Raw genomic sequence first — 47,863 nt, forward strand, 5'->3', positions numbered from 1 at the left:
GATGGGGAGCAGGGTTATGGCAGAAAAATCAGCGGTAGACCGGAGCACGTTCGACAAAGTCATTTTGCCGATTTATTCACCAGCAAAGTTTATTCCGGTGAAGGGCAAGGGCAGCCGCGTGTGGGATCAGCAGGGTAAAGAGTACGTTGATTTTGCCGGTGGTATCGCGGTGACCGCTCTGGGGCATTGTCATCCTGCACTGGTAAAGGCTTTGCACGAACAGGGCGAAACCCTGTGGCATGTAAGCAATGTGTTCACCAACGAACCCGCTCTGCGACTGGCACAGAAGCTGATCGACGCCACTTTTGCTGACCGCGTATTTTTCGCAAACTCCGGCGCTGAAGCCAATGAAGCCGCATTTAAGCTGGCGCGTTATTACGCGTCGCATCGTCACAGCCCGTATAAAAGCAAAATCATCGCCTTCCACAATGCTTTCCACGGCCGCACGCTGTTCACCGTGTCGGTCGGCGGTCAGCCGAAATACTCCGACGGCTTCGGCCCGAAACCGGCCGATATCGTCCACGTTCCGTTTAACGATCTGGATGCGGTTAAAGCGGTTATCGACGATCATACTTGTGCGATTGTGGTCGAGCCGGTGCAGGGCGAGGGCGGCGTGACGCCTGCCACTCAGGAGTTTCTGCAAGGCCTGCGCGAACTGTGTGACAAACATCAGGCGCTGCTGGTGCTGGACGAAGTTCAGAGCGGCATGGGCCGCAGCGGCAAACTGTTCAGCTACATGCATTACGGCGTGACGCCGGACATCCTGACCACCGCGAAAGCGCTGGGCGGCGGCTTCCCGGTGAGCGCCATGTTGGCAACCGAAGAAGTGGCATCCGTTATGGAACCCGGCAAGCACGGCACCACCTATGGCGGTAACCCGCTGGCCTGCGCCGTCGCCGAAGCGGCACTGGACATTATCAACACGCCGGAAGTGCTGGCGGGCATCGACGAGCGCCGCGAGAAATTCATCAGCGCGCTGGACGCCATCAACCAGAAATATCACATCTTCAAAGAATTCCGTGGTCAGGGGTTATTGATTGGTGCCGAGTTGTCGGATGCCTTCAAAAACCGCGCCGGGGAGTTTCATGCAGCGGCAGCCGAATTCGGATTGATGATGCTGGTCGCGGGGCCAAATGTGATGCGGTTTGCGCCTTCGCTGGTGATCGACTTCGCGGATATTGAAGAGGGGATGGGGCGGTTTGAGAAAGCGGTGGGGAAAGTTGTCGGGGGATAATTCCTACAATCCCTGCCGGGTTAATACTGTGAATGTTTCGATTTCTCAATAGCAGTGATCACCTGATTTTCGGCGCCGAAACCGAGCAGAGGGGAAAAGCTTCTCCCCTCTGCACTCCCCTCGCTTTTTCAAACCAGTGCCATGCATCCCGGCGATGTTTCAGCGGCCCCCGCTATTGCCGCAAAATCCCGCCGCTGTGCGGTGCCCTCCGGTCGGGTTACAACCCGCGCAAAAAGATGCGCGGTTTTCCACCTCTTCCTACGGCGTGATTTTTGAACGCGGCCAAAGCTTTTTAGGTCACAACTTCACTTGCTCAGATCATTTCAAAACCCCAAATACTTTGCTCAGCCTATATTTGTTTTGTCTTTAAAAGATGGTGAGATGGCGCGATCAAAAATCCAGCTGAACGGAGCGGCTTCGAGACCAATGGCTCGAAGACCGAGTGAAGGCAGCACGAAGTGCCTGGATTTGCGCCACCCACGGAAGTACCAGAACATGTCCATCGGTCTGGCGATAAGCGCGTGTTTTGAAAAGACGTGGAGATTCCAAAGAGGGCCCGTCCTGGCCCTCTTTGGGCGGTTTCGGCGCAAGGAGTTAAGCGATCACTGCTGGTGAGAAACCGAAATATTCTCGGTCTGCTTTAAAGGAACTTGAAAGGGGACTCCCCCTTCACGCCTTCCGCGTCAACCAGATCCCATGATGCGGTCTCTGTTTCCACGCCAGTGAAGAAATCGTATGCATGACGCTCAGATGTGAAATCACACGCCGCAGGTGGCGCTCCATCTCGGTCAGCGGCATATCAGGGTGCAATTCCGGCGCGTTGATTAGCTGAGCCTCGCTGCTCGGACCGTCGTAGATCAGTCGCTGCTGGCAGCTTTGCAGCGCGATTTCACTAGTCTGCAAATACTCCGTCGCCAGAGCCTCCGGCAGCATGTAATGCTCGCGCGCCAAAATGGTCATCGCGTTGATGTGCTCTACCACGAACTGACTGTGCGTCACCCACAAACGCATATCTGCCAGATAATGCGAGTTAAACCCCGGTTCCTGCATCGCCTGATTCAGCGAGGTGAACAGCTTGTTGTGCGCCTGATTGACCTGCATACGGGCGTAGGCCAGTTTTACGGCGTCTGGATTATCTTGCAGGAGTAACCGGATCGCTTCCTGATCGGTTTCCAGCGCCTGATGGGCATTTTGCCGCAACAATCCGCTTTGCCACTGCGGCCACAGCCAGATGGTGCCGCCGAAAGCCAGTGCACAGCCGATGAGCGTATCGATCAGCCGTGGCACCAGGAAATGTACGCCATTCATCGCCAGCAGTTGCAGGGTGTAGACCGCCGTGACCGTCATCCCGACCATCGCCAGCCCGTAGTTTTTACGCAGCACCGTGTATGACATCAGGGTGATCACCAGCATGCAGAACAGCGTGATGCCCTCCGGCAGCTCCAGTTTCAGCAATCCGGCGGCGATCAGCAATCCGGCGAGTGTGCCGAGCGCACGGTGCTGGATCCTCACGCGGGTGGCGTTATAGCCGTTCTGGCTGACCAGCATGATGGTCAGTAAAATCCAGTAAGGTTTTGGCAGATTGAAGAACAGACCGAGGCTGCTGCCGATGGCCAGAATGATGCCTAGTCGCGTGGCATTACGCAGGGCGATGGACTTGAAAGACAGATAGCTTTTCAGTGCTGGCCAGAAAGGCAGACGTGGCTGAGAGTTCATCAGATCACGGCGGTACAGCGGGCGCTGAGTACGCAACAGGCGCGCAATGCGGCTGAAGTGGTAATAGCAAAACTGGCCGACCGGATTATCCGGGTTGCGCGCGGCGATTTTTTCCAGCGCCGCCAGCTCGTTCGCCATCGTGAAACGTTCGGAAAGCCGGTGATAAAGAATATCGTCGGCAATCACGCGTAGCCTGGCGGAAATCACCTGCGCATTGCGGCGGATCACCGCCTCGGCATGGCTTTCTTCCACCAGCTTTTGCACTTCTTCCGGCTGATGCAGGCTGACCGTGATGTGCTCTTGTAAATCGAGCGCCACCTGAAAACGCTGGAACAGCCGTTTGTGGTGATGATGTCCGTGCTGCGGCAGCATGTGCAACTGCTGATAGAGCAGGGCGATAAGATCGATGACCTGCTGCTGACGCTCAAGCAGCGGCGGTAAAGCGGTTTCGGGATCAGTATGCTGCGTCAGCAAGCTGTATTTGGCTTCGAAATAATCAGCCAGTTGCAGATACAGCTGGCTGAGGGTTTCACGCATCGGCTGTTCTTTAGAGATACGAAACCACGCCCAGTTGAACAGCCCGTACCAGGCCGTGCCTGCGGCGAACAGCGCGGGTGCCTGCCACATCGGCCTGATGCCGACCATGCTCAGGGTAAAGATGGTCGCCACCAGCGCGCCGGGCAACAGACGCGCGTGCAGCGGGCTGATTTCACCGGTGACGCCGAGCAGTAAGGCGAGAGAGAGCATGATGAGCGGTAGCGGGATGTGCCAGTTTTCCAGCATCAGTTGCAGCAAAATACTGCTCACCGCAAACAGCGAGCCACCGATGATCAGACGTTTGAAGAAGCGTTTGTGCGGCGTATCGAGACCGGCGACGTTACAACAGGCGGGGCAGAGGGAGAACAGCAACCCCATTTGCAGATTACCGAACAGCCAGCACAGGCCGACCGGCAAACATAACACCAGCGTCTGGCGCAGTGCGTAATTCACTTCGGGGTGATAAAACAGCCTTCGCCATAGCGTCATAACTGAAGCTTAGCCCATAAAAAAGGCGCGACAGTAAGCTGCCGCGCCTATTTTTGAGGGATTAACGTGTGCCGTAGACGACAATCGTTTTACCGTGTGCGGAGATCAGGCTCTGATCTTCCAGCATTTTAAGAATGCGGCCGACGGTTTCACGGGAGCAACCGACGATCTGACCGATTTCCTGGCGGGTGATTTTAATCTGCATCCCGTCCGGGTGGGTCATTGCATCTGGCTGTTTGGCCAGATTCAGCAAGGTTTGAGCGATACGGCCCGTTACGTCGAGGAAAGCGAGGTTACCGACTTTCTCAGACGTCATTTGCAGACGGTTTGCCATCTGCGCGGAGAGGCGCATCAGAATGTCCGGGTTAACCTGAATCAGCTGGCGGAATTTTTTATAAGAAATTTCAGCCACTTCACAGGCAGTTTTAGCACGTACCCAGGCACTGCGTTCCTGACCTTCTTCGAAGAGTCCCAGCTCGCCGATGAAGTCACCTTGGTTAAGGTAGGAAAGTATCATCTCTTTGCCTTCTTCATCTTTAATCAGGACGGCAACCGACCCTTTCACGATGTAGTAAAGCGTTTCGGCTTTTTCACCTTGGTGAATCAGCGTACTTTTAGAAGGATACTTATGTATATGACAGTGAGACAGGAACCATTCAAGAGTCGGGTCTGTTTGTGGCTTGCCGAGAACCATTTGCTATTATCCTCTGTTATTATCGCTGCCCAAAATCACAGGGCTCAGAGTTCCCTGTACGGCGTCTGAATATTAATGCGCCCTTTCAGCATATAGCTCCCCAGAAATGCTGCAAGCGGATGTCGGAGTGAAACCGGCTATATATTGCCGTTATCACCTTGGGTTCTGTTCTTAAACCACGAAAACCGTCACCGCAATTTGCTGGAAAGTATGTTTCGGCTTTGTTTGTAACACAGGTTTGCAATGCTGTCTTGTGTTGTCTCGCTTCAGCATGATGGCGATCGGGTTACGTTGCCAGTTTTTAGGTGAAAGGGTAGTCTGGGGGGAAAATTTGATTCTTAAGAGCGCCGGGAGATAAGCAAATGCACGCACGCGTAAAATGGGTGGAAGGTCTGACGTTTTTAGGTGAATCCGCGTCAGGTCATCAGGTTTTAATGGATGGCAATGCGGGCGATAAAGCCCCCAGCCCGATGGAAATGTTACTGATGTCTGCGGGCGGTTGCAGCGCGATCGACGTGGTGTCGATTTTGCAAAAAGGCCGCAATGACGTCCGGGATTGTGAAGTAAAATTGACTTCAGAGCGTCGCGAAGAAGCGCCGCGTCTGTTCACGCACATCAATCTGCACTTTATCGTCACCGGCAAAGATCTGACCGATAAGATCGTCGAACGCGCCGTCAGCCTTTCTGCCGAGAAATATTGTTCTGTTTCTCTGATGCTGGGCAAAGCCGCGACGATCACCCACAGTTTTGAAGTGATTGAAGCCGAATAGGTCACGACCAGTCATACGACTGGCACTGATGGCGCAGTAAATCCAAAAACCGCCGCGCGGCAAACGTCAGCGGCGATTTTTGCGAATAGAGCACACAGTATTCCGCCTGCGGCAGAGTGTCGATTTTCAGCAGGCACAACGGGTCCTGCAAACCGAACGGCGCCCGCATCGCCCGCGCCACGACGGTCAGATAATCCGACTGCAATACCATATTCAGCCCGCACACTACCGAATCGGTGCGCACCGGCGTTTCACTTCCTGCCAGATAAAAACCGTCCGCCAGCTGTAGCTGCTGGTAGTAACCCATATCCGTTTCCGGCAATACCCAGCGCGCATCCTGCAATTCTTCCAGCCGTGTGGCATTGGCCAGCGGATGACCGCGACGGGCGATAATCCCGAACGGCGCGGTGAACAGCGGTTCGCGCACCAGATCTTCCAGCGGAAATCCCGGCCCGGCGGTACCGACGGCGAAGTCCAGCTTCCCTTCGCGCAGCGCCGGAAGCAGCACCGACAGCTGCCCTTCTTTGATCAGCAATTTTGACTGCGGAAACTGCGTTTTGAATTCCTCATTCAGCGCCGGGAACACCGTCAGTGCCAGCAGCGATGAAAACCCGATCGCCACCGAGCCTTGTGAATACTGATTAATCTGCTGGATTTCTTCGGCGGCGCGCTCCAGCTCTTCAAGGATGAACTGCATCCGCTGGGCGAACGCGCGGCCGGTTTCGGTCAGCGCCATGCCCTGATGACCGCGTACGATAAGCTTTGTATCGAGCGTTTGCTCCAGTTCGCGCAGCGTTCTGCTCACCGCCGGTTGCGACTGATTCATCGCCCGCGCCGCGCCGCGAATACTGCCGCTGCGGATAACCTGATGGAAAACCTTCAGTTGCTGGAGTTTCGGCAAATAGCGCATGACGCCCTCTCATTAATCATTCAAATGACCTATCAGCAAAAAGCATCACCTGCCTAAAAATTGCATCTTATGGCATGGATGTAAAGCTGATAGCGTCAGTAGTGTTAAGGATAATATGTTGTTATTCAGTTGATTACGTGACACATGTCGCATTTTATCTTTCGCCCGACAGTGAGAACCTCTGACGTGGTGATAACAAAAAGGGATATCCGCTATGAAAAGTCGTTCCCTGATGATTTTCCTGCTGTTTGTCGGCTATGTGGTGGTGTATATCGACAAAACGGTGATGGGCTTTGCGCTGCTGCCAATCGAGCGAGAATTTAATCTTCAACCGGAGCAACTGGGTTATATCACCGGGATTTTCTTCCTGGCGTATTCGCTGTTTCAAATTCCCGCAGGCTGGCTGAACGACCGCTTCGGCTATAAAAAAGTGCTGGCACTGTCGCTGTGCCTGCTCGGCGGATTTGCGTTATGTTTCGGTGTGTTAGGCTTCAGTCTCGGCCTGCTGGTGACGTTCCGCTTTCTGTCGGGTATTGGCCATTCAGGTTATCCCTCGTCGTGTGCCAAAGCGGTGGTGTCGAATTTTGCCGTGGAAAAACGAACATTTGCGCAATCTATCCTGCTCTCTTCCGCCGGGCTGGCGATGACCGCCGGACCGCTGATTGCGGTCTATGCGCTGGACAGCGTCGGCTGGCGCGGCTCGTTTTCGATCCTCGGTCTGCTGGCGTTCGCCATTGCCGCAGCGATCATTGTTTTTGTGCCGAATCCGCCGGCGGCGCAACCCCGCACCGGCGCGGTGACGGGCTATCGCGAGCTGCTGAAAAACCCGATTGTCCTGCTGCTGTTCGTCTCCATTTTTTGCATCAACATTCCTTCCTACGGGCTGATGGCCTGGCTGCCAAAATATCTGGTGCAGCAACGCGGCATGTCACTCGACGTTTCCGGCATGGTGGTCGCGACCGGCGGCCTCGGCATTTGGATTTCGTCGCTGGCGACCGGCTGGCTGGTAGGGCGATACATGCAGGGTAAAGAGCCGAAGGTGATTTTCTGCTGCGCCATGCTCAGTGCGGTGTGCATCTGGCTGGTGTATACCTCAACGTCAGCGGTGACCGCCGGTCTGTTCCTGTTCCTCGGTTACATTTTCCTGATGGCGGCGTTCGTCACTGTCTTCACCTTGCCGATGAAACGGCTGCCTTCAGAAGTCATGGGCGCGGCGATGGGGATAATTAACACCGGCGGTACGCTCGGTGGATTTGTGGCTCCGATTGCGATGGGATATCTGATCACCGTTAGTCACGGATATCTCTCAACATTTGTTTTTCTGGCGCTGGCGATGGTAGTGGCCGGTCTGGCGATCCTGCCGCTGGCGATGAAACCGGGCGCAACGCTGCATGATGCGGCTTAACTGAGGAGAAGTGTGATGACTATTCATTTCGATGCGATGCTGGCTGAGGTCAAAACGGACGTACTGCGCTGGCGCAGACATATTCATGCTCATCCTGAGCTGTCATTTCAGGAGCATAAAACGGCCGATTACATCGCTGAACAGCTGGAAAGCTTCGGTGGTCTGACCCTGACCCGCCTGACGCCCAACAGCGTGGTGGCGGATTTACAGGGCGCACATCCGGGGCCGAAATATGCCCTGCGCGCGGATATCGACGCCTTACCGATTCAGGAAGAAAATGACGAGCCGTTCTGTTCGACAGTGCCGGGCGTCATGCACGCCTGCGGCCACGATGCGCACACTGCCATGCTGCTGGGCGCGGCGAAAGTGCTGACCCAGTGTCAGCCCGCGCTGCACGGTTCGGTGCGATTTATTTTCCAGCATGCTGAAGAGCTGCCACCGGGAGGCGCGCAGGAGCTGGTGGAGTTAGGTGTGCTCGACGGCGTGGAGAAAATCTTCGGCCTGCACGTGATGCCGAATTCTCCGACCGGCGAAGTCGGCCTTAAAGAGGGCGTATTCTGCGCCTCCACCGATAATTTCGACATCACCATTACCGGCAAAGGTGGCCACGGTTCAATGCCGCATCTGTGCATCGATCCGGTGGTGATCGGGGCGGAAGTGGTGACGGCGCTGCAAAACGTGGTGGCGCGCCGCATCGATCCGCTTCAGGTGCCGGTGCTGACTATCGCAACGTTCCAGACCGGCGAAAGCTATAACGTCATTCCTGAGCGCGTGAAGCTGGCCGGAACGCTGCGCACCCATCACAGCGGCGTGCGCGAACGGGTGCCGCAGCTGATGGAGCAGATTATTGCGGGAATTACGGCGGCACAGGGTGCGCAGTATGAAATCCGCTGGACGCGCGGCTACGTCAATGGCGATAACCATCCCGACGCCTGTGCGATTGCGAGGCAGGTGATTGCCAACACGCTCGGCGCACAGGCGCTGCATGAAGTGACCGAACCGCTGTTTGGAGGGGAGGATTTCTCGTCTTATCAGCAAAAAGTGCCGGGATGCTTCCTGTTTATTGGCAGCGGTAACGAGAAAATCGGCGCGACTTATGGTGTGCATAACCCGCGCTTCCGCCTCGACGAAGAGGCGTTACAGATTGGCGTGAAACTGCACGTCGGTTTCATCCAGCAGTTGCTGATGAACGACGCCTGATCCCGCTTACTCGATTTTTTTTCCCTCCATCAGGCGCTGCACCAGCGGCGCCATAATCAGCTCCATTGCCAGCCCCATTTTGCCGCCCGGTACTACCAGCGTTTTGATGTGCGAAATAAAGGAGCCCTGCAACATCGCCAGCAGATATGGGAAATCAATGTCCTCGAGACCCTGAAAGTGGATCACCACGAAGCTTTCATCCAGTGACGGAATAGCTTTAGCCGCAAACGGGTTGGAGGTATCGATGGTCGGCACGCGCTGGAAGTTGATGTGCGTGCGGGAAAACTGCGGCGTGATGTAGCTGATATAATCGTCCATCGAGCGCACGACCGAATCCATCACCGCCTCACGGGAATGACCGCGCTCGCCGGTATCACGCACCAGTTTCTGGATCCATTCGAGGTTGACGATAGGCACCACGCCCACCAGCAAATCAACCTGCGCGGCGACGTCAATTTTGTCCGCGACCACACCGCCGTGCAGCCCTTCGTAGAATAAAATGTCGGTCGGTTCAGGCAGCGCCTGCCAGGGGGTAAAGGTGCCCGGCACCTGATTATAGGGAACAGCTTCGTCATAAGTATGCAGATACTTGCGTGAGCGCCCGGTGCCGGTCTGGCCGTATTCGATGAAGCTTTTTTCCAGCAGGCCGAAGTCATTGGCTTCCGGCCCGAAATAGCTGATATGACGCCCGAGATCGCGCGCCTTGCGGATCGCCGCATCCATTTCCGGGCGGGTGAAATGATGGAAACTGTCGCCTTCCAGCTCGGCCGCGCGCAGTCCAAGTTGTTGGAATATCTTACGAAAAGCCAGGCTGGTGGTGGTGGTGCCTGCACCGCTCGAACCGGTGACTGCAATAACAGGATGTTTGGCTGACATAATGCGCTGTTCTCCATAAAGGTGATGCTGGCAGGCGTGCCGCGGTCTTTTCTGTGGTCGAAGACCTGGCGTCCACGCTGCGCATAATTAAGCCTATTGTTACCATATTTATTCGAGAAGTGACAGGCGACGACCGGTTATTTCAACTGCCCGTAATAGGCATTTTTGCCGTGTTTTCGCAGGTAATGTTTGTCCATCAGCACGGACTGCATCGGGCTGAGAGCGGGTGTCAGCTGGCGCGAGAAAATTCCCATATAGGCACATTCCTCCAGCACCACGGCGTTGTGTACGGCGTCGGCAGCGCTTTTCCCCCACGCGAAAGGCCCGTGTGAATGCACCAGCACCGCCGGGATCTGCATGGCATCCAATTCCCGACGCGCAAAGGTTTCGATGATGACGTTGCCGGTTTCCAGTTCGTACGCGCCGTTGATTTCCGCCTCGGTCATCGGGCGGGTGCAGGGAATGTCGCCGTAGAAATAATCCGCGTGCGTGGTGCCCCATGCCGGTAAATCTAAACCCGCCTGTGACCAGATGGTCGCGTGGCGGGAATGCGTATGCACAATGCCGCCGATGCCGGGGAATTGCCGGTACAGTGCCAGATGTGTGGCGGTATCCGACGAGGGATTTTTGCTGCCTTCAACGCGCTTGCCGGTGTGCAGATCCACCACCACCATATCGTCAGCGGTCATTGCGGTGTAATCGACGCCCGAGGGTTTGATCACCACCAGATCTTTTTCACGGTCGATGGCGCTGACGTTGCCCCAGGTAAACGTCACCAGATGATGGGCGGGCAGCGCAAGATTGGCGGCCAGCACCTGTTGTTTCAGCTCTTCTAACATGTAAATGCTCCTTCCTGCATTTTGGCTTCGATCCACTGACGCGCTTTGATGATTTCCAGCACCGGCTCGGCGGCGTTTTCCGTCCACATTTCGATCAGGAAGGCGCCGCGATAATTCAGCGTCGCCAGCGTGCGGAAGAATCCGGTGAAATCAACGCAGCCTTCGCCGAACGGCACATCGCGGAACTGCCCTTGCGAAGTGGCGGTGACCGGATAGGTATCTTTGAGATGAATAGCCGCGATGCGATCAATGCCGAGCGCCAGCTCCGTCGCCACATCGTTGCCCCACGCGCTGAGGTTGCCGATATCCGGATAAACGCTGAACCACGGTGAATTCAGGCGGGTGTCCCACGCTTTCCACTTGGTTATCGAGTTCATAAATTCGGTATCCATGATCTCCACCGCCAGCGTCACCTGTGCGGCGGCGGCCTGTTCCACCGCCCACGCCAGCCCTTCGGCGAACCGTTCACGGGTGCCCGGATCGGACGCTTCGTAATAAACGTCGTAACCGGCTAACTGCACGGTGCGAATGCCTAAATCCCGCGCCAGTTTGATCGCCTTAAGCATGATTTCCCGCGCGCGTAGGCGAACGCTTTCCTCGTGGCTGCCGAACGGAAAACGCCGGTGGGCGGAGAGACACATCGAGGGGATCGCTACGCCAATTTCCATCATCGCTTCGACCAGCGCCACGCGCTGCGTGATGCTCCAGTCGAGGCGTGACAGGCGTTTGTCGGTTTCATCAACCGACATTTCGACAAAATCAAAACCGCAGCTTTTCGCCAGCGCCAGCCTTTCCGGCCAGCTCAGGTGTTTTGGCAGCGCTTTTTCGTAGATGCCCAGCGGATGCTTTCTCATGCGGTCGCCCCCCAGATGGCGTTGATTTGCTGATGAAATGCTTGCGCGACCTGCGCGGGCTGTGCCGCATCGGACAGCGCACGTCCGGCGATAAACGCCTGCACGTCGATGTCGCGAAACAGTGGCAGATCGGCGGGGGTGATGCCGCCGGTCACCGACAGCCGCAGACCGATATCGGACAGCTGTTTCATACGATCCAGATCTGCTTGCCCCCAGGTTTGTCCGCTGGCCTGTGCATCGCGGCCACGGTGATAAATCGCCTGACGGATCCCGGCGGCGTACCAGTCGCGGGCATCCCGCATCGTCCAGTTGCCAAACAGCTCGATCTGGATTTCGCCCTGATACGTGGTGGCGATGTCGTGGGCTTTGATGACGGTGGCCAGCGGCGCAGCGCAGATGACCGTCATCCAGTTGGCACCCGCTTTGAATGCCTCCTGTGCCAGCGTTTCCCCGGCATCGGCGACTTTCAGATCCGCCACCAGAATTTTCGCCGGGCAAAGTGCCCGCAGCGTTTGCACCGCCTGTAATCCTTCGCACAGGCACAAAATGGTGCCTGCTTCGATGATATCCACATGATTTTTCAACGCTTTAGCTGTGTGCAGCGCCGCCGTCAGATCAGTGTGATCCAGCGCCAGCTGGAGAAGAGGTTTAGTCATGAGCAGGGCTTCCTTGTGGTTCCGCCGTCGCGCAGCGGGCGTGGTAAGCCCCCAGTGCGTCAATCAGGAACTGGTAACGTTGTAATTTTTTCTGATAAACCGCGTGCGCGGTGGCGTCTGGCTCCAGCCGTTTCACCTCATAACGCAGATGTTGCTGAGCCTGTGAAAACGTCGGGTAAATCCCCGCGCCGACCATCGCCGCCAGCGCAGCGCCCAGACAGCCGGTTTCTTCGATCTGCGGCAGTTCCACCGGCATGCCGCTGACGTCGGCGAGCATTTGCATCCACACGGCTGAACGCGTCGGGCCGCCGGTGACGCGCAGGGTATGTGCCCGCGGAAAGCGCTGGCGCATGCGATTGAGATGGGTCATGTGGCTGAACACCACGCCTTCGTACACCGCCTGCCACAGATGCTCACGCTGGTGCAGCGATTGCAGGCCATAGAATCCGGCGGTCATTTCCGCGCCCTGATTGCTGCCGTAAAGGAAGGGCAGGAATAAGATATCGGTGCCCGCTTTCGGCAGGGCGCCCGCGGCGCGGTTGATCTCTTCAAACGGTACGTCGCCCGCTTGCCGGTTCAGCCATTCGAGATTGGCGGAAGAGGTCGGGCTGGCTTCGTGGATCAGATAACCTTCGCCGCCTGCGTAACGGCCATACACGTAAGGATGATTCTCGTGCGTGGCGATTTGCGGCGAAATCCCGCTGGTCACCGCCCAGGTACCCATCACCGCGTTGAGGGTGAATTCATCCTGAAGACCGGCACACAGCGCGGTAGAGACCACGTCGAACAGGCCGCCAACCACCGGCGTTCCGGCGGCGAGCCCGGTCAACGCCGCGACGCTTTGCGTCACTGTGCCGCAGATTTGTGCAGAGCCGACCACCGGTGGCAGCGCCGCGCTGATTTCGCCGATGCCCAGCATTTCCGCCAGCTCCGGCACATAGCCACCGCGCGCCATGTGATACAGATTGGATTCGGAAATGTTGGTTTCTTCGCAGCCGCGCTCGCCGGTCAGGCAATAACGCAGATAGTCGTGCGCCATCATCACCGTGCCGATTTGCTGATAGCGCTCAGGCTGATGGAGCTTTATCCAGCGCAGTAACGTCACCGGGTGCCCTGCCCACAGCGCCTGTCGGGTCAGCGGGTAAATGTGCTCGTGCAACCCGTCGCGCTGCCAGGCGTCGATCACATCCCCGGCGCGGCGGTCGGAAGACAACATGCCGCGCCCGAGCGGGTGGCCGGATTTGTCGAGTAAAAACAATCCCTTGCCTTGTGCTGATATGCCAATACCTTTCACCTGCTGGCCGCTGACGTTTTGCTGGTACAGCAGCGTCGCGATGCAGCTGCTGCACGATTTCCACAGCGCAGGCATATCACGCTCCGCCCAACCGGGATGATCACTCAGCACCGGCAGAGGCTGGCGGCTGACGCCTGCCTCCTGACCCGTCCGGTCGTATAATCCCGCTTTGAGATAGGTGCCGCCGCAGTCGATGCCTAACCAGTATTCCTCTGAGGACGTTTTCATGGTGATCCCTCAGGCTGCCGACGTGCGGCCGCCGGGCAGTTTGGTAGTAGATTGCGCCGGGACGTCGCAGCGTGCAGGCAGCAGCAGTGCCATCAGCGCGGCCAGCGTCAGGGAGATCGCCAGACAGTAAACGCCCGCGTCCTTGCTGTAGAAGGTGATCAACAGGCCGACGGCGTAGGGGCCGCAAAAGCCGCCGAGATTACCGAGGGCGTTGATCACACCGCGCGCACCACCGGCCATTTCCGCGCTGAACAGCTTGGCGGGAATCGTCCAGAACACACCGGCGGCGGATTGCAGGAAGAACCCGCAGCCGACCAGCGCCGCGTAGGACACCCAGATGTAATTTTTCAGCATCACCGAGAGGAACATGCAGGCGGCGAAACCGAGCAGCGGCAGAAAGACGAACAGTTTGCGTTTGCCGGTGCGATCCGACAGGGTTGAGAACAGCAACATTCCGGCGACCGCGCCGATGTAGGGCAGAATGGCGAGCACGCCGACCTGTCCCATCGTTGAGTGCGTCAGCTCTTTCAGGATGGTTGGCAGCCACAGGGTGTAGCCGTAAATACCGGTCTGATAGAAGAAGTTGAGGGCGATCAGTTGCCACATGGTTTTGTTGGCCAGTACCGCGCTAAGTGAGGCATTTCTGACTTCTTTCCCGGCGATGGCTTTCTGTTCGGCGGCCAGCGTAGATATCAGCCAGTTTTTCTCTTCCGGCGAGATCCATCGCGCTTCCTGTGGGCGGTCGCAGACGGTTAGCATCCACATCACCAGCACCACGGCGGAGAGCAGCCCTTCAATAATGAACAGCCAGCGCCAGTCCAGCGCACTGATGATCAGGCCGGACAGCGGGGCGGTGATGATCCCGGCGATCGGCACGAACATGATCACAATGGCGTTGGCTCTGCCGCGTTCAGCGTCCGGGAACCAGTTGCTGATCATGGTCAGCACCACCGGCAACATGCCGCCTTCCGCCACGCCCAGCGCGAAGCGCAGGAACAGCAGCTGGTACTGATTTACCACCAGACCGGTGAGAATCGAGATAATCACCCACGCCACCAGCGACCAGCCGATAAATTTCTTACCGCTGCCGTGCACCGCGATTTTCCCACCGGGCACTTGCAGGAATAAATAACCGATGAAAAATATCCCGCCTGCCAGACCGGCCATCGACGCAGTAATACCTAAATCCGCATCCATACCGCCCGGCATGGCAAAGGCGATATTTACCCTGTCCATATAAGAAATAATACAGGCGATAAGAATGGGCGGAATTATTCTCAGCCAGCGTTGTTTGGGTATTTCTTTTACTGAGGCATTGTTTTGTAGTGTGTCAGAGTATTTGTTCATCACTGATTACCTTAATCATGAGTTGCGCAGTCGTCTTACAGACGAGCGGGTTTCCCCTCAGATAAAAAGGGTGGTGTAGAAAAATAAAAGAATGACTGTTTTATGATTGTTATTTTTTATTGATCGCCATATTCATGGCCTGGATCCCATCCTGTAAAATAGCAATGCGATGATCGACGCTGGCGTCCTTATTCATTTCCAGTAATTTAATGCCGGCAAAGCTTAACGTTTCCAACGGAGCGTGGCGGAACATCTCAGCGGCAAGATCTACGGTCATCAGGCTTTCCGGGCACGCCACTTCACTACCGGTGAAAGGTGCGAAAGGCGCGTGCACATCCTGCCATTCGCCGTAAGCACCGCCGGTCGCGGTGCCGGAGAACATCAGCGCGCTGAGTGCCCCGGCCTGCTGGCAGGCTTGCAGATGTTCAAGCGGTAACGCGGTATTGCGGCCTTCAATCGCAGACCGCGCCCAGTTGATGCACATCCCGACGCTTTTACCGCTCTGCGCTTTTGCCTCGCTGATGGCGGCCAGTTCGCTCTCCAGCGGCAGAAAACCTTTGCGCACGTCGGGCTTATCCAGCGCATCGCAATGCTCGAGGATCAGCTCGCACGGCCAGTCCCAGCTGAGAATGTCCTGAAGCGACTCGGTGAAACAGTGCGTGGCGAGCTCAATATTTTGCGTCCCTGCCAGCGGCGCAGACTGCAATTCCACGGCCAGAATTCTCTTTCTGCCAGCGGCATCATTGGCGCTGCTGACTTTCTCAAAAATGTGGCGATAGAAGCTGATGCAGGCGCGACGCAGCTGCGGATCCTCCGAGGCCAGCCCGAAGCCCGGCTGTGAACCGCGACGGCGCATGGTTTCCATCACGCCGGTGATCACGATGTCCCAGGCCTGCGGCAAATGTTTAAATAAATACGCGTCACCTGACGGATGTAAATCCTCCAGGCAAGGTTGTTCTATTCCGCGAATATCAGGAAGATCGGTGAGTTTCCTCCAGAATTCCGTTTCTTTATTTTCAGGGTGCTGATGAAATGAGGGCGCGCAAGGATAAGCGCCGACAATAAAGCCCGCGTGCTTTGTCATAATTAATTTCCCTAATGAAGAGTAATTCTCTTACGTGTGTTAATTAACCGAGCGATTCCATCTTAACTTTCACCACCACTTTTCGGATTTGGCTGACGTCATTATAAATACAGGCAGGGCGATGAACATCCTGCGGGAAAAATATGGCGTAAGAACCGGGCTTCATAATGATTTCGGATTCATTTTCCATCTGGTGATAAAAAATAATGTCACGCTCTTCCAGTAATGACTGTGATATTTCATTGGATCCGCAATCGGCTGCCACGCCAATAATTTCTTCACCCGACGCTAAAAATTGAATATCAATATAACGGCGGTGAACTTCCGGTGGGTTTTCCGCTTTCGGTTTAGTGGTTAAATCCAAAATCTGCGCGTAAATATCTCTGCCTTCAATCTCCACAACGCCGGTTTCAAGCTGCTGAAAATTGGTCGTGCGCAAAAAATTAAGCGCCTTCTCAATAGCCGCCGGAAATGTGCAGGGATTCGGATTGCTGATATGTCCAAATATCATGTGCTATCTCCTTATAATTCCTGGATTTTCGCCCAGATGCTGTCGTCTATGGTGATGCCGTTGCGACGGTTTTCGTCCAGCAGGCGTGTAAATTCATGGCCGGGCAGGCGAACCGCGACGTCCGGATTGTTGCGCTCAGCGCTGGTGACGTAATCCATGATGCGTTGTAGTTTTGCATCGCGGGTTGCGCCGTCAATCAGGCGGTCGACTTCGATCGCGATGAAAATCTGCGAGATGCCGTATTCGTCCGAGTTGTCCTCGGTGACTTCTGCAACAGACGCGCCGTCGGAGAGCAGGGTGGCGATCATGTCCAGTACGATGGATAAGCCTGATCCTTTCCAGTAGCCCATTGGCAGAATGCGACGATTTTTTTCGATCACGCCGGGTTCGCGGGTCAGTTCGCCATTATCGTCAAAGCCGCCGTCCACCGGCAGTTCGCGCCCAGCCAGACGGTTAACCTCCAGCATGCCGTAGGAGAACATCGACATCGACATATCAACCATGGTGATCGGCGAACCAGGGATGGCGACGATCAGCGGGTTGGTGCCTATACGACACTCTTTTGCACCCCACGGCGGCATGACTGCGATGGAGTTGGTCCAGCAAATCCCGATATAGCCTTTCTCCGCCGCCTGCCAGCCGTAGCTGCCGCCGCGCATCCAGTGGTTGGCATTGCGCACCGCAATCAGCCCGATGCCGTGATCGGACGCCAGCGAAATGGCGCGATCCATCATTTTTTTGGCGGTCAGATTGCCTATCGACCTTTGGGCATCCCACTGTTCGATAGCCCCCAGTGACAGGATCTTTTTCGCGATCGCATCCGGGTGAATATCGCCTTGATCCAGCTGCTGAATAAAACGCGGGAAGCGGTTTACGCCGTGGGAATAAACGCCGGATTCGGTAGTTTGCGCGAACATTGTGGCGCATTCAGCGGCCATTTCGGGTTTCACGTGTCGGGCTAACAGCACCCGTTCGAACTCCGTTTTCAGCTCATCAAAACTCAGTTTCATGCCTTTCTCCGCAACAGTTGTTAAATTTTTTGAGTGTTTTTAGATCTCTATATTTCACTATGTGGAATCTAATTTCAAAAATCTACTCTTGTGTTGTTTATAAAACAATCCATACGGTGATTTTAAAAATGCTTTTAAATCATCAATATAAAAAGCAGATCTCAGGATCGTGACGGAAGGCACGTTTTCAGGTGGGCAAAAAGCCAGGGAGGGAACAGGAGTTACTTCGCGCGTGAAGGGACTTTGCGCTACCATCGTTGAAGCATCGGCATAACAGGAAGTCATCGGGTAATGAAAGACATAGAGAATGAGCAAGCAAAGGATAAACCGGCGGGAAGTCAGAGTTTGTTTCGCGGGCTGCAACTGATCGAGATCCTCAGCAATTACCCGAACGGGTGCCCGCTGGCGCACCTTTCCGAACTCGCAGAGCTGAACAAAAGTACAGTTCACCGGCTACTTCAGGGGTTGCAATCCTGCGGATATGTCACTGCCGCACCTGCGGCGGGCAGCTATCGTTTAACCACCAAGTTTATTTCCGTCGGACAGAAATCCCTGTCCTCGCTCAATATCATCCACGTCGCCGCGCCGCATCTGGAAGCGCTGAACCTCGCGACCGGCGAGACGGTGAATTTTTCCAGCCGGGAAGACGATCACGCCATCCTGATTTATAAACTGGAACCGACCACCGGCATGCTGCGCACCCGCGCCTACATCGGCCAGCATATGCCGCTGCATTGTTCGGCGATGGGCAAAATCTACATGGCCTACGGACACCCGGATTACGTGCCCGCATATTGGGAAAGCCACCGCGAGCAAATCCAGCCGCTGACCCGCAATACGATTGTTGACCTCAAACATATGAATCAGGAGCTGGCACGGATCCGCGAACAGGGTCTGGCGATGGACCGCGAAGAGAACGAACTCGGGGTCTCCTGCCTGGCGGTGCCGGTGTTTGATATCCACAACCGCGTCACATACGCCGTCTCGATTTCCCTCTCAACCGCCAAACTCGGCGTGATTGGCGAAGACGCGTTACTGAAACCTCTGAAAGACACCGCCGTGGCGATCTCGGGAGAATTGGGGTTGAAGGTGGGGTGAGGGGGGATGGCAGATAAAAAATCCCCGGCGAAAGGCCAGGGATCTCTGTATGGGCAGAAAGCGAAAACTACCCCTTAACCGTCTTCAGAGCTGCTACGCAGCGATCGACCACGCCGTCGAACTTGTGATCGATATTGACGCGTAAGACATCAGGTTCGTCTTCACCCGGTTCTTCGAGTGCCTCGAACTGGCTTCTCAGTAAATCGGTCGGCATGAAGTGCCCGGCGCGTGCTTTCAGGCGATCGGCGATCACGTCAAAACTGCCTTTCATGTAGATGAACACCATGCCTTCGTTGTCTTTACGCAGCGCGTCACGGTAGCGGCGTTTCAGGGCAGAACAGACAATGACGCCAGTTTCGTTTTTATGGCGCAGGCTGTAGGCCGCATCGTTTAAACGTAACAACCAGGGTGCACGATCGTCGTCGTTCAGTGGCGTGCCGCTGGCCATCTTTTGAATATTGGCGCGGGGATGAAGATCATCACCGTCGATGAATTTCGCGTTGATTTCACGGGCCAGTGCCGCGCCGACGGTGGATTTACCGCTGCCTGACACGCCCATCAGAATGATGCTTTGTCCTGCCATAAGTATGATCTCTATCCCAAAATGAAAATTTTGACTGTGTAGTGAGTCCTAATATTAGCATGTTACCGGTATCATGATACCGGTAACAAATGGAGATGTGACTAATATCACAAAGGAATGCACTGCTGTTTTAGCGGTCGCGGTCTGTACCCGTTGCACTGTTAATTCCTACAACATGTTGAAAATTAAAAACAATGCGTCGCTCATTGGATTACTGCACCAGAGCGACAGCATGAGGGGAAGAATATGCCACTAATTATTGTAGCGGTGGGCGTCGCACTGCTCTTATTACTGATGATTCGGTTCAAGCTCAACGGCTTCATCGCACTGATTCTGGTCGCGCTGGCGGTGGGTATCATGCAAGGCATGCCGGTCGATAAAGTCATTACCTCCATTAAAAATGGGGTCGGCGGTACGTTAGGTAGTCTGGCGCTGATCATGGGCTTTGGGGCCATGCTCGGTAAAATGCTGGCCGACTGCGGGGGTGCACAACGGATTGCCACCACGCTTATCGAGAAGTTTGGTCGTGAACACATTCAGTGGGCGATCGTGCTGACCGGTTTTATCGTCGGTTTTGCGCTGTTCTACGAAGTGGGCTTCGTTCTCATGCTGCCGCTGGTGTTTACCGTAGCAGCAGCTGCACGACTGCCGCTGCTGTATGTCGGCGTACCGATGGCCGCCGCGTTATCCGTCACCCACGGTTTCCTGCCCCCGCATCCGGGGCCGACGGCGATTGCAACGATCTTCCACGCGGATATGGGCAAAACGCTGTTGTACGGTTCGCTGCTGGCGGTGCCGACGGTGATTCTGGCCGGGCCGGTGTATGCGCGTTTCCTGAAAGGGATCGACAAACCGGTGCCGGAAGGCCTGTTCAATCCGAAAACCTTTACTGAAGCCGAAATGCCAAGCTTTGGCGTCAGCGTCGCGACGTCTCTGGTACCGGTCATTCTGATGGCGTTCCGCGCCGTCTGCGAAATGATCCTGCCGAAGGGCCATCCCGTGCTGGCATACGCTGAATTCTTCGGCGACCCGGTGATGGCAACGCTGATTGCAGTGCTCATCGCTATCTTCACCTTCGGCCTGAACCGTGGACGTAAGATGGAAGACGTGATGGCGACGGTCAGCGATTCCATCAAAATCATTGCAATGATGCTGCTGATTATCGGCGGTGGCGGTGCGTTCAAACAGGTGCTGGTCGACAGTGGAATCGAGAAATATATCGCCGCAATGATGGACGGCAGTACCTTGTCGCCAATCCTGCTGGCGTGGTCCATCGCTGCGGTTCTGCGTATTGCGCTGGGTTCTGCCACGGTGGCAGCGATTACGGCAGGCGGTATCGCCGCGCCTTTGATCGCGACTACCGGTGTCAGCCCTGAGCTGATGGTGATCGCCGTCGGTTCCGGCAGCGTGATTTTCTCGCACGTCAACGATCCGGGCTTCTGGTTGTTCAAGGAATATTTCAACCTGAGCATCGTCGAAACCTTCAAATCCTGGTCCGTGCTGGAAACCATTATTTCCCTCTGCGGCCTCGGCGGATGTTTGTTGCTGTCGATGGTGGTGTGACGGGAAAACGACAGTAATAAAAAAGGCGAGCCAACCGGTTCGCCTTTTTCGTTTCTGACATCTGCTAAATTTTCAAATACGCCCTGATCCCGTCGAGGAACATTTGGGTCGACAGCATGACCAGAATCAGGCCCATCAGGCGTTCGAGGGCGCTGACGCCTTTGTCGCCGAGCAGACGCAGAAACAGGTTCGACAGCAGCAGGATCGCCATCGACAGGCCCCAGGCGATAAACAATGCCAGCGTCAGGTGGCTCATCTGGTTCGGATACTGATGCGACAGCAGCATCAGCGTGGCGAGAATCGACGGACCGGCAACCAGCGGGATGGCCATCGGCACGAGAAAAGGTTCTTCACCGGCGGACAAACCCGTGCTGCTTTTTTCTTCGGACGGGAAAATCATTTTGATGGCAATCAGAAACAGAATGATGCCGCCGGAAATCGAGACGGTTTCAGTGCGCAGATTCAGGAACGACAGGATTTTTTCCCCGGCGAACAGGAAGATCAGCATCAGCAGCAGGGCAATCAGCATTTCGCGGATCAGCACCACGCGACGGCGTTTCGGGTCGAGATGTTTTAAGACCGACATGAAAATCGGTAAATTGCCCAGCGGATCCATAATTAAAAACAGCAAGATGGTTGCTGAAATCATTTCGGTCATGACTACCTCAGAATGATAAAACGCCTGTTATAAGTTGTGCTGCTATTAAACGCTGCACTATTGATTAAATTCACTTGCCACTTCTAGTACATTTTGTAAGGTGGTAGACCAGCGCGGAAACAGAGCATGGCGCATCATAAAAAGGCGCCAACTTAGTGCAAACGCGTGTTCAAGCAGTTTTACACAGCTATCACCCTCAGGGCAGGACAGTCATTATGAAAAATGTAGGTTTCGTTGGTTGGCGCGGGATGGTCGGTTCTGTACTCATGCAACGCATGATTGAAGAACGCGATTTCGACGCTATCCGTCCGGTATTCTTCTCCACCTCTCAGCATGGTCAGGCCGCTCCGGATTTTACGGGGCAGACTGGCACCTTACAGGATGCTTATGATCTGGACGCATTGAGTGCGCTGGACATTATCATCACCTGCCAGGGCGGCGATTATACCAATGAAATCTATCCGAAGCTGCGTGAAATCGGTTGGTCAGGCTACTGGATCGACGCAGCATCTTCTCTGAGAATGAAGGATGACGCGATAATCATCCTCGACCCGGTTAACAGCGCAGTGATCCATCAGGGCATCGATAAAGGTATCAAAACCTTTGTTGGCGGTAACTGTACCGTCAGCCTGATGCTGATGTCTCTCGGTGGCCTGTTCGCTAACGACCTGATCGAGTGGGCGTCGGTTGCGACTTATCAGGCGGCTTCCGGCGGCGGCGCGCGTCACATGCGCGAACTGCTGACACAAATGGGCATGCTACACAACAGCGTGGCGAAGGAGCTGGAAAATCCGGCGTCGGCCATCCTGGATATCGAACGTAAAGTCACCGCGCTGACCCGCAGTGGCACGTTGCCAACCGATAACTTCGGCGTGCCGCTGGCAGGTGGTCTGATCCCGTGGATCGACAAGCAGCTCGATAACGGCCAGACCAAAGAAGAGTGGAAAGGTCAGGCGGAAACCAACAAAATTCTCGGTACCTCAAGCATCATTCCGGTAGACGGTCTGTGTGTGCGTATCGGCGCGTTGCGCTGTCATAGCCAGGCGTTCACCCTGAAACTGAAAAAAGACGTGTCGATCCCTGAAATTGAACAAATGCTGGCGACGCACAACGACTGGGTTCGCGTGATCCCGAACGACCGTGAACTGTCGATGCGCGAACTGACGCCGGCCGCAGTGACCGGCACTATGAACACGCCGGTTGGGCGTCTGCGTAAGCTAAATATGGGCCCGCAATATCTGTCTGCGTTCACCGTCGGTGACCAACTGCTGTGGGGCGCAGCAGAGCCTTTACGCCGTATGTTGCGTATTCTTCTCTAACCCGCCTGTTTACGGACAACGGCGCCGTTTTCAGCTCAACGGGACACCAGCACGGTGTCCCGTTTTTGTTTCTGTCATCAATCACTTTACCGTTTATCTGCATTTTGCCAGCGCATCTCTCTGTATTTCATTTTGAGATAAATTCCTCGGTTTCTTCCCGCTGATTTCTTCAACCTTTGTCTATGCTTAGTAGAAGAGCCAAGCCTCTTTGAGAAGCTGAAACTGAGACTTATTTAGAAAATGTGAGCACGGGCGCAATCGCGCACTTTTTAGCAAAACTGAAACCGGACGAGATCACAAAGCAACGATAAAAAGGGGAGCACACTGGGATCACGTTTCGTATTGAGTACCTGAATGATTTTATTGGATTTATTGATTTAATTAATCATAGGACGAAATTCATGTCTGTACTTCCCGATCAGCACGTCATTAATCAAATTATATCGGGTCACTACGCTGATCCTTTTTCTCTGCTGGGGATGCACGCCGTCGCCGCCGGACTGGAAGTGCGCGCACTGCTGCCGGATGCCGATCAGGTCTGGGTGATTGATGCGGAGAAAGGTAAAAGAGTTATCGAACTGCGACGCACTGACGATCGCGGTTTTTTTGTCGGCCTGATGCCGCGTCGTAAGAATTTCTTTCGTTATCAGCTGGAAGTGCGCTGGGGCGAAAACCTCCATGTGATTGACGATGCTTACCGTTTCGGCACGCTGTTACAGGAGCTGGACATCTGGCTCCTGTCCGAAGGCACGCACCTGCGGCCTTACGAAAAACTGGGCGCGCATCTGCAAACGCTCGATAACGTCGCGGGCGTCAGTTTTGCGGTCTGGGCACCCAACGCCCAGCGCATTTCGGTTGTCGGCGAGTTCAACTTCTGGGATGGCCGCCGCCACCCGATGCGTCAGCGCCGCGAAAACGGGATCTGGGAATTGTTCATCCCGGCGGTGAGCGAAGGTCAGCTGTATAAATTCGAAATTATCGACTGTCACGGTAATGTGAGCCTGCGCGCTGATCCGTATGCGTTTGAAGCGCAGATGCGCCCGGAAACGGCGTCCTGCGTCCGCAAGCTGCCGGATATTGTGCCGTTTTCAGAAACGCGCAAGAAAGCCAATGCGCTGAATCAGCCGGTATCGGTATACGAAGTACATCTGGGATCCTGGCGTCGCCATACTGACGATAACTTCTGGCTGAGCTACGGCGAACTTGCGGAGCAGCTGGTGTCCTACGCCAAATGGATGGGCTTCACCCATATCGAACTGATGCCGGTGAACGAGCACCCGTTCGATGGCAGCTGGGGCTATCAGCCGCTCGGCATGTATGCGCCGACCCGCCGCTTCGGCACGCCGCAAGATTTTAAAGCGCTGGTGGAAGCCGCGCACAACGCCGGGCTGAATGTGATCCTCGATTGGGTGCCTGGGCATTTCCCCAGCGATTCCCACGGTCTGGCGGAATTCGACGGCACCGCGCTGTACGAATATGCCGATCCGCGCGAAGGTTATCATCAGGACTGGAACACCCTGATTTATAACTATGGTCGCCACGAAGTGCGCAACTATCTGGCGGGAAATGGTTTTTACTGGATCGAGCGGTTCGGGATTGATGGCCTGCGCGTCGATGCCGTCGCCTCAATGATTTACCGTGATTACAGCCGTAAAGCCGGAGAGTGGATCCCCAACTATTACGGCGGCCGCGAAAATCTCGAAGCCATCGCTTTCCTGAAATACACCAACCAGACCATTGGTCGCGAGCTTGGTGGCGCGGTGACGCTGGCAGAAGAGTCCACCGACTATCCGGGCGTTACTATGCCGCCTGATGCCAACGGGCTGGGCTTCCACTACAAGTGGAATATGGGCTGGATGAATGACTCGCTCAAATACATGCAGCTCGATCCGGTTCATCGCAAATATCACCACAATCTTATGACGTTCGGCGTGCTTTACGCCTACAGCGAGAACTTCATTTTGCCGCTGTCGCACGATGAAGTTGTCCACGGTAAAAAATCCCTGATCGACAAAATGCCCGGCGACGCCTGGCAGAAGTTTGCCAACCTGCGCGCTTATTACGGCTTTATGTGGGCGCATCCGGGGAAAAAACTGCTGTTCATGGGCTGCGAATTTGCACAGGGGCGCGAGTGGAATTTCAACGCCAGCCTCGACTGGCATCTGCTTGATGATCCGAACAGCTGGCACGCCGGCGTGCAGCATCTGGTGCGCGATCTCAACCATACGTATCGCGACAACGCGCCGCTGTACGAGCTGGATTTCAATCCGCGCGGTTTTGAATGGCTGGTGGTCGACGATCACGCCAACTCGATTTTCGCCTTCGCACGCCGCGACGAAAACGCCGGTGAGGTGATTGTCATCAGCAACTTCACACCGGTGCCGCGCTACGACTATCGCATTGGCATCAGCCGCCCGGGCGTGTACCGCGAAATTCTTAATACCGATTCGCACTTCTACCACGGCAGCAACGTTGGCAACGCCGGTGCGGTTCACAGTGAAAATATCAGTCAGCATCAGCGTGAACATTCGATAAGCGTAACCATCCCGCCACTGGCGACGGTCTATTTGCGCAGGGAGCCGTAATGAAGCAGCTTGAGCCCGGTCAGTCCGCACCCTTTGGTGCGCATCTCAGAGATAACGGCGTTAATTTTTGCCTGTACTCCGCACATGCGGAAAAAGTGGAGTTATGTCTGTTTGATGAGAACGGGAGCGAGCAGCATCTGCCGCTGACTGCACGCACCGGCAATCTGTGGCACGGATTTTTGCCGGGAGCCAAAGCCGGACAGCGTTATGGTTATCGGGTTTACGGGCCGTTCGATCCGAAAAACGGCCATCGTTTTAATCCGAAAAAAGTGCTGATCGACCCCAGTGCGCGGGCGATTGACGGCGTACTGCTCGACAACGCGCGTTTTACCGGCGGCGTCGATGCGCCGGATGATCGCGACAGCGCGGTCGTCGCACCGAAGTCTGTGGTCGTAGCCGGGAAATTTGACTGGGAAGATGACAAACCGCCCGCCACGGCGTGGGGCGATACCGTAATTTACGAAGCGCACGTGCGCGGTCTGACCCGTCAGCATCCGCGTATTCCGGCGGCGCTGCGCGGCACTTACGCCGGGCTGGCACATCCGGTCATGCTCGAATATTTGCAGCATCTGGGCGTCACCGCCATTGAACTCTTACCGGTGCAACATCATGCCGACGAACCGCGCCTGCAACGCCTTGGCCTGACCAATTACTGGGGCTACAACGTGCTCGCGCCGTGCGCCATCGACCCGCGTTATGCCAGCGGCCTGGGCGGTGTGTCGGCGCTGAGCGAATTCAAATCGGCGGTGAAAGCTCTGCATCAGGCGGGGATCGAAGTGATCCTCGACGTGGTGTTTAACCACAGCGCTGAATTGGCTATCGACGGGCCGTTTATCTCGTTTCGCGGAATTGATAATGCCAGCTGGTACTGGCTGAACGAGGATGGTTCCGACAATAACATGACCGGCTGCGGCAATTCGCTGCGGCTGGTGGACGACGAGGTGGTCGCCTGGACGCTCGACTGCCTGCGCTATTGGGTGCGCGAATGTCACGTCGATGGATTTCGGTTTGATTTAGCGACGCTTCTGGGCAGAACGCCGGAGTTCACCGCGCAATCGCCGCTGTTCGAAGCCATTAAACAGGACGCCGTGCTGTCGCAGGTCAAGCTAATCGCTGAACCCTGGGATATCGGCACTGGGGGTTATCAGCTGGGGAATTTCCCGGCTCCGTTCGCTGAATGGAACGACGTGTGGCGCGACGAAATGCGTCAGTTCTGGCTGCACGGCGATATTTCGATCGGGCAATTTGCCGGCCGGATTGCGGCGTCAGCGGATAAGTTCGATCCGGCGCAGCGCGCGCCTTACGCCAGTATCAATATGCTCACCGCGCACGACGGCTTCACGCTGCGTGATGTCGTGAGTTTTAACCAGAAGCATAACCAGGCCAACGGCGAAGAAAACCGTGACGGCCATAACGAGAACTTCAGCCAAAACCACGGCGAGGAAGGGCTGGACGCATCTGCAGATGTCTTGCAGCAGCGTCGTCTCAGCCAGCGCGCGCTGCTGGCGACGCTGTTTTTGTCACAGGGCACGCCGATGTTGCTGGCCGGTGACGAGCACGGCAACAGCCAGTCAGGCAACAACAACGCCTACTGTCAGGACAATCCGCTGACCTGGCTCGACTGGGAAAATGCGGATGAAAGCCTGACGGCCTACGTTTGTGCGCTGATTGCATTGCGCCGGAAAATTCCGGCACTGACGCAAAACCGCAGGTGGCAGGACGACAGTGGCGATGTGCAATGGCTGAATCAACAGGGGCAACCGATGAGCGTCGGTGACTGGGAGCAGGGGCCGCAGCAGTGGCTGCAAATCCGCCTGTCCCAGCGCTGGCTTCTCATTGTGAATGCTTCTTTGCACGACGTTGACTTGCAACTGCCGGCGGGAAACTGGCAGCCGGTTGCGCCGTTCAACAGTGTGCTTTTTGACGAGGAACCCCGACGCGTCATGGAAGGCTCGCAATGGCGGGCAGCAGCGAAAACCCTCTGTGTCCTACAAGATTTCACTCCACAGAGCCGGTAACTATAAAAACGAAGGAGTCAGATATGGCGACATTAGATAACCGGGACCCGGTCATGCTGGCGCGACAACTGCCGCTGAAATCCGTGGCATTGATTCTTGCCGGGGGACGTGGTTCACGACTGAAAGATTTAACTGCAACCCGGGCTAAGCCTGCCGTTCACTTCGGCGGGAAATTTCGCATTATCGATTTCGCCCTGTCGAATTGCCTGAACTCGGGCATCCGGCGTATCGGGGTGATCACGCAATATCAGTCTCACACGCTGGTTCAACATATTCAGCGAGGCTGGTCTTTTCTCAACGAAGAAATGAACGAGTTTGTGGATCTGCTTCCGGCACAGCAACGCCACAGCACCGAGCACTGGTACAAAGGCACCGCTGATGCGGTGTATCAGAATCTGGATATTATCCGTCGCTATGACGCCGAATTCGTGGTGATCCTGGCGGGCGATCATATCTACAAAATGGATTATTCGCGGATGCTGATCGATCACGTGCAGAAGGGCGGCGAATGTACTGTCGCCTGCCTCGCAGTGCCGATTGCCGAGGGCAGCGAGTTTGGCGTAATGGACGTCAGCGACGATTACCACATCAAAAGTTTTGTCGAGAAACCGCAAAACCCGCCGCCGATGCCCGGTCATCCCGACATGGCGCTGGCGAGTATGGGCATCTACATTTTTAATGCGGACTATCTTTTTAAGATCCTCGAAGAAGATATGGCGGACGAAGGTTCCAGCCACGATTTCGGAAAAGACCTGATCCCGAAACTGACATCGCAGGGCGTGGCGCGGGCGCATCCGTTCAGTCTCTCCTGCGTGACGCAGAATGAAGAATTACCGCCGTACTGGCGCGATGTAGGGACGCTCGACGCTTACTGGCGTGCCAATCTGGATCTGGCGTCGGTCACGCCTGAACTGGACATGTATGACCGCAACTGGCCGATCCGCACACACATGGAACCGCTGCCGCCGGCCAAATTTGTGCAGGATCGTTCAGGCAGCCACGGTATGACCATGAACTCGCTGGTGGCCGGAGGTTGCATCGTGTCGGGCTCGGTGGTGGTGCATTCAGTGCTGTTCCCGCGTGTGAGAATCAATTCTTTCTGCAATATTGATTCAACGATTATTTTGCCGGATGTCAACGTCGGACGTTCCTGCCGCTTGCGTAAATGTGTGATTGACCGCGCCTGCCAGATCCCTGAAGGCATGGTGATTGGTGAGAACGCCGACGAAGACAGCCGCCGCTTTTACCGCTCAGAAGGCGGTGTGGTGCTGGTGACGCGCGCGATGCTGGCGAAGCTGTAATGTTGGCCACAAGCTAAACGGACTTTTTTAGAACAGATCGAGTTTTGCAGTATTTTTCGTCATCCCGGTGAACGCCGGGATGACCGGGATAATCAGGAGCGCGAATGCAGGTTTTACATGTTTGTTCCGAGCTGTTCCCCCTGTTGAAAACGGGTGGCCTGGCCGACGTCGCCGGGGCGTTGCCCGCCGCACAGATCGCCGAGGGCGCGGATGTTCGCGTCCTCATTCCGGCTTTCCCTGACGTCAAAAAAGGCCTCGGAGAAACGCGGGTGATCGGTACGCTGGATACGTTCGCCGGTTATGTCACGCTGTCGCTGGGCTACTTTGACGGCGTCGGTATTTATCTGATTGATGTGCCCGGTTTGTACGATCGTCCCGGCAGCCCGTATCACGATCAGTCTTCTTTTGCCTACGCCGATAACCATCTGCGCTTTGCGCTTTTGAGCTGGATGGCGTGCGAACTGGCGCTGGGATTTGATCACCACTGGCAGCCGAACATTGTGCATTCCCACGACTGGCACGCCGGGCTGGCGTCTGCCTATATCCGCGCGCGCCATGCGCCGGTGAAAACGGTGTTTACCGTGCACAATCTGGCATTTCAGGGACTGTTTGGCGGGCATCATCTCGACGAGTTGTACATCCCGCGCGAGTTCTTCCAGATGCACGGGCTGGAGTTCTACGGCCAGATTTCCTATCTGAAAGCCGGATTGTATTACTCCGATCACGTCACGACAGTCAGCCCGACCTACGCGAAAGAAATCACCCGTCCTGAATACGGTTACGGTATGGAGTCTCTGCTGCAACTGCGGGAGAGGGAAGGACGGCTGACCGGGATCCTCAACGGTGTGGATGAAGCAATCTGGCAGCCGCGTGACGACGTGCTGCTTTCCGCGCGTTACGACGCCGATGATTTACGATCCAAAGCAATCAACAAAGCCTATCTGCAACGGGCGATGGGGCTGGACGTGGACGATTCGCGGCTGGTGTTTGCGGTCGTCAGCCGCCTGACCAGCCAGAAAGGGTTGGATCTGGTGCTCGAAGCGTTGCCAGATTTACTCGAACGCGGCGGTCAGTTGGCGCTGTTAGGCGCGGGCGACGCGGTGCTGCAGCAGGCATTTCTGGCGGCGGCGGCGGACAATCCGGGACAGGTCGGCGTGCAGCTGGGTTATCACGAGGCGTTCTCCCACCGCATTATCGGCGGTGCGGACGTCATTATGGTGCCAAGCCGCTTTGAGCCTTGCGGCCTGACGCAGTTGTACGGTTTGAAATACGGCACACTGCCGCTGGTGCGCCGGACCGGCGGGCTGGCGGATACGGTTGTTGACTGTGCGCTGGAAAATCTGGCCGACGGAACGGCCAGCGGTTTTGTCTTTGAAGAGGCCACGGGGAAATCGCTGGCAAGTGCGATCCGCCGGGCATTTGTGCTGTGGAGCCGTCCTAAACACTGGCGACACGTACAACAACACGCCATGGGTATTGATTTTGGTTGGAAGGTTGCGGCGCAGGAATATCTCACGCTGTATAACCGTCTTATGTCCTGAACCCCTGAACGTAGCTAACTTGATCGGGAATGTAACGTTATGACTTCACCGTTTAATTACAACTCACCGACAGTCAGTGTCGAAGCGCTAAAGCATTCTATAGCCTATAAGCTGATGTTTATTATCGGCAAAGATCCGTCCATCGCGACACAACATGACTGGCTGAACGCCACGTTATTTGCAGTGCGCGACCGCATGGTCGAACGCTGGCTGCGCTCCAACCGTGCGCAAACCTCTCAGGACGTGCGGCAGGTTTATTACCTGTCGATGGAGTTTCTGATTGGACGTACACTGTCCAACGCGCTGCTGGCGATGGGCATTTACGACGATCTCAAAAGCGCGCTCGATGAAATGGGCTTCGATCTTGAAGAACTGATCGGCGAAGAGAACGACCCCGGTTTAGGTAACGGTGGTCTCGGGCGTCTGGCGGCGTGTTTCCTCGATTCTCTGGCGACGCTGGCGTTGCCGGGGCGCGGTTATGGCATCCGTTACGAATACGGTATGTTCGCGCAGAACATCGTCAACGGAGAGCAGAAAGAATCACCGGATTACTGGCTGGAATACGGTAATCCGTGGGAGTTTCAGCGTTATAACACCCGCTATAAAGTCCGCTTCGGTGGCCGCGTGCAGCATGAGGGTGTGAAAACCCGCTGGCTGGAAACCGAAGAAGTCATCGCCTGCGCTTACGATCAGGTCATTCCCGGTTACGACACTGATGCAACCAACACGCTAAGGCTATGGGGCGCGCAGGCCAGTAACGAGATCAATCTGGGTAAATTCAATCAGGGCGATTACTTCGCGGCGGTGGAAGATAAAAACCATTCCGAGAACGTGTCGCGCGTGCTGTACCCGGACGATTCCACCTACTCAGGCCGCGAGCTGCGCCTGCGTCAGGAATATTTCCTGGTCTCGGCGACGGTGCAGGACATTCTCAACCGCCATTACACCACGCACCATACTTACGACAATCTGGCCGACAAAATCGCCATCCACCTCAACGACACGCACCCGGTGCTGTCAATTCCTGAGCTGATGCGTTTACTGATCGACGAACATAAATTCGAATGGCTGCCCGCGTGGGAAACTGTTTCACGGGTGTTCTCCTACACCAACCACACGCTGATGACCGAAGCGCTGGAAACCTGGCCTGTGGACATGATCGGCAAGATCCTGCCCCGTCATTTGGAGATTATTTTCCAGATCAACGATCATTTCCTGAAAGAAGTCGCAGTGCAGATCCCGGGCGACGACGGTTTGCTGTCGCGGGTGTCGATCATCGATGAAGGCAATGGCCGTAAGGTGCGCATGGCGTGGCTGGCGGTGATCGCCAGTCATAAAGTCAACGGCGTCTCGGCGCTGCACTCCGATCTGATGGTGCAGTCACTGTTTGCTGATTTCGCGCATATTTACCCGGATCGCTTCTGCAATAAAACCAACGGCGTGACGCCGCGCCGCTGGCTGGCGCTGGCTAATAAACCGCTGTCTGCGGTCATTGATGATGCCATCGGTCAGACCTGGCGTTCCGATCTCAGCCAGCTTTCTGAGCTGAAACAGAATCTGGATTATCCGAGCTTCCTCCAGGCTCTGCGCAAGGCCAAGCTGGATAACAAAAAACGGCTGGCGCTGTATATCGCGCAGAAACTGAATATCGTGGTAGATCCGAAAAGTCTGTTCGACGTGCAGATCAAGCGCATCCACGAATACAAACGCCAACTGATGAACGTGCTGCATGTCATCACAAGATACAACCGTATTCTGGAAGAGCCGGATGCCGACTGGGTGCCGCGCACGGTGATTTTCGCCGGTAAAGCGGCCTCGGCGTATTATGCGGCTAAACAGATTATCCGCCTGATTAACGACGTCGCGACGGTGGTCAACAACGATCCTCGTATCGGCAACAAGCTGAAGATCGTCTTCATCCCGAACTACAGCGTCAGTCTGGCGCAGATGATCATTCCGGCGGCCGATCTCTCCGAGCAGATCTCGCTGGCGGGCACGGAAGCGTCGGGTACCAGTAATATGAAGTTTGCCCTCAACGGTGCGCTGACCATCGGTACGCTGGACGGTGCGAACGTCGAAATGCTCGAACACGTTGGCGAGGATAATATCTTTATCTTCGGCAACACCACCGAACAGGTCGAGGAATTGCGCCGTAAAGGCTACAACGCCCACAGCTATTATGAGCAGGACGCCGAGCTGCATCAGGTGCTGACACAAATCGCCACCGGCGTGTTCAGCCCCGGCGAACCCAAGCGTTACAGCAATGTGTTCGATACGCTGGTAAACCTTGGCGACCATTATCAGGTACTGGCGGATTACCGTAGCTATGTCGATATGCAGGATAAAGTCGACGAACTGTATACGATGCCGGAAGAGTGGACGCGCAGCACGCTGCATAACATCGCCAACATGGGCTATTTCTCGTCCGACCGTACCATTCAGGAGTACGCCGATGAGATCTGGAACATCAAGCCGGTGAAATTGTAGAGGCGTTTTAATTGAGATGTTGAAAGTCATCCCCGGCCAGTGGTCGGGGATTTTTTTGGAGTAAAACGGGGGGAGCTGAGCCAGGATCCGAAAGTTGTATTACCAGTCCTGCGGCACTTCTTCCTGCCCCGCACGGAACTGGCCGCGCGGCATGATGTTCAGGGTTTCATGCAGTTCAGACCACACCAGTACGATTTCGCCGCTTTTCAGCTGACGTCTCACGTCGTCCACTTTCTGCTCCAGAGAGCGTTCCTGCTCGCCGTAATCGGTGCCTTCGCGCAAGACGAAAGATTCCACCACGCTGGTGAGGATTTCGGCGTCCAGTTCTTGCCAGGGAATAATCACAACTTTGCTTCCTTTGTTGGGGCTTCTTGCTCTAAATACGGGGCGATCCATGACGGGATGCGCTGCTCCAGCCACATCTGCGGATTACGCAGGCTACCGGAAACAAATCCGACATGTCCGCCGTGTTCAGTCAGCTGATACTCAACGCAGTCGGGTAAATCCTCAGCTTTCGGGATGACGTCCGGCGTCATAAACGGATCGTCTTTCGCATGGATAATCAGCAGCGGCGTTCGTACCTGCGACAGCAATGGCAGGCCGCTGCACCGGCGGTAATAATCCAGCGCATCGGCAAAACCGTGGGCTTTGGAGGTGATCGCGTCATCGAACTCACGCAGGCGGCGCATGGATTTTAACTGCGCCAACGTGACCGGCAGCGTACCCGGATATTTCGCCAGTTTGCGTGAGGCATTCATTTTGAGCTGATCGAGCAGATAGCGCTGATAAATCCGCGATGAACCCTGCTCAAGCCGGTACGCACAGGGTTCAAGCATCAGCGGCGCCGATACCACGACGGCGGCGCTGAGCGTACAATTTTCGCCTTCCTGACCGAGATAACAGGCCAGCATATTGCCGCCGAGAGAAACGCCGACCGCGCCGGTGGGTACGTCGCCGAGAGTCTCATTGAGCCAGCGAATAAAAAAGCGGGCGTCTTCGGTTTCGCCGGAATGATAAATCCGCTGGAGTTTGTTGGGTTCGCCGCTGCATCCGCGAAAATGCATGACCACGCCCAGCCAGCCGCGGTCCTTCCACGCCTGCAATAAGCCATGCGCATACGGGCTGTAGAAGCTGCCTTCCAGCCCGTGGAACAGCACCATGCGCGGTTTATGGCGCGCCAGTTGCGGATCTTCACTCCAGGCTAAATCCAGAAAATCGCCGTCGGGCGTGTCCAGCCTTTGCCAGTGCGGTTTGAGTTTGGCATGTCGCCGAACCAGCCGGGGTAACAGCGTCTGGATGTGCGGATTACTGGCCCCGCGCAGGGGGCGAAAGGATTCATACATAAGATGAATAAATTTCTCTTTAGAGTCTCTTGTGCGATCAATATCACGCTGTTAGCTTCAATGCTATCGCACAACTGAATCGCACGTCACCGGGTGAGGAGCACCCAATTAAATGGAACTTAGTTTATTTTTATCAATGCTCGGTTTTTTATGGGTCGCAGCCATCACTCCGGGCCCGAATAATATGTTGTTAACTACTTCCGGCGCTAACTTCGGTTTCTTCCGCTCAGTCTGGCTGATGGTCGGCATTATGCTCGGCATGCAAAGTATTTTGCTGCTGGTGGCGTTTGGCGTCGGCGGGTTGATCACGGTTTATCCGGCGTTACACCTGTTCCTGAAAATCGCCGGTAGTTTGTATCTGCTGTGGCTGGCGTGGAAGATTGCCACCTCCGCGTATGAAAAACTGGAAACCGGCGCGCCGCCGCCGAAGCCGATTCGGTTGTATCAGGGTTGGTTGCTGCAATTCCTGAATCCAAAAGCATGGCTGATGGGCCTGGGCGCAGTGGCGAGCTTCAGTCTGGCAGGCGCGTACTACAATCATTCGATTGCGGCTATCAGCCTCGGCATGTTCATGGTGAATCTGGTTTCCGGGATTATCTGGCTTGGGTTTGGCACAGTGATTGGCCGCCTGTTACGCAGTCGACGCGCGTGGTACACGTTTAATATCGCGATGGGTATTCTGACCGCGGCCTGCGTGTTGCTGATTTGGCATTAAGATGAAATGCAAAAAGGAGCATCGCGGCTCCTTTTTGCATACTGAATGATTCAACAATCAACTATTCGATATCAAACGCTTTCGACATTTCTTCCAGCTGTTCCTGTGCGTCGAGCCAGGTCATTTCGGTGTCATCGAGCGCGCCTTTGACTTTGGTCTGCTGTTGCAGGCATTCCGTCAGTTCGGCTTTACGGCTGATGTCGTAAATCGCCGAGTCGGCCAGACGTTCTTCGAGCGTGGCCAGTTCAGCGGTCAGTTTTTCCATCTGCGTTTCGAGCTTAGTAATCTGTTTACGCAACGGCTGAGTCTGATTACGGAAATCGGCTTCGCGACGTTTCTGGTCTTTGCGCGACTGCGCGCTGTTGACGCTGCCGTCTTTCGAAGGCGCATCCTGCTGATTTTCCTGACGCGAAATATCCACCAGCCATTGCTGATAATCTTCCAGATCGCCATCGAACTGTTCGACTTTGCCGCCGTGAACCAGATACAGATCGTCGGTGGTAGAACGCAGTAAGTGGCGGTCATGCGAGACCACGACCATCGCGCCTTCGAAGTCCATCAGCGCTTCGGTCAGCGCCTGACGCATATCCAAATCCAGATGGTTGGTCGGCTCATCGAGCAGCAACAGGTTCGGACGTTGCCAGACGATCAGCGCCAGTACCAGACGCGCTTTTTCACCACCGGAGAAACGGCCGGTCGGATCCGTGACTTTATCGCCGTGGAAGCCAAATCCGCCGAGGTAGTCACGCAGTTGCTGTTCGGTTTCTTTCGCCGCCAGCCGTACCAGATGTTGCAGCGGAGAATCTTCCGCACGCAGAAATTCAAGCTGATGCTGCGCGAAGTAACCGAGTTTGACCCCCTTCGACAGGCCGATATCGCCCTGCAGCGGCGCCATGGTTCCGGCAAGCAGTTTAATCAGCGTCGATTTACCGGCACCGTTGCGACCGAGCAGGCCGATACGCGAGCCCGGCACCAGATTCAGTTTGATCGAATCCAGAATGGTGGTGTCACCGTAACCGGCGCTGACTTTTTCCATGCGCAGCAGCGGATCGGGTAAACTTTCCGGCGAGCGGAAGCTAAAATGAAAAGGATTGTCGACGTGTGCCGGGGCAATCAGCTCCATACGTTCGAGCATTTTGATACGGCTCTGCGCCTGTTTGGCTTTGGTCGCCTGCGCGCGGAACCGATCGATATAGCTTTGCAGATGCGCCACTTTTTCCTGCTGACTTTCAAACAATGCCTGCTGCTGCGACAGTTTGGTCGCACGCTGACGTTCGAAAGACGAGTAGTTGCCGGTATATTCGTTCAGCGTCTGCTGCTCGATATGCAAAATTTTATCGACAATAGGATCGAGGAAATCGCGGTCATGGGAAATCAGCACCAGCGTACCGGTGTAGCTCTTCAGCCACTTTTCCAGCCAGATGACTGCGTCCAAATCAAGGTGGTTGGTCGGTTCGTCAAGCAGCAGCAAATCAGAGCGGCAGATCAGCGCCTGCGCCAGATTGAGGCGCATACGCCAGCCACCGGAGAAGGATTTTACCGGCTGCTGGAGCTGACTCTGACTAAAACCTAAACCGCTGAGCAGGCTGGATGCACGCGCCGGAATGGTCCAGGCGTTAATGGCATCAAGTTTGCCGTGCAGCGTGGCGATGGCGTGGCCATCATCACGATCGTTCGCCAGCTGTAATTCGGCTTCTAACTGACGAAATTCGCGGTCGCCGTCGATAACATACTCTATCGCTGGCACGTCCAGGGCCGGTGTTTCCTGATTGACCCAGGCAAGTGCCCAGTTGGTCGGAAATGTCAGGTTGCCTGCATCGGCGCTCATTTCACCTTTTAACAGAGAAATAAGGGTGGATTTACCGCAGCCATTTTTGCCCACCAGTCCGACTTTTTGGCCGGGATTGATGGTCGCAGACGCGTTGTCCAGCAGCACGTTTGTGCCGCGTCGGATTTGTAAGGAGGAGAAAACAATCATAAAGCGCCGTGTTGAGAGTATGTTAAATTGTCACGATATTAGGTTAAACAAGACGTATCGCGTCCTATTTTGTCTTTGCGAAGCATGGTAACGGAAAAACCGCACCCTGACGACGCTTTGGAGGTATTGATGTCGCAGCCACCAAAGGTTTTGCTGCTGTACGCCCATCCGGAATCACCCGATTCGGTCGCCAACCGCGTTTTACTGCAGCAGGCACAGCAACTCGGCCATGTCACCGTGCACGATTTGTACGCCCACTATCCCGATTTCTTTATTGATATTCACCGCGAGCAACAGTTGCTGCGCGAACATAAGGTGATCGTCTTCCAGCATCCGCTTTATACCTACAGCTGCCCAGCCTTGCTCAAAGAATGGATGGATCGCGTGCTGGCGCGTGGATTCGCCAGCGGGGCAGGGGGCAACGAGCTGCGTGGCAAATACTGGCGTTCGGTGATAACCACCGGCGAGCCAGAAGGCGCGTACAAGGCGGGCGGGTATAACCGCTATCCGATGTCCGACATTATGCGGCCTTTCGAGCTGACGTCGGCGATGTGCCACATGCACTGGATGACGCCGATCATCATTTACTGGGCGCGACGTCAGAAACCTGATGTGTTGCAAAGCCATGCTGAAGCCTATGGCGAATGGCTTAAATCGCCCCTGCCAAACGGAGGGATCGCATAATGGATGGTTCGAATCTGCCCGCAGCGATCTTACTGTTTTTATTCGCTGCGGTGGTTGCAGTCCCTCTCGCGCAACGTTTAGGCATCGGTGCCGTACTCGGCTATTTGCTGGCCGGGATCGCCATCGGCCCCTGGGGTTTAGGCTTTATCCGCGACGTTGATGAAATTCTGCATTTCTCCGAGCTGGGCGTGGTCTTCCTGATGTTTATCATCGGGCTGGAGCTGAACCCCGGAAAACTGTGGGCGCTGCGGCGGCAAATCTTTGGTGTCGGCGCGGGGCAAGTAATCCTCACGGCGCTGGTACTTGGCGGATTGTTGTATCTGACGAAATTTTCATGGCAGGCGGCGGTTATCGGCGGTATCGGGCTGGCAATGTCCTCGACGGCGATGGCGTTGCAGCTGATGCGCGACAAAGGCATGACCCGCAACGAAGGCGGCCAATTGGGGTTTGCCGTACTGCTGTTCCAGGATATTGCTGTGATCCCGGCGCTGGCGCTGATCCCGATTCTGGCGGGTGGCAGCGAGGGCGGCAATAACTGGGAAATGATCGGCATGAAAGTGCTGGCGTTCGGCGGGATGCTGATCGGCGGACGCTACCTGCTGCGACCGATTTTCCGGCTGATCGTGGCCTCCGGTGTGCGTGAGGTGTTTACCGCCGCGGCGCTGCTGGTGGTGCTCGGCTCGGCGCTGTTTATGGATACGCTGGGCTTCTCGATGGCCCTCGGCACCTTTATCGCCGGGATTTTACTGGCCGAAAGCGAATATCAGCACGAACTGGAAATCGCTATCGAGCCGTTTAAGGGTTTACTGCTCGGGTTGTTCTTTATTTCCGTCGGCATGGCGCTGAATCTGGGCGTGTTGTATACCCATATTCTGCTGGTGCTGGCCGGCGTAATGATTCTGGTGACGGTGAAGGGCGCGGTGCTGTACGGGCTTTCGCGGGTATTTGGCTTGCGCACGTCGGTGCGGTTGCAGTTTTCTGCAGTGCTCAGTCAGGGCGGTGAATTCGCCTTCGTATTGTTCTCTGCTGCGGGTGCGCAGAAAGTCATTTCCTCCTCTCAGCTTTCGCTGTTGCTGGTGGTTGTAACGCTGTCGATGATGACCACGCCACTGCTGATGCAGTGGGTCGATCGTATTCTGGTGCGCCGTTATAACGACGGCGAAGAGAGTGACGAGCAGCATTTTGTGCAGGATGATGAGCCGCAGGTGATTATCGTCGGCTTCGGGCGTTTCGGGCAGGTGATCGGGCGTCTGCTGATGGCCAACAAAATGCGGATCACCGTGCTGGAGCGTGATATCAGCGCCGTCGGCCTGATGCGCACTTACGGCTATAAAGTGTATTACGGCGATGCGACCGAACTCGAACTGCTCAGGGCGTCCGGCGCGGAGAAGGCGAAGTCGATTGTCATCACCTGTGATGAACCGGAAGACACTATGACTATCGTCCATTTATGTCAGCAGCACTTTCCACATTTGAATATTCTGGCGCGAGCCCGTGGCCGTGTAGAAGCGCATGAGCTGTTACAGGCCGGTGTGGCGAACTTCTCCCGCGAGACGTTCTCCAGTGCGCTGGAGTTAGGCAAGAAAGCGCTGGTGACGCTGGGGATGCATCCTCACAGTGCTTACCGTGCTCAGCAGCATTTCCGCCGTCTCGACATGCGGATGCTGCGTGAACTGGTGCCGCAAAACCGTGGCGATGTGGCGCAAATTTCCCGTGTTAAAGAAGCGCGGCGCGAGCTGGAAGATATCTTTCAGAGCGAAATGCATAACGAACGTCGCCAGCTTGATGGCTGGGACGACGATGAATAGCCGGCAGACGAAAAATAATTTCGCCATTTGATCGAAAACTGACCGGACGCAATGTCGGAAAATTCAGGAGAAGTAACATGGCTAGTACTCGTAAACGTTTCATCGCCGGTGCGGTTTGTCCGAAATGTAAGGCGCTGGATACGCTGGCGTTATGGCAGGAAGATCAGGTCGAAGTGGTGGAATGCATGAAGTGCGGACACCATCAGCGGCAGACCGATGCGCAGGTCAGCAAGAAGCTGCGCCCGGAAGAGCAGGTGATCGGTATTTTTGATCCGAAGTAGCGTTATTGCCCGCGATTTTTTATGCTGTGGGGTACAGCGGCGCGGATTTCCGCTACACTCTTCGCCAAATTTATCCGGTATCGCTTTTCGGGATGATCTCATCGAAAAGGGACCGTCACTGAATTAGTCTTGACCGACGTTGCGTACGTTGTTGAGACGTCCGCAGACAACAAATTAAGTTTCCAACGGTAGGAGTTATCATGAAAGTATCAAAAGACCTGGTCATCAGCGTGGCATATCAGGTACGTACAGAAGACGGTGTGTTGGTTGATGAATCTCCGGTGAGCGCACCGTTGGATTATCTGCATGGTCATGGTTCCCTGATCTCCGGTCTGGAAACAGCGCTGGAAGGCCATGCGATTGGTGACGTGTTCGACGTGCATGTTGGCGCAAATGACGCGTACGGCAACTACGACGAAAACCTGGTTCAGCGCGTGCCTAAAGACGTGTTCATGGGTGTTGAAGAACTGGAAGTTGGTATGCGCTTCCTGGCTGACACCGATCAGGGCCCGGTTCCTGTCGAAATCACTGAAGTTGACGGCGACCACGTCGTTGTTGACGGCAACCACATGCTGGCGGGTCAGGATCTGAACTTCCACGTAGAAGTGGTAGCTATCCGTGAAGCGACTGAAGAAGAACTGGCTCATGGCCACGTTCATGGCGAACACGGCCACGACCATGGTCACGATCACGAACATGGCGACGGTTGCTGCGGCGGCCACGGTCACAGCCATGATCACGATCACGGCCATGACGAACCGAAGAAAGGCGGCTGCGGCGGCAACGGTGGTTGCGGTTGTCATTAATCGCTATGCGCTTTTAGCTGCATAATAAGAAAGGCGCCTGATGGGCGCCTTTCTTTTTGCCTGCATCCGCTCCGACATCAATAATGCGGTGGCGGAGTCTCTTCTGACTGATCGGCAATCATCGAGGGCTGGCTGGCGCGCAGTTTGTCGGTCAGCAGACGCAGATGATCGTGTAAACGGCTCATTTCAAGCTGGTGTTGCGTGACGATCATGTTCAGCTCTTCAATGGTGACTTCCTGAAAAGCCAGCTTGTGTTCCAGCATTTCCAGACGCTGTTCAACGGTATTTGAGTTCATCTTAATTACCTCATCGTGTGGCTCAAGTTGATCAGATTGAGCACTGACCGGAACTTCATCCTATATTTAGGAGGGAGATTCTACCTGCAAAAACGGCGAATTACCTGACCTCTGTGGCACCTTATCCGCGTTTTTCAGCGGATTTGCGAAACTAATTGATGCACAAAAGGTCTGAAAAGGACGCTAATGGCGCGTATAGAGATTGTTTTGTCGTGAGACGGACAGTTATAGTAACCGCCGAACTTTCGTAATGATTACCAGAAGACAGAAACTTCTGGTCCTGGAGAAATGGATGAAATCACTGTTTAAAGTTACCCTTCTGGCAACGACCATGGCAATCGCCCTGAACGCGTCGCAGGTTATGGCTGCTGAAACTGCTCCGGCCGCAGCGGCAACCCCAGCTGCCACCGCGCCAGCCGCAGCCGCAGCTGCCACCGCGCCAGCCGCAGCCGCAGCTGCACCTGCAGAAGCCTCTAAGTTTAAAAGTGATGACGAGCAGGCTGCTTACGCGCTCGGTGCTTCACTGGGTCGCTACATGGACAACTCGCTGAAAGAACAAGAAAAACTGGGTATCAAACTGGATAAAGACCAGTTGATCTCCGGTGTTCAGGATGCGTTTGCGAATAAGAGCAAACTGTCTGATCAGGAAATCGAGAAGACTTTGCAAACCTTCGAAGGCCGTGTGAAAGCATCTGCACAAGCTAAGATGGAAAAGGACGCTAAAGCGAACTCCGACAAAGGTGATAAATTCCGTGCTGACTTCGCTAAAGAGAAAGGCGTGAAGAAAGCAGAGTCTGGCTTGCTGTATCAGGTAGAAAAACCTGGTACCGGCGCGGCCCCTAAAGACAGCGATACCGTTGTCGTGAACTATAAAGGCACCCTGACCGACGGTACCGAGTTCGATAACTCTTATACCCGTGGTGAGCCACTGTCTTTCCGTCTTGATGGCGTGATCCCAGGCTGGACCGAAGGCCTTAAGCACATTAAGAAAGGCGGTAAAATCAAGCTGGTCATTCCACCGGAACTGGCCTACGGCAAAACCGGCGTGCCGGGGATCCCTGCTAATTCTACACTGGTGTTCGACGTTGAACTGCTGGATGTGAAAGCAGCGCCTAAAGCTGATCCAAAGGCAGCTGAAAAACCTGCCGAAGCAGAAGCTGCACCAAAAGCTAATTAAGCTCGCGTTCAGTAGGTACACAGAACCGTCGCATAATGCGGCGGTTTTTTTTCGCCAGTGACTTTTATCGCCATCAACCCCTCTTTTTACTGCGGTTACTCTATGATGATTACTTGACGCTTTTGTCCGTCGGGCATAACGTCACAGATCCGTAAACTCGCAAGGCCGTTTTTTCTGTAGTTTTGATACAGTAACGACCCTGGAATGATGAATAATGCGCCCGTAGCTCCATGAGAAGGCGCGATGCAGAGGGTGGTAGCTTCAATGTCTAATTCGCTTATAACTGGCGAAACCGGCGAACTGGATTTGCTGGACCAACGTCCTTTCAGCCAGGTCGATCATGAAATTTTGTCCTCCTACGAAGCCGTCGTAGATGGACTCGCGATGCTGATCGGTGAGCATTGCGAAATTGTTCTTCACTCGCTGGAAGACCTGAAATGTTCCGCGGTACGTATCGCCAATGGCGAGCACACGGGCCGTAAAATTGGATCGCCTATCACCGATCTGGCGTTGCGCATGTTGCATGACATGACCGGCGCGGACAGTAATGTGTCTAAAGCCTATTTCACCCGCGCTAAAAGCGGTGTGTTGATGAAGTCGGTCACAATCGCCATTCGCAATCGTGAACAGCGCGTGGTGGGGCTGCTGTGCATCAACATGAATCTTGACGTGCCTTTCTCGCAAATCATTCAGACCTTCATGCCGCCTGAAACTCAGGAGGTGGCACCGTCGGTTAACTTCGCTTCCTCTGTCGATGATCTTGTGGCGCAGACGCTTGAATTCACGATTGAAGAAGTGAATGCAGATCGCAATGTGTCTAATAACGCCAAGAATCGTCAGGTCGTTCTGAATCTGTATGAAAAAGGTATTTTTGATATCAAAGATGCTATCAACCAGGTTGCTGACCGCCTGAACATCTCCAAACATACGGTCTACCTGTATATCCGCCAGTTCAAGAGCGGGGATCTGGTGGGGAACGAACGTTGAAACTGCGTTATTGCCTGTTGGTTACCGGCCCGGCTTATGGCACTCAGCAAGCCAGCGCCGCCTATCAGTTTGCACTGGCGCTTCTTGCCAGCGGTCATCAGCTTGAGAGCGTCTTTTTCTATCGTGACGGCGTGCTCAATGGCAATCTGCTTTCTGCGCCTGCGTCTGATGAATTCGACCTGGTTCGATCATGGCAACGAATGGCAGCGGATCATCAGGTGGCACTCAACGTGTGTATTGCAGCAGCGCTACGTCGTGGTGTGATCGATGAAACCGAAGCGAACAATCAGGGGCATGGGCAGACCAACCTGCAACCTGGTTTTTCATTGACCGGACTCGGCAGCCTCGCGGAAGCCTCACTGACCTGTGATCGTATGGTGCAATTCTGATGTGTTATGGCTGGAAACAATGATGAAGAAGGTGGCGTTTATTTTCACGCAGGGGCCTCACGGCACTTCCGCCGGCCGCGAAGGTCTGGATGCATTGCTCGCAACCTCTGCGCTGACCGAAGACATTGGCGTCTTTTTCATGGCCGATGGCGTTTTTCAGCTGATGCCCGCCCAGCAGCCGGAAAAAATATTAGCGCGTAATTATATCGCGACATTTGGCGTGTTATCGCTTTATGACATTGATCAGTGCTTTGTCTGTGTAGAGTCTTTGAACATGAGAGGATTATCCGCGGCGCACGAATGGGTGCTGGATGTGGTGCCGCTGTCTGTCTCTGAAATCCGCAGCCGGCTGGCTGAATATGATGTGGTGATGACGTTCTGACTCAGGAATTCTAATGCTTTTTACTCTTGCCCGTTCCCCGCAACATTGTGATTTCCCGCTACTTATTAAACTGGTCGCCCCGGAAGATGCGTTACTTCTGATGCAGGACGGTGTACTGGCAGCTCTCGACGGGAGTCAGGCATGCGAGCTGTTATTTCAGCATGTGCAGAGCGTCTATGTATTAAGCGAGGATTTGGCTGCCAGAGGATTGGTTGGTCAAATTTCGCACAACATCACGTTGATCGACTATACTGGTTTCGTCGCGCTGACGGAGAAACATGCCCAGCAAACGGCATGGTGAATCAATGATGTGCTGTATATTTCTTGACACCCTCCATGGTCAGCTCTAAAATTCTGCGTCCCCATATTAGCTAATGCTTTTTATGGGGCGATTTATCACGCGTTTACAAAGTAGTTTATGAATCAAAATCCAGGAGCTTTTTAATGGCAACAATTAATCAGCTGGTACGCAAACCACGCTCTACGAAGGTTGCTAAAAGCAACGTTCCAGCGCTGGAAGCTTGCCCGCAGAAACGTGGCGTATGTACTCGTGTATATACCACCACTCCTAAAAAACCAAACTCCGCATTGCGTAAAGTATGCCGTGTGCGTTTGACTAACGGTTTTGAAGTTACCTCCTACATTGGTGGTGAAGGTCATAACCTTCAGGAACACTCCGTGATCCTGATCCGTGGCGGTCGTGTAAAAGACTTGCCAGGTGTGCGTTATCACACCGTCCGCGGCGCGCTGGACTGTTCAGGCGTTAAGGATCGTAAGCAATCTCGTTCTAAATACGGCGTTAAAAAGCCGAAGTCTTAATGGTTCTCCGTTAAGTAAGGCCAAACATTTTCACATTACTGTCAAAATAAACTCTTAGAGTTTTGGACAATCCTGAATTAACAACGGAGTATTTCCATGCCACGTCGTCGCGTCATTGGTCAACGTAAAATCCTGCCAGATCCTAAGTTCGGATCCGAACTGCTGGCAAAATTCGTAAACATTCTGATGGTAGATGGTAAAAAATCTACTGCAGAAGCAATCGTCTACACTGCTCTTGAGACCCTGGCTCAACGTAGCGGTAAAGGCCACCTGGAAGCTTTCGAAGTCGCACTGGACAACGTTCGTCCGACTGTCGAAGTTAAGTCCCGCCGCGTAGGTGGTTCTACTTATCAGGTTCCAGTAGAAGTCCGTCCGGTTCGTCGTAATGCTCTGGCAATGCGTTGGATCGTTGAAGCTGCTCGTAAACGCGGTGATAAATCCATGGCTCTCCGCCTGGCGAACGAACTTTCTGATGCTGCAGAGAACAAAGGTACTGCAGTTAAGAAACGTGAAGACGTTCACCGTATGGCTGAAGCCAACAAGGCGTTCGCCCACTACCGCTGGTAATCACTTCGCTGTAGTTATGCTAACCAAGCGGGCGCTTCAAGAAGCCAACCCGCTTGGCTTAACCGAACTTGAACGTCCTAGTTATAGAGGAATCAAATGGCTCGTAAAACACCCATTGAGCGCTACCGTAACATTGGTATCAGTGCTCACATCGACGCCGGTAAGACCACTACTACCGAACGTGTTCTGTTCTACACCGGTGTAAACCACAAAATCGGTGAAGTTCATGACGGCGCAGCAACCATGGACTGGATGGAGCAGGAGCAGGAACGTGGTATTACCATCACGTCAGCTGCGACCACCTGTTTCTGGTCTGGTATGGCTAAGCAGTTCGAACCACACCACATCAACATCATCGACACCCCAGGGCACGTTGACTTCACCATCGAAGTTGAACGTTCCATGCGTGTTCTTGATGGCGCGGTAATGGTTTACTGTGCTGTTGGTGGTGTTCAGCCACAGTCTGAAACCGTATGGCGTCAGGCAAATAAATATAAAGTTCCACGTATCGCGTTCGTTAACAAAATGGACCGTATGGGTGCTAACTTCCTGAAAGTTGTTGATCAGATTGAAAAACGTCTGGGCGCAACTCCGGTTCCTCTGCAGCTGGCTATCGGCGCTGAAGAGAAATTCACTGGTGTTGTTGACCTGGTGAAGATGAAAGCAATCAACTGGAACGAAGCCGATCAGGGCGTGACCTTCGAATACGAAGAGATCCCGGCTGATATGCAAGAACTGGCTGAAGAATGGCGTCAGAAACTGGTTGAGGCCGCTGCTGAAGGCTCTGATGAGCTGATGGAGAAATTCTTTGGTGGCGAAGAGCTGACTGAAGAAGAGATCAAAGCTTCTCTGCGTAAGCGCGTTCTGAACAATGAAGTTATCCTGGTTACCTGTGGTTCTGCGTTTAAAAACAAAGGCGTACAGGCAATGTTGGATGCTGTTGTTGAGTATCTGCCAGCACCAACTGACGTTGAAGCTATCAACGGTTTGTTGGATGACGGTAAAGACACTCCAGCAGTTCGCCATTCTGACGATTCTGAGCCGTTCTCTGCTCTGGCGTTCAAAATCGCTACTGACCCATTCGTGGGTAACTTGACGTTCTTCCGTGTATATTCCGGTCTCGTCAACTCTGGTGACACTGTATTTAACCCAGTGAAATCACAGCGCGAACGTCTGGGTCGTATCGTTCAGATGCACGCTAACAAGCGTGAAGAAATTAAAGAAGTTCGTGCAGGCGATATCGCTGCAGCGATCGGTCTGAAAGACGTGACTACTGGTGATACCCTGTGTGATCCGGATAATGTGATCATCCTGGAGCGCATGGAATTCCCAGAACCGGTAATTTCCGTTGCGGTTGAACCAAAAACCAAAGCTGACCAGGAAAAAATGGGTCTGGCTCTGGGTCGTCTGGCAAAAGAAGACCCATCATTCCGCGTATGGACTGACGAAGAATCTGGTCAGACTATCATCGCAGGTATGGGTGAGCTTCACCTGGACATCCTGGTTGACCGTATGCGTCGTGAGTTTAACGTTGAAGCGAACGTAGGTAAGCCGCAGGTTGCTTACCGTGAAGCGATTCGCTCCAAAGTGACTGACGTTGAAGGTAAACACGCCAAGCAGTCTGGTGGTCGTGGTCAGTACGGTCACGTTGTGATCGACATGTATCCGTTGGAGCCAGGCTCGAATCCGAAAGGCTACGAGTTTGTCAACGAAATCAAAGGTGGTGTAATTCCTGGCGAATACATCTCTGCGATTGACAAAGGTATCCAGGAACAGCTGAAATCAGGTCCACTGGCGGGTTACCCAGTAGTAGATCTCGGTGTGCGTCTGCACTTCGGTTCTTACCACGACGTTGACTCCTCTGAACTGGCGTTTAAACTGGCCGCTTCTATTGCCTTCAAAGATGGCTTCAAGAAAGCGAAACCAGTTCTGCTTGAGCCGATCATGAAGGTTGAAGTGGAAACTCCAGAAGAGAACACTGGTGACGTCATCGGTGACCTTAGCCGTCGTCGTGGTATGCTGAAAGGCCAAGATTCTAACGCTACTGGCGTTGTGATTCATGCCGAAGTTCCGCTTTCCGAAATGTTCGGTTATGCGACTCAGCTGCGTTCACTGACCAAAGGCCGTGCATCTTACTCCATGGAATTCCTGAAGTATGATGATGCGCCAAATAACGTGGCCCTGGCCGTTATTGAAGCTCGTGGCAAATAAGCCACAGGTTTAAACACAATGATCCCGTGCTCTCTCTTTGAAGGGAGAGCACAAGAGTAAGGAATATAGCCGTGTCTAAAGAAAAATTTGAACGTACAAAACCGCACGTTAACGTTGGTACTATCGGCCACGTTGACCACGGTAAAACTACCCTGACTGCAGCAATCACTACCGTTCTGGCTAAAACCTACGGCGGTTCTGCACGCGCATTCGACCAGATCGATAACGCACCAGAAGAAAAAGCTCGTGGTATCACCATCAACACTTCACACGTTGAATATGACACCCCAAGCCGTCACTACGCGCACGTTGACTGCCCAGGCCACGCCGACTATGTGAAAAACATGATCACCGGTGCTGCTCAGATGGACGGCGCGATCCTGGTTGTTGCTGCAACTGATGGCCCTATGCCACAGACCCGTGAACACATCCTGTTGGGCCGCCAGGTTGGCGTTCCATACATGATCGTATTCATGAACAAATGCGACATGGTTGATGACGAAGAGCTGCTGGAATTAGTAGAAATGGAAGTTCGTGAACTTCTTTCTCTGTACGAATTCCCAGGCGACGACATCCCAGTTGTTCGTGGTTCAGCGCTGAAAGCACTGGAAGG

At 54.6% G+C, this 47,863-nt stretch carries 44 protein-coding genes; 26 read left to right on the forward strand and 18 right to left on the reverse strand.

All coding sequences use genetic code 11. From position 1 onward, the window contains the following. Positions 1–16 precede the first annotated feature (16 nt). A complete protein-coding gene (argD, locus tag AC0Z7K_RS10020) occupies positions 17–1,234 on the forward strand; it encodes a bifunctional acetylornithine/succinyldiaminopimelate transaminase (protein ID WP_485614213.1) in 1,218 nt (405 codons plus the stop codon). A 669-nt stretch (positions 1,235–1,903) separates the two neighbouring features. Here argD and AC0Z7K_RS10025 read toward each other — a convergent pair. Both AC0Z7K_RS10025 and crp read right to left on the reverse strand, forming a co-directional pair. Then, positions 1,904–3,976, reverse strand: a complete 2,073-nt coding sequence (locus AC0Z7K_RS10025) for a YccS/YhfK family putative transporter (RefSeq protein ID WP_485614215.1) — start codon at positions 3,974–3,976, stop codon at positions 1,904–1,906. Positions 3,977–4,037: 61 nt separating this feature from the next. Next, entirely contained in the window at positions 4,038–4,670 is a 633-nt protein-coding gene (crp, locus tag AC0Z7K_RS10030) for a cAMP-activated global transcriptional regulator CRP (protein WP_056775291.1), read from the reverse strand. A gap of 362 nt (positions 4,671–5,032) precedes the next feature. Here crp and AC0Z7K_RS10035 point away from each other — a divergent pair, with 362 nt between their 5' ends. Then, positions 5,033–5,440, forward strand: coding sequence for an OsmC family protein (locus tag AC0Z7K_RS10035; RefSeq protein WP_485614217.1), 408 nt, complete (start codon positions 5,033–5,035; stop codon positions 5,438–5,440). A gap of 1 nt (position 5,441) precedes the next feature. Here AC0Z7K_RS10035 and AC0Z7K_RS10040 read toward each other — a convergent pair whose 3' ends face one another. After that, positions 5,442–6,350: a LysR substrate-binding domain-containing protein gene (locus tag AC0Z7K_RS10040; protein ID WP_485614218.1), complete on the reverse strand. Its 909-nt coding sequence runs from the start codon at positions 6,348–6,350 to the stop codon at positions 5,442–5,444. 214 nt (positions 6,351–6,564) lie between these two features. On the opposite strand from AC0Z7K_RS10040, the gene AC0Z7K_RS10045 reads away from it, so the two are divergent. After that, entirely contained in the window at positions 6,565–7,755 is a 1,191-nt protein-coding gene (locus AC0Z7K_RS10045) for an MFS transporter (protein WP_485614219.1), read from the forward strand. 15 nt (positions 7,756–7,770) lie between these two features. Next, entirely contained in the window at positions 7,771–8,955 is a 1,185-nt protein-coding gene (locus AC0Z7K_RS10050; protein ID WP_485614221.1) for an amidohydrolase, read from the forward strand. Between the two features lie 6 nt (positions 8,956–8,961). On the opposite strand, the gene AC0Z7K_RS10055 is transcribed toward AC0Z7K_RS10050, so the two are convergent. The 9 genes from AC0Z7K_RS10055 to yiaK all read right to left on the reverse strand — a co-directional run bounded on the left by AC0Z7K_RS10055 (position 8,962) and on the right by yiaK (position 17,654). Beyond that, a complete protein-coding gene (locus tag AC0Z7K_RS10055; RefSeq protein ID WP_413530189.1) occupies positions 8,962–9,831 on the reverse strand; it encodes a phosphoribulokinase in 870 nt (289 codons plus the stop codon). 137 nt (positions 9,832–9,968) lie between these two features. Next, on the reverse strand, positions 9,969–10,670 hold the full coding sequence (gene araD, locus AC0Z7K_RS10060) for an L-ribulose-5-phosphate 4-epimerase (RefSeq protein WP_485614223.1): 702 nt from the start codon (positions 10,668–10,670) through the stop codon (positions 9,969–9,971). Then, positions 10,664–11,524 carry an L-ribulose-5-phosphate 3-epimerase gene (locus AC0Z7K_RS10065; protein WP_485614224.1) on the reverse strand — a complete coding sequence of 287 codons (861 nt, stop codon included), beginning with the start codon at positions 11,522–11,524 and terminating at the stop codon, positions 10,664–10,666. Before AC0Z7K_RS10065 ends, araD begins: the two co-directional genes overlap by 7 nt. Further along, entirely contained in the window at positions 11,521–12,180 is a 660-nt protein-coding gene (gene ulaD, locus AC0Z7K_RS10070; protein ID WP_485614225.1) for a 3-keto-L-gulonate-6-phosphate decarboxylase UlaD, read from the reverse strand. Before ulaD ends, AC0Z7K_RS10065 begins: the two co-directional genes overlap by 4 nt. Next, positions 12,173–13,702: an FGGY-family carbohydrate kinase gene (locus AC0Z7K_RS10075; RefSeq protein WP_485614227.1), complete on the reverse strand. Its 1,530-nt coding sequence runs from the start codon at positions 13,700–13,702 to the stop codon at positions 12,173–12,175. The genes ulaD and AC0Z7K_RS10075 overlap by 8 nt, the downstream gene beginning before the upstream one ends. Before the next feature lie 9 nt (positions 13,703–13,711). Beyond that, on the reverse strand, positions 13,712–15,049 hold the full coding sequence (locus AC0Z7K_RS10080; protein WP_413530194.1) for an MFS transporter: 1,338 nt from the start codon (positions 15,047–15,049) through the stop codon (positions 13,712–13,714). Between the two features lie 109 nt (positions 15,050–15,158). Beyond that, positions 15,159–16,133 carry a DUF4862 family protein gene (locus AC0Z7K_RS10085; protein WP_485614228.1) on the reverse strand — a complete coding sequence of 325 codons (975 nt, stop codon included), beginning with the start codon at positions 16,131–16,133 and terminating at the stop codon, positions 15,159–15,161. A 43-nt stretch (positions 16,134–16,176) separates the two neighbouring features. Then, positions 16,177–16,644: a NanQ anomerase/TabA/YiaL family protein gene (locus AC0Z7K_RS10090; protein WP_485614230.1), complete on the reverse strand. Its 468-nt coding sequence runs from the start codon at positions 16,642–16,644 to the stop codon at positions 16,177–16,179. An 11-nt stretch (positions 16,645–16,655) separates the two neighbouring features. Beyond that, a complete protein-coding gene (gene yiaK, locus AC0Z7K_RS10095) occupies positions 16,656–17,654 on the reverse strand; it encodes a 3-dehydro-L-gulonate 2-dehydrogenase (RefSeq protein ID WP_485614232.1) in 999 nt (332 codons plus the stop codon). Positions 17,655–17,945: 291 nt separating this feature from the next. Between yiaK and AC0Z7K_RS10100 the strand changes: the two genes are divergently transcribed. Then, a complete protein-coding gene (locus AC0Z7K_RS10100) occupies positions 17,946–18,752 on the forward strand; it encodes an IclR family transcriptional regulator (protein WP_413530198.1) in 807 nt (268 codons plus the stop codon). 67 nt (positions 18,753–18,819) lie between these two features. On the opposite strand, the gene AC0Z7K_RS10105 is transcribed toward AC0Z7K_RS10100, so the two are convergent. After that, complete coding sequence (locus AC0Z7K_RS10105) at positions 18,820–19,335, reverse strand: gluconokinase (protein ID WP_413530202.1); 516 nt, start codon at positions 19,333–19,335, stop codon at positions 18,820–18,822. 246 nt (positions 19,336–19,581) lie between these two features. On the opposite strand from AC0Z7K_RS10105, the gene gntT reads away from it, so the two are divergent. Next, entirely contained in the window at positions 19,582–20,898 is a 1,317-nt protein-coding gene (gene gntT / locus AC0Z7K_RS10110) for a gluconate transporter (RefSeq protein WP_413530203.1), read from the forward strand. A gap of 64 nt (positions 20,899–20,962) precedes the next feature. On the opposite strand, the gene AC0Z7K_RS10115 is transcribed toward gntT, so the two are convergent. Next, positions 20,963–21,556 (reverse strand): YhgN family NAAT transporter, encoded by a 594-nt coding sequence (locus AC0Z7K_RS10115; RefSeq protein WP_056775258.1) that lies wholly within the window; start codon positions 21,554–21,556, stop codon positions 20,963–20,965. Between the two features lie 215 nt (positions 21,557–21,771). Between AC0Z7K_RS10115 and asd the strand changes: the two genes are divergently transcribed. From asd to glgP, 6 genes are all read left to right on the forward strand, one after another. After that, on the forward strand, positions 21,772–22,875 hold the full coding sequence (gene asd, locus AC0Z7K_RS10120) for an aspartate-semialdehyde dehydrogenase (protein WP_112167592.1): 1,104 nt from the start codon (positions 21,772–21,774) through the stop codon (positions 22,873–22,875). A 401-nt stretch (positions 22,876–23,276) separates the two neighbouring features. After that, positions 23,277–25,460, forward strand: coding sequence for a 1,4-alpha-glucan branching enzyme (gene glgB, locus AC0Z7K_RS10125; protein ID WP_485614234.1), 2,184 nt, complete (start codon positions 23,277–23,279; stop codon positions 25,458–25,460). Then, positions 25,460–27,478 (forward strand): glycogen debranching protein GlgX, encoded by a 2,019-nt coding sequence (gene glgX / locus AC0Z7K_RS10130; protein ID WP_485614235.1) that lies wholly within the window; start codon positions 25,460–25,462, stop codon positions 27,476–27,478. The genes glgB and glgX overlap by 1 nt, the downstream gene beginning before the upstream one ends. Positions 27,479–27,501: 23 nt before the next feature. Beyond that, the gene (gene glgC / locus AC0Z7K_RS10135) at positions 27,502–28,779 is read left to right on the forward strand and encodes a glucose-1-phosphate adenylyltransferase (protein ID WP_413530206.1); all 1,278 of its coding nucleotides are present in this window, start codon (positions 27,502–27,504) and stop codon (positions 28,777–28,779) included. A 104-nt stretch (positions 28,780–28,883) separates the two neighbouring features. Then, positions 28,884–30,320 carry a glycogen synthase GlgA gene (glgA, locus tag AC0Z7K_RS10140; protein ID WP_413530207.1) on the forward strand — a complete coding sequence of 479 codons (1,437 nt, stop codon included), beginning with the start codon at positions 28,884–28,886 and terminating at the stop codon, positions 30,318–30,320. Between the two features lie 39 nt (positions 30,321–30,359). Continuing rightward, the gene (gene glgP / locus AC0Z7K_RS10145) at positions 30,360–32,807 is read left to right on the forward strand and encodes a glycogen phosphorylase (RefSeq protein WP_413530208.1); all 2,448 of its coding nucleotides are present in this window, start codon (positions 30,360–30,362) and stop codon (positions 32,805–32,807) included. A gap of 99 nt (positions 32,808–32,906) precedes the next feature. On the opposite strand, the gene AC0Z7K_RS10150 is transcribed toward glgP, so the two are convergent. Together AC0Z7K_RS10150 and AC0Z7K_RS10155 are read right to left on the reverse strand one after the other, a co-directional pair. Beyond that, positions 32,907–33,152, reverse strand: a complete 246-nt coding sequence (locus AC0Z7K_RS10150) for a YheU family protein (protein WP_413530209.1) — start codon at positions 33,150–33,152, stop codon at positions 32,907–32,909. Next, positions 33,149–34,150: a hydrolase gene (locus AC0Z7K_RS10155; RefSeq protein WP_485614237.1), complete on the reverse strand. Its 1,002-nt coding sequence runs from the start codon at positions 34,148–34,150 to the stop codon at positions 33,149–33,151. The genes AC0Z7K_RS10150 and AC0Z7K_RS10155 overlap by 4 nt, the downstream gene beginning before the upstream one ends. Positions 34,151–34,262: 112 nt before the next feature. On the opposite strand from AC0Z7K_RS10155, the gene AC0Z7K_RS10160 reads away from it, so the two are divergent. Further along, positions 34,263–34,865, forward strand: a complete 603-nt coding sequence (locus AC0Z7K_RS10160) for a LysE family translocator (RefSeq protein WP_413530211.1) — start codon at positions 34,263–34,265, stop codon at positions 34,863–34,865. A 61-nt stretch (positions 34,866–34,926) separates the two neighbouring features. On the opposite strand, the gene AC0Z7K_RS10165 is transcribed toward AC0Z7K_RS10160, so the two are convergent. Continuing rightward, positions 34,927–36,843, reverse strand: a complete 1,917-nt coding sequence (locus tag AC0Z7K_RS10165; protein ID WP_485614239.1) for an ABC transporter ATP-binding protein — start codon at positions 36,841–36,843, stop codon at positions 34,927–34,929. Between the two features lie 129 nt (positions 36,844–36,972). On the opposite strand from AC0Z7K_RS10165, the gene kefG reads away from it, so the two are divergent. The 4 genes from kefG (at position 36,973) to slyD (ending at position 40,422) form a co-directional block, all read left to right on the forward strand. After that, entirely contained in the window at positions 36,973–37,527 is a 555-nt protein-coding gene (kefG, locus tag AC0Z7K_RS10170; RefSeq protein WP_413530213.1) for a glutathione-regulated potassium-efflux system ancillary protein KefG, read from the forward strand. Further along, positions 37,527–39,335 (forward strand): glutathione-regulated potassium-efflux system protein KefB, encoded by a 1,809-nt coding sequence (gene kefB / locus AC0Z7K_RS10175; protein WP_485614242.1) that lies wholly within the window; start codon positions 37,527–37,529, stop codon positions 39,333–39,335. Before kefG ends, kefB begins: the two co-directional genes overlap by 1 nt. A 77-nt stretch (positions 39,336–39,412) precedes the next feature. Beyond that, a complete protein-coding gene (locus AC0Z7K_RS10180; protein WP_112167607.1) occupies positions 39,413–39,616 on the forward strand; it encodes a YheV family putative zinc ribbon protein in 204 nt (67 codons plus the stop codon). Positions 39,617–39,816: 200 nt separating this feature from the next. Beyond that, positions 39,817–40,422 carry a peptidylprolyl isomerase gene (gene slyD / locus AC0Z7K_RS10185; protein ID WP_112167608.1) on the forward strand — a complete coding sequence of 202 codons (606 nt, stop codon included), beginning with the start codon at positions 39,817–39,819 and terminating at the stop codon, positions 40,420–40,422. Between the two features lie 77 nt (positions 40,423–40,499). Here the strand turns inward: slyD and AC0Z7K_RS10190 are convergent, their stop codons facing one another. Then, positions 40,500–40,718, reverse strand: coding sequence for a protein SlyX (locus AC0Z7K_RS10190; RefSeq protein ID WP_413530215.1), 219 nt, complete (start codon positions 40,716–40,718; stop codon positions 40,500–40,502). Positions 40,719–41,010: 292 nt separating this feature from the next. Between AC0Z7K_RS10190 and fkpA the strand changes: the two genes are divergently transcribed. The 9 genes from fkpA to AC0Z7K_RS10235 all read left to right on the forward strand — a co-directional run. Then, a complete protein-coding gene (gene fkpA, locus AC0Z7K_RS10195; protein ID WP_485614245.1) occupies positions 41,011–41,895 on the forward strand; it encodes an FKBP-type peptidyl-prolyl cis-trans isomerase in 885 nt (294 codons plus the stop codon). Between the two features lie 264 nt (positions 41,896–42,159). Further along, positions 42,160–42,882 carry a helix-turn-helix transcriptional regulator gene (locus AC0Z7K_RS10200; RefSeq protein WP_056775190.1) on the forward strand — a complete coding sequence of 241 codons (723 nt, stop codon included), beginning with the start codon at positions 42,160–42,162 and terminating at the stop codon, positions 42,880–42,882. After that, positions 42,879–43,271 carry a sulfurtransferase complex subunit TusD gene (gene tusD / locus AC0Z7K_RS10205; RefSeq protein ID WP_413530217.1) on the forward strand — a complete coding sequence of 131 codons (393 nt, stop codon included), beginning with the start codon at positions 42,879–42,881 and terminating at the stop codon, positions 43,269–43,271. Before AC0Z7K_RS10200 ends, tusD begins: the two co-directional genes overlap by 4 nt. A 22-nt stretch (positions 43,272–43,293) precedes the next feature. Continuing rightward, positions 43,294–43,653, forward strand: coding sequence for a sulfurtransferase complex subunit TusC (gene tusC / locus AC0Z7K_RS10210; RefSeq protein WP_485614260.1), 360 nt, complete (start codon positions 43,294–43,296; stop codon positions 43,651–43,653). 13 nt (positions 43,654–43,666) lie between these two features. After that, on the forward strand, positions 43,667–43,954 hold the full coding sequence (gene tusB, locus AC0Z7K_RS10215) for a sulfurtransferase complex subunit TusB (protein ID WP_413530218.1): 288 nt from the start codon (positions 43,667–43,669) through the stop codon (positions 43,952–43,954). Positions 43,955–44,097: 143 nt separating this feature from the next. Continuing rightward, positions 44,098–44,472 (forward strand): 30S ribosomal protein S12, encoded by a 375-nt coding sequence (gene rpsL, locus AC0Z7K_RS10220; protein WP_013573668.1) that lies wholly within the window; start codon positions 44,098–44,100, stop codon positions 44,470–44,472. Between the two features lie 96 nt (positions 44,473–44,568). After that, positions 44,569–45,039 carry a 30S ribosomal protein S7 gene (rpsG, locus tag AC0Z7K_RS10225; protein ID WP_005969574.1) on the forward strand — a complete coding sequence of 157 codons (471 nt, stop codon included), beginning with the start codon at positions 44,569–44,571 and terminating at the stop codon, positions 45,037–45,039. Between the two features lie 96 nt (positions 45,040–45,135). After that, positions 45,136–47,250, forward strand: coding sequence for an elongation factor G (fusA, locus tag AC0Z7K_RS10230; protein WP_413530222.1), 2,115 nt, complete (start codon positions 45,136–45,138; stop codon positions 47,248–47,250). Between the two features lie 71 nt (positions 47,251–47,321). After that, the coding region (locus tag AC0Z7K_RS10235) for a GTP-binding protein (RefSeq protein ID WP_485614250.1) at positions 47,322–47,863 on the forward strand (542 nt) is incomplete at its 3' end.

The organism is Rahnella sp. 1L-D-7-B-C2 (genome assembly GCF_057290995.1).

What these genes read in the sequence shown, in the direction of transcription:
- argD (WP_485614213.1), top strand. Translation starts at nt 17, where the DNA reads ATGGCAGAAAAATCAGCGGTAGACCGGAGCACGTTCGACAAAGTCATT.
- AC0Z7K_RS10025 (WP_485614215.1), bottom strand. Translation starts at nt 3,976, where the DNA reads ATGACGCTATGGCGAAGGCTGTTTTATCACCCCGAAGTGAATTACGCA.
- crp (WP_056775291.1), bottom strand. Translation starts at nt 4,670, where the DNA reads ATGGTTCTCGGCAAGCCACAAACAGACCCGACTCTTGAATGGTTCCTG.
- AC0Z7K_RS10035 (WP_485614217.1), top strand. Translation starts at nt 5,033, where the DNA reads ATGCACGCACGCGTAAAATGGGTGGAAGGTCTGACGTTTTTAGGTGAA.
- AC0Z7K_RS10040 (WP_485614218.1), bottom strand. Translation starts at nt 6,350, where the DNA reads ATGCGCTATTTGCCGAAACTCCAGCAACTGAAGGTTTTCCATCAGGTT.
- AC0Z7K_RS10045 (WP_485614219.1), top strand. Translation starts at nt 6,565, where the DNA reads ATGAAAAGTCGTTCCCTGATGATTTTCCTGCTGTTTGTCGGCTATGTG.
- AC0Z7K_RS10050 (WP_485614221.1), top strand. Translation starts at nt 7,771, where the DNA reads ATGACTATTCATTTCGATGCGATGCTGGCTGAGGTCAAAACGGACGTA.
- AC0Z7K_RS10055 (WP_413530189.1), bottom strand. Translation starts at nt 9,831, where the DNA reads ATGTCAGCCAAACATCCTGTTATTGCAGTCACCGGTTCGAGCGGTGCA.
- araD (WP_485614223.1), bottom strand. Translation starts at nt 10,670, where the DNA reads ATGTTAGAAGAGCTGAAACAACAGGTGCTGGCCGCCAATCTTGCGCTG.
- AC0Z7K_RS10065 (WP_485614224.1), bottom strand. Translation starts at nt 11,524, where the DNA reads ATGAGAAAGCATCCGCTGGGCATCTACGAAAAAGCGCTGCCAAAACAC.
- ulaD (WP_485614225.1), bottom strand. Translation starts at nt 12,180, where the DNA reads ATGACTAAACCTCTTCTCCAGCTGGCGCTGGATCACACTGATCTGACG.
- AC0Z7K_RS10075 (WP_485614227.1), bottom strand. Translation starts at nt 13,702, where the DNA reads ATGAAAACGTCCTCAGAGGAATACTGGTTAGGCATCGACTGCGGCGGC.
- AC0Z7K_RS10080 (WP_413530194.1), bottom strand. Translation starts at nt 15,049, where the DNA reads ATGAACAAATACTCTGACACACTACAAAACAATGCCTCAGTAAAAGAA.
- AC0Z7K_RS10085 (WP_485614228.1), bottom strand. Translation starts at nt 16,133, where the DNA reads ATGACAAAGCACGCGGGCTTTATTGTCGGCGCTTATCCTTGCGCGCCC.
- AC0Z7K_RS10090 (WP_485614230.1), bottom strand. Translation starts at nt 16,644, where the DNA reads ATGATATTTGGACATATCAGCAATCCGAATCCCTGCACATTTCCGGCG.
- yiaK (WP_485614232.1), bottom strand. Translation starts at nt 17,654, where the DNA reads ATGAAACTGAGTTTTGATGAGCTGAAAACGGAGTTCGAACGGGTGCTG.
- AC0Z7K_RS10100 (WP_413530198.1), top strand. Translation starts at nt 17,946, where the DNA reads ATGAAAGACATAGAGAATGAGCAAGCAAAGGATAAACCGGCGGGAAGT.
- AC0Z7K_RS10105 (WP_413530202.1), bottom strand. Translation starts at nt 19,335, where the DNA reads ATGGCAGGACAAAGCATCATTCTGATGGGCGTGTCAGGCAGCGGTAAA.
- gntT (WP_413530203.1), top strand. Translation starts at nt 19,582, where the DNA reads ATGCCACTAATTATTGTAGCGGTGGGCGTCGCACTGCTCTTATTACTG.
- AC0Z7K_RS10115 (WP_056775258.1), bottom strand. Translation starts at nt 21,556, where the DNA reads ATGACCGAAATGATTTCAGCAACCATCTTGCTGTTTTTAATTATGGAT.
- asd (WP_112167592.1), top strand. Translation starts at nt 21,772, where the DNA reads ATGAAAAATGTAGGTTTCGTTGGTTGGCGCGGGATGGTCGGTTCTGTA.
- glgB (WP_485614234.1), top strand. Translation starts at nt 23,277, where the DNA reads ATGTCTGTACTTCCCGATCAGCACGTCATTAATCAAATTATATCGGGT.
- glgX (WP_485614235.1), top strand. Translation starts at nt 25,460, where the DNA reads ATGAAGCAGCTTGAGCCCGGTCAGTCCGCACCCTTTGGTGCGCATCTC.
- glgC (WP_413530206.1), top strand. Translation starts at nt 27,502, where the DNA reads ATGGCGACATTAGATAACCGGGACCCGGTCATGCTGGCGCGACAACTG.
- glgA (WP_413530207.1), top strand. Translation starts at nt 28,884, where the DNA reads ATGCAGGTTTTACATGTTTGTTCCGAGCTGTTCCCCCTGTTGAAAACG.
- glgP (WP_413530208.1), top strand. Translation starts at nt 30,360, where the DNA reads ATGACTTCACCGTTTAATTACAACTCACCGACAGTCAGTGTCGAAGCG.
- AC0Z7K_RS10155 (WP_485614237.1), bottom strand. Translation starts at nt 34,150, where the DNA reads ATGTATGAATCCTTTCGCCCCCTGCGCGGGGCCAGTAATCCGCACATC.
- AC0Z7K_RS10160 (WP_413530211.1), top strand. Translation starts at nt 34,263, where the DNA reads ATGGAACTTAGTTTATTTTTATCAATGCTCGGTTTTTTATGGGTCGCA.
- AC0Z7K_RS10165 (WP_485614239.1), bottom strand. Translation starts at nt 36,843, where the DNA reads ATGATTGTTTTCTCCTCCTTACAAATCCGACGCGGCACAAACGTGCTG.
- kefG (WP_413530213.1), top strand. Translation starts at nt 36,973, where the DNA reads ATGTCGCAGCCACCAAAGGTTTTGCTGCTGTACGCCCATCCGGAATCA.
- kefB (WP_485614242.1), top strand. Translation starts at nt 37,527, where the DNA reads ATGGATGGTTCGAATCTGCCCGCAGCGATCTTACTGTTTTTATTCGCT.
- AC0Z7K_RS10180 (WP_112167607.1), top strand. Translation starts at nt 39,413, where the DNA reads ATGGCTAGTACTCGTAAACGTTTCATCGCCGGTGCGGTTTGTCCGAAA.
- slyD (WP_112167608.1), top strand. Translation starts at nt 39,817, where the DNA reads ATGAAAGTATCAAAAGACCTGGTCATCAGCGTGGCATATCAGGTACGT.
- AC0Z7K_RS10190 (WP_413530215.1), bottom strand. Translation starts at nt 40,718, where the DNA reads ATGAACTCAAATACCGTTGAACAGCGTCTGGAAATGCTGGAACACAAG.
- fkpA (WP_485614245.1), top strand. Translation starts at nt 41,011, where the DNA reads ATGAAATCACTGTTTAAAGTTACCCTTCTGGCAACGACCATGGCAATC.
- AC0Z7K_RS10200 (WP_056775190.1), top strand. Translation starts at nt 42,160, where the DNA reads ATGTCTAATTCGCTTATAACTGGCGAAACCGGCGAACTGGATTTGCTG.
- tusC (WP_485614260.1), top strand. Translation starts at nt 43,294, where the DNA reads ATGAAGAAGGTGGCGTTTATTTTCACGCAGGGGCCTCACGGCACTTCC.
- tusB (WP_413530218.1), top strand. Translation starts at nt 43,667, where the DNA reads ATGCTTTTTACTCTTGCCCGTTCCCCGCAACATTGTGATTTCCCGCTA.
- rpsL (WP_013573668.1), top strand. Translation starts at nt 44,098, where the DNA reads ATGGCAACAATTAATCAGCTGGTACGCAAACCACGCTCTACGAAGGTT.
- rpsG (WP_005969574.1), top strand. Translation starts at nt 44,569, where the DNA reads ATGCCACGTCGTCGCGTCATTGGTCAACGTAAAATCCTGCCAGATCCT.
- fusA (WP_413530222.1), top strand. Translation starts at nt 45,136, where the DNA reads ATGGCTCGTAAAACACCCATTGAGCGCTACCGTAACATTGGTATCAGT.